This is a genomic window from Paenibacillus sp. FSL H7-0690 (assembly GCF_037980415.1).
GTDB classification, from domain to species: Bacteria; Bacillota; Bacilli; order Paenibacillales; family Paenibacillaceae; genus Paenibacillus_AQ; species Paenibacillus_AQ odorifer.
Map to the genome: position 1 here is coordinate 5,594,133 of NZ_CP150281.1, position 57,671 is coordinate 5,651,803.

General features: G+C 46.3%; 41 protein-coding genes, 2 tRNA genes and 1 other annotated feature (2 of these 44 cut by a window edge). Of the genes, 13 read left to right on the top strand and 30 right to left on the bottom strand.

Features of this window, described 5'->3' with window-relative positions:
• From clpX to MHI32_RS24690, 4 genes are all read right to left on the bottom strand, one after another.
• On the bottom strand, positions 1-297 hold the 5' portion of the coding sequence (clpX, locus tag MHI32_RS24675; RefSeq protein ID WP_036685052.1) for an ATP-dependent protease ATP-binding subunit ClpX. Its footprint begins 960 nt before the window's first position; only the first 297 of its 1,257 coding nucleotides appear in the window; it begins with the start codon at positions 295-297; its stop codon lies off the left edge, out of view.
• A gap of 12 nt (positions 298-309) precedes the next feature.
• Positions 310-900, bottom strand: coding sequence for an ATP-dependent Clp endopeptidase proteolytic subunit ClpP (clpP, locus tag MHI32_RS24680; RefSeq protein WP_076129430.1), 591 nt, complete (start codon positions 898-900; stop codon positions 310-312).
• 386 nt (positions 901-1,286) lie between these two features.
• Positions 1,287-2,621, bottom strand: a complete 1,335-nt coding sequence (tig, locus tag MHI32_RS24685; RefSeq protein ID WP_076303255.1) for a trigger factor — start codon at positions 2,619-2,621, stop codon at positions 1,287-1,289.
• A 98-nt stretch (positions 2,622-2,719) separates the two neighbouring features.
• Complete coding sequence (locus MHI32_RS24690) at positions 2,720-3,565, bottom strand: hypothetical protein (protein WP_036685042.1); 846 nt, start codon at positions 3,563-3,565, stop codon at positions 2,720-2,722.
• Positions 3,566-3,844: 279 nt separating this feature from the next.
• On the opposite strand from MHI32_RS24690, the gene MHI32_RS24695 reads away from it, so the two are divergent.
• A tRNA-Arg gene (locus tag MHI32_RS24695) sits at positions 3,845-3,918 on the top strand.
• 792 nt (positions 3,919-4,710) lie between these two features.
• On the opposite strand, the gene pstA is transcribed toward MHI32_RS24695, so the two are convergent.
• The 4 genes from pstA to MHI32_RS24715 all read right to left on the bottom strand — a co-directional run bounded on the left by pstA (position 4,711) and on the right by MHI32_RS24715 (position 8,970).
• Positions 4,711-5,538: a phosphate ABC transporter permease PstA gene (gene pstA, locus MHI32_RS24700; protein WP_076194563.1), complete on the bottom strand. Its 828-nt coding sequence runs from the start codon at positions 5,536-5,538 to the stop codon at positions 4,711-4,713.
• A 50-nt stretch (positions 5,539-5,588) separates the two neighbouring features.
• Entirely contained in the window at positions 5,589-6,536 is a 948-nt protein-coding gene (gene pstC, locus MHI32_RS24705; protein WP_036685038.1) for a phosphate ABC transporter permease subunit PstC, read from the bottom strand.
• A gap of 82 nt (positions 6,537-6,618) precedes the next feature.
• Positions 6,619-7,479 carry a phosphate ABC transporter substrate-binding protein gene (locus MHI32_RS24710; protein ID WP_038573065.1) on the bottom strand — a complete coding sequence of 287 codons (861 nt, stop codon included), beginning with the start codon at positions 7,477-7,479 and terminating at the stop codon, positions 6,619-6,621.
• Between the two features lie 54 nt (positions 7,480-7,533).
• Positions 7,534-8,970 carry a stalk domain-containing protein gene (locus MHI32_RS24715; RefSeq protein WP_340011144.1) on the bottom strand — a complete coding sequence of 479 codons (1,437 nt, stop codon included), beginning with the start codon at positions 8,968-8,970 and terminating at the stop codon, positions 7,534-7,536.
• A 340-nt stretch (positions 8,971-9,310) separates the two neighbouring features.
• Here MHI32_RS24715 and MHI32_RS24720 point away from each other — a divergent pair, with 340 nt between their 5' ends.
• From MHI32_RS24720 to MHI32_RS24745, 6 genes are all read left to right on the top strand, one after another.
• Positions 9,311-9,499, top strand: a complete 189-nt coding sequence (locus MHI32_RS24720; RefSeq protein WP_339188264.1) for a hypothetical protein — start codon at positions 9,311-9,313, stop codon at positions 9,497-9,499.
• A gap of 60 nt (positions 9,500-9,559) precedes the next feature.
• Positions 9,560-9,739 (top strand): hypothetical protein, encoded by a 180-nt coding sequence (locus tag MHI32_RS24725; RefSeq protein ID WP_339188267.1) that lies wholly within the window; start codon positions 9,560-9,562, stop codon positions 9,737-9,739.
• A gap of 557 nt (positions 9,740-10,296) precedes the next feature.
• Positions 10,297-11,028, top strand: coding sequence for an ABC transporter ATP-binding protein (locus MHI32_RS24730; protein ID WP_076279987.1), 732 nt, complete (start codon positions 10,297-10,299; stop codon positions 11,026-11,028).
• Positions 11,025-12,074, top strand: a complete 1,050-nt coding sequence (locus MHI32_RS24735) for an ABC transporter permease (RefSeq protein WP_076277516.1) — start codon at positions 11,025-11,027, stop codon at positions 12,072-12,074. Before MHI32_RS24730 ends, MHI32_RS24735 begins: the two co-directional genes overlap by 4 nt.
• 57 nt (positions 12,075-12,131) lie before the next feature.
• Positions 12,132-12,821, top strand: coding sequence for a TetR/AcrR family transcriptional regulator (locus MHI32_RS24740; protein WP_076220316.1), 690 nt, complete (start codon positions 12,132-12,134; stop codon positions 12,819-12,821).
• Between the two features lie 81 nt (positions 12,822-12,902).
• Positions 12,903-16,247 (top strand): SNF2 helicase associated domain-containing protein, encoded by a 3,345-nt coding sequence (locus MHI32_RS24745; RefSeq protein WP_340011146.1) that lies wholly within the window; start codon positions 12,903-12,905, stop codon positions 16,245-16,247.
• A 73-nt stretch (positions 16,248-16,320) separates the two neighbouring features.
• Here the strand turns inward: MHI32_RS24745 and MHI32_RS24750 are convergent, their stop codons facing one another.
• The 3 genes from MHI32_RS24750 to MHI32_RS24760 all read right to left on the bottom strand — a co-directional run bounded on the left by MHI32_RS24750 (position 16,321) and on the right by MHI32_RS24760 (position 21,681).
• Positions 16,321-18,063: an exosporium glycoprotein BclB-related protein gene (locus MHI32_RS24750; protein ID WP_340011147.1), complete on the bottom strand. Its 1,743-nt coding sequence runs from the start codon at positions 18,061-18,063 to the stop codon at positions 16,321-16,323.
• A 428-nt stretch (positions 18,064-18,491) separates the two neighbouring features.
• Entirely contained in the window at positions 18,492-21,284 is a 2,793-nt protein-coding gene (locus MHI32_RS24755) for a collagen-like protein (RefSeq protein ID WP_340011149.1), read from the bottom strand.
• 37 nt (positions 21,285-21,321) lie between these two features.
• A complete protein-coding gene (locus MHI32_RS24760; RefSeq protein ID WP_036687001.1) occupies positions 21,322-21,681 on the bottom strand; it encodes a hypothetical protein in 360 nt (119 codons plus the stop codon).
• 249 nt (positions 21,682-21,930) lie between these two features.
• Positions 21,931-22,149, top strand: a binding site (T-box leader).
• A gap of 40 nt (positions 22,150-22,189) precedes the next feature.
• Between MHI32_RS24760 and argS the strand changes: the two genes are divergently transcribed.
• Positions 22,190-24,055 (top strand): arginine--tRNA ligase, encoded by a 1,866-nt coding sequence (gene argS, locus MHI32_RS24765; RefSeq protein WP_340011151.1) that lies wholly within the window; start codon positions 22,190-22,192, stop codon positions 24,053-24,055.
• Between the two features lie 61 nt (positions 24,056-24,116).
• Here the strand turns inward: argS and MHI32_RS24770 are convergent, their stop codons facing one another.
• The 7 genes from MHI32_RS24770 to MHI32_RS24800 all read right to left on the bottom strand — a co-directional run bounded on the left by MHI32_RS24770 (position 24,117) and on the right by MHI32_RS24800 (position 35,138).
• Entirely contained in the window at positions 24,117-27,461 is a 3,345-nt protein-coding gene (locus tag MHI32_RS24770) for a cellobiose phosphorylase (RefSeq protein WP_248549557.1), read from the bottom strand.
• Positions 27,462-27,507: 46 nt separating this feature from the next.
• Positions 27,508-29,676: a beta-glucosidase BglX gene (gene bglX, locus MHI32_RS24775; protein ID WP_076281897.1), complete on the bottom strand. Its 2,169-nt coding sequence runs from the start codon at positions 29,674-29,676 to the stop codon at positions 27,508-27,510.
• Positions 29,677-29,785: 109 nt separating this feature from the next.
• Positions 29,786-31,390: an extracellular solute-binding protein gene (locus MHI32_RS24780; protein WP_076129208.1), complete on the bottom strand. Its 1,605-nt coding sequence runs from the start codon at positions 31,388-31,390 to the stop codon at positions 29,786-29,788.
• A gap of 57 nt (positions 31,391-31,447) precedes the next feature.
• Positions 31,448-32,347, bottom strand: coding sequence for a carbohydrate ABC transporter permease (locus MHI32_RS24785; RefSeq protein ID WP_036686985.1), 900 nt, complete (start codon positions 32,345-32,347; stop codon positions 31,448-31,450).
• A 17-nt stretch (positions 32,348-32,364) separates the two neighbouring features.
• Positions 32,365-33,288: an ABC transporter permease subunit gene (locus tag MHI32_RS24790; protein ID WP_036687012.1), complete on the bottom strand. Its 924-nt coding sequence runs from the start codon at positions 33,286-33,288 to the stop codon at positions 32,365-32,367.
• 62 nt (positions 33,289-33,350) lie between these two features.
• On the bottom strand, positions 33,351-34,100 hold the full coding sequence (locus MHI32_RS24795; protein WP_076195222.1) for an alpha/beta hydrolase family protein: 750 nt from the start codon (positions 34,098-34,100) through the stop codon (positions 33,351-33,353).
• Between the two features lie 24 nt (positions 34,101-34,124).
• Entirely contained in the window at positions 34,125-35,138 is a 1,014-nt protein-coding gene (locus tag MHI32_RS24800) for a LacI family DNA-binding transcriptional regulator (protein ID WP_076142395.1), read from the bottom strand.
• Between the two features lie 444 nt (positions 35,139-35,582).
• On the opposite strand from MHI32_RS24800, the gene MHI32_RS24805 reads away from it, so the two are divergent.
• Positions 35,583-36,491 carry a serine hydrolase gene (locus MHI32_RS24805; protein WP_340011155.1) on the top strand — a complete coding sequence of 303 codons (909 nt, stop codon included), beginning with the start codon at positions 35,583-35,585 and terminating at the stop codon, positions 36,489-36,491.
• A 1,957-nt stretch (positions 36,492-38,448) separates the two neighbouring features.
• On the opposite strand, the gene MHI32_RS24810 is transcribed toward MHI32_RS24805, so the two are convergent.
• A tRNA-Arg gene (locus tag MHI32_RS24810) sits at positions 38,449-38,522 on the bottom strand.
• A gap of 209 nt (positions 38,523-38,731) precedes the next feature.
• Positions 38,732-39,088, bottom strand: coding sequence for a hypothetical protein (locus tag MHI32_RS24815; protein ID WP_036686975.1), 357 nt, complete (start codon positions 39,086-39,088; stop codon positions 38,732-38,734).
• Between the two features lie 144 nt (positions 39,089-39,232).
• Here MHI32_RS24815 and asnB point away from each other — a divergent pair, with 144 nt between their 5' ends.
• Positions 39,233-41,077, top strand: coding sequence for an asparagine synthase (glutamine-hydrolyzing) (gene asnB, locus MHI32_RS24820; RefSeq protein ID WP_339188283.1), 1,845 nt, complete (start codon positions 39,233-39,235; stop codon positions 41,075-41,077).
• A gap of 113 nt (positions 41,078-41,190) precedes the next feature.
• Here asnB and MHI32_RS24825 read toward each other — a convergent pair whose 3' ends face one another.
• The 4 genes from MHI32_RS24825 to MHI32_RS24840 form a co-directional block, all read right to left on the bottom strand.
• Positions 41,191-42,027: an aldo/keto reductase gene (locus MHI32_RS24825; RefSeq protein WP_036686969.1), complete on the bottom strand. Its 837-nt coding sequence runs from the start codon at positions 42,025-42,027 to the stop codon at positions 41,191-41,193.
• A 155-nt stretch (positions 42,028-42,182) separates the two neighbouring features.
• Positions 42,183-42,638, bottom strand: coding sequence for a cupin domain-containing protein (locus MHI32_RS24830; RefSeq protein WP_036686965.1), 456 nt, complete (start codon positions 42,636-42,638; stop codon positions 42,183-42,185).
• 102 nt (positions 42,639-42,740) lie between these two features.
• The gene (locus MHI32_RS24835; RefSeq protein ID WP_076129203.1) at positions 42,741-43,676 is read right to left on the bottom strand and encodes an SPFH domain-containing protein; all 936 of its coding nucleotides are present in this window, start codon (positions 43,674-43,676) and stop codon (positions 42,741-42,743) included.
• Entirely contained in the window at positions 43,676-44,110 is a 435-nt protein-coding gene (locus MHI32_RS24840) for an NfeD family protein (protein WP_076129202.1), read from the bottom strand. The genes MHI32_RS24835 and MHI32_RS24840 overlap by 1 nt, the downstream gene beginning before the upstream one ends.
• Before the next feature lie 601 nt (positions 44,111-44,711).
• On the opposite strand from MHI32_RS24840, the gene MHI32_RS24845 reads away from it, so the two are divergent.
• The gene (locus MHI32_RS24845) at positions 44,712-46,673 is read left to right on the top strand and encodes a glycosyl hydrolase family 18 protein (RefSeq protein WP_340011159.1); all 1,962 of its coding nucleotides are present in this window, start codon (positions 44,712-44,714) and stop codon (positions 46,671-46,673) included.
• Positions 46,674-46,733: 60 nt separating this feature from the next.
• The gene (locus tag MHI32_RS24850) at positions 46,734-49,202 is read left to right on the top strand and encodes a glycosyl hydrolase family 18 protein (protein WP_340011161.1); all 2,469 of its coding nucleotides are present in this window, start codon (positions 46,734-46,736) and stop codon (positions 49,200-49,202) included.
• Between the two features lie 393 nt (positions 49,203-49,595).
• On the opposite strand, the gene MHI32_RS24855 is transcribed toward MHI32_RS24850, so the two are convergent.
• The 3 genes from MHI32_RS24855 to MHI32_RS24865 all read right to left on the bottom strand — a co-directional run bounded on the left by MHI32_RS24855 (position 49,596) and on the right by MHI32_RS24865 (position 52,309).
• On the bottom strand, positions 49,596-50,252 hold the full coding sequence (locus MHI32_RS24855) for an XTP/dITP diphosphatase (protein ID WP_076138160.1): 657 nt from the start codon (positions 50,250-50,252) through the stop codon (positions 49,596-49,598).
• Between the two features lies 1 nt (position 50,253).
• Positions 50,254-51,012 carry a ribonuclease PH gene (rph, locus tag MHI32_RS24860; protein ID WP_076279954.1) on the bottom strand — a complete coding sequence of 253 codons (759 nt, stop codon included), beginning with the start codon at positions 51,010-51,012 and terminating at the stop codon, positions 50,254-50,256.
• Positions 51,013-51,175: 163 nt separating this feature from the next.
• Positions 51,176-52,309 (bottom strand): GerMN domain-containing protein, encoded by a 1,134-nt coding sequence (locus MHI32_RS24865; protein ID WP_340012762.1) that lies wholly within the window; start codon positions 52,307-52,309, stop codon positions 51,176-51,178.
• Between the two features lie 269 nt (positions 52,310-52,578).
• On the opposite strand from MHI32_RS24865, the gene MHI32_RS24870 reads away from it, so the two are divergent.
• Positions 52,579-53,187, top strand: coding sequence for a phosphatidylglycerophosphatase A (locus tag MHI32_RS24870; RefSeq protein ID WP_076129198.1), 609 nt, complete (start codon positions 52,579-52,581; stop codon positions 53,185-53,187).
• Between the two features lie 1,828 nt (positions 53,188-55,015).
• On the opposite strand, the gene MHI32_RS24875 is transcribed toward MHI32_RS24870, so the two are convergent.
• From MHI32_RS24875 to MHI32_RS24885, 3 genes are all read right to left on the bottom strand, one after another.
• A complete protein-coding gene (locus MHI32_RS24875; RefSeq protein WP_340011163.1) occupies positions 55,016-56,026 on the bottom strand; it encodes an MBL fold metallo-hydrolase in 1,011 nt (336 codons plus the stop codon).
• A gap of 38 nt (positions 56,027-56,064) precedes the next feature.
• Positions 56,065-56,799, bottom strand: coding sequence for a class I SAM-dependent methyltransferase (locus MHI32_RS24880; RefSeq protein WP_340011165.1), 735 nt, complete (start codon positions 56,797-56,799; stop codon positions 56,065-56,067).
• A 152-nt stretch (positions 56,800-56,951) separates the two neighbouring features.
• On the bottom strand, positions 56,952-57,671 hold the final stretch of the coding sequence (locus tag MHI32_RS24885; protein WP_076129196.1) for an alpha-glucosidase. 972 nt of this gene lie beyond the right edge of the window; the window shows 720 of its 1,692 coding nt (coding positions 973-1,692); the start codon falls outside the window, past its right edge — the gene reads right to left on this strand; it ends in the stop codon at positions 56,952-56,954.

Genomic DNA, 57,671 nt, shown 5'->3' on the forward strand with positions numbered 1-57,671 from the left:
TTGGCTGTTCACGCGCTTGTAGTGGTTATAAACCGCTACAGAAAGAGATTTCTTCGCTTGCTCTTGACCGATTACATATTGATCCAAAATATCACGAATTTCCTTTGGTTTTGGAATATCCTTCAGATCAAGCTCTTCCTCATGACCGAGCTCTTCTTCCACAATTTCCGTGCAAAGCTCGATACATTCGTCACATATATAAACGCCCGGTCCTGCTACAAGCTTACGAACCTGCTCTTGTGATTTACCGCAAAAAGAACATTTCAATTGCCCTTTTTCATCATTAAATTTAAACATCTAACCACCCCTTTAAGATTTCATCGGTGAAGAAAGAACCTGGTCAATAAGCCCATATTCCTTGGCTTCTTCCGCGCTCATGAAGTTATCGCGGTCTGTGTCCCGTTCGATTTTTTCAAGGGGCTGACCTGTGCGATCTACATAAATTTGATTCAGCTTCTGTCTCGTCTTGAGGATCCAGTCAGTGTGAATCCAAATATCAGACGCTTGACCTTGAACACCGCCGAGCGGTTGATGAATCATAACTTCGCTGTTGGTCAGCGCATATCTTTTGCCCGGCGCCCCAGCTGTTAGAAGGAGCGATCCCATGCTTGCTGCCATCCCTACACAAATGGTTGAAACATCCGGTTTGATATATTGCATCGTATCGTATATACCCATGCCGGCTGTTACTGAACCACCGGGTGAGTTGAGGTACAAGTGAATGTCCTTCTCGGGATCATCTGCTGCCAAAAACAGCAATTGAGCAATAACCAGATTGGCGACATCATCGTCAATCGCACTGCTTAAGAAAATGATGCGATCCTTGAGCAATCTGGAATAGATATCGTACGAACGTTCTCCACGACTTGTTGATTCCACAACCATTGGTACCAGACTCATGCCACCAACCTCTTTTCTCTGTACAGATTAGTCTTATCGTTTCAGAAATATTTTAACACGTTCACGGCGCGATGTCATTTTTTCACTACAGTGGACAGTCCGCTGCTTGTGAATTGTGACGTTACCGCCCCTATTACCTTATTGCCATACGTTCATACGGATACCTATGTAGTCACATATATTTGCGGCCGAGGATAAAAATAAGGCACGTAACGAAACTTACGTGCCTTATCATATCTGTATGGAGGCCGTGTAACTTGGCCGTTCTAGGTAGTGTCAAGCTAAAACGCCTTCGGCGTCCTTTTAAGGACGGTAAGCGTTTATGCGAGAATTATAAGAATAAAGTATAAAGTGAAACTTATACCTTCTTATAATTTTAAAATATCCTACTCAGCTTTAGTGTCTTCAGCAGCTGGTGCTTCTTCTACTGCTTCAACTTCTACACTATTGCTAACAAGGAAATCAATGGTTTTACGCAACGAAAGCTCTTCGTTCAAGCTGCCCAGTGAACCGTTAGCTGCCAAGATGCTGCGGATTTCTTCTGGAGTACGTTTGTAAGCTTCAGCCATAGTAGCCAACTCTTCGTTAACTTCTTCTTCGGAAACTTCAATGTTCTCTTGTTTTGCGATAACTTCCAATACCAGGTTGTTGCGAACGCGTTTTTCAGCATCGCCTTTCATTTGGTTCTGCAAGTCTTCACGAGTTTGGCCGGAGAAGCTAAGGAACATATCCATGTTCATGCCTTGTTGACGAAGACGAGTGTCGAAGTCACGAACCATATTCTCAACTTCACTGTTGATCATAGCTTCAGGGATTTCAACTTCAGCGTTAGCTGCTGCTTTATCAACAACTGCATTCTCACGAAGGCCTTTCAGTTCTTCCTCTTTACGGGATTCGAGCTGAGCCTTCAAATCTGCTTTGTACTCATCCAAAGTTTCGAATTCACTTACATCTTTAGCGAACTCATCATCCAATGCAGGAAGTTGTTTGCGTTTGATTTCGTGCAGCTTCACTTTGAATACTGCTTTTTTACCCGCAAGGTTCTCTGCATGGTATTCATCAGGGAAAGTAACTTCAACATCTTTGAAATCTCCAGTAGCCATTCCTACCACTTGCTCTTCGAATCCTGGAATGAAGGAGTTGCTGCCAAGCTCAAGAGAGTGACGTTCAGCTTTTCCGCCTTCAAACGGTACATCATCAACATATCCGTCAAAATCGATTACAGCGATGTCGCCGTTAGCTGCTGCTTCTTCTTCAACTACTACAAGCTCAGCATGACGTTCTTGCAGACGAGCAAGTTCAGCACTCAACTCTTCTTCAGTCACTTCAGCTTTTTGTACTGGAACTTCCAGACCTTTGTAATCGCCGAGCTTCACTTCAGGTTTAACCGTGATCTTCGCTTTGAAGATAAAGGATTGGCCTTTAGCAAATTGCTCAATATCAACTTCAGGACGGTCTACAGGGAAGATGTCAGTTTGTTCAACTGCTTCACCATAAGCTTCAGGAAGAAGAATGTCGATTGCATCTTGGTACAAGCTTTCTACACCAAAACGGGATTCAAAGATCGGCCGAGGTACTTTACCTTTACGGAAGCCTGGTACGTTAGCTTTTTTAACGACTTTGTTAAAAGCTTTATCAAGTGCTGCTGTTACGCGTTCTGCGTCTACTTCTACTTCAAGAACTCCAAGGTTCTTCTCTATTTTTTCCCATGTTGCTTTCATATTATACTTTTCCCTCCAAAATATAGGTTCACAAGTTTACTTCAAATAATGATACAATCCACGCACAGAATAACCATTATATTATATACAACATTACTTTATTTATCAAGTAGAGAAGTCTTTACAAAACCCTTGAGAGCACGATAAGCTCCCTCAAATTGAAAGCGCATGCCGTCTGTGATGCCATACATTCCACGTGTCTCTTCCTCTTGTCGGGAGCCGTTTAAACTCTCAGAAACAAATTGGTGCAACGCTCCTGCCCAAATATCCAGCAAAACGTCTTCGCCTTCCAGCAATTTCCGATATTCATCCGACCCATAAATCGACATGATGAACTGGCCCCAGAGCTCTTGTGCAAAATAATACAGCGTAGGCTCATGCACCTCAGCCTGCCCGGCTACCCGCTCCAGCACATGACTCACCTGCGGAGGAAAATCCTCCGTCTGCAGTGGCACGCTCTCGATCTCTACAAGTACCTTTTCATGTCCGCGAATCAGCTTCACTGTTCCCTGCATCCCACGCCGCTTAAGCGTCTGCAAGGTCCGAAATTGCAGCAGTGGATGAACATTATCCCCCTGTAGCCAAGTGGTCAGCTCCTCGTCAACGCCGCCACCTTCCAGATAGGATAGCTGCTCTAGTGCAAGTATTGTCGCCTCAGACAGAGGCTCGTTCATCACCCGCTGCAGCAGCTTTTTGGGATACCCCGTATCCTCGTTCATTTTAGATTTGGCCAAAAAGCGGGCCATATCCTCTTCCCTTAAATCTTCGTCTTCGGGGTGAACAGCTCCCTCCGCATCTCCATTCTGGGACGCGTAAGGAAATGCCGTTTCGAGCCATTCCAGCAGGGACCGCCATTCCTCGTAATTTCGCTCTTCCTGTCCTTGACACTGCAGCAAAAAACGAAGCAGCTCCATCGCTTCCCCGTAGCGTTCACTTTCCAGCATCACCGTCAGCTGGATTTGATAATAGTCCAGTGTCTTGGGGAACAGGACGATATTCTCTTTGGTGGCGGGGGAATCCGAATGTTTAATGAGGGCACCTCCTTATGTCTACTTATGTGAATGGAATCCTAACCATTATAAAAGTTATTAATACCTTAAGCTTCTTCCGAAACTTAATAATTGTAGATTATAGCATACCCCGTACTCTTTTTAAAAAACAGCTTGAAAAAAAACACCCCATATGATATGATAATCCCTGCTTGCTTTTCTGCCAGCAACCATGTCCCGGTAGCTCAGCTGGATAGAGCATGCGCCTTCTAAGCGCACGGTCGGGGGTTCGAATCCCTTCCGGGACGTCATATAGAAACAGCCTTCCTTCGGGAAGGCTGTTTCTGTGTTCAGGGGAGAGGTTGGGCGGAGCTCAGGAGAAGGAATAGGCGGAGCTCAGGGAGTCACTGGGACGAATAGACGACTGAACGACTGAGCTTAAAATTCGCCGCTCTGGATTAGTTGAGTTTCAGAGATTAATGGAGCTTGGATTCGAAGCTCAGAACTTGATGAAAACTTTAGCCTTGTCGGAGCTCAGGATCCGATAGAGCTTAGCATTCGAAACTTAGAATTCAGTGAAAACCCATGCCTCGTCGGGCTATGAGTCGATGGAGCTTAACCTTTGATGCTCGCTCGGACTTGGTCACACTTAGAACTCATTGGGGCTCAGGGTTCTGTGAAGCTTAGCAATCGATGATCAGTTTCTATGAGTCAATACCACATCATACCCCGCCGCATTAGAACATCACGGCTGCTTTTCCGGAGAAACGCCGCTACATGCTATCTAATTGCATTTTCTGCAACTAAAAGTACCCTTTTACCTCCAAAACTCGCTTTAATTGCATTTCATACACTTATACACTCACCACTCATCGACTATTAATCTTCAAATTCCCATTTCTGATTTTTAAATATGGGAATTTTTTCAGTTTTTTATAAGCTAAGCGTGGCCAATCCAATTACTCAAAAGACACGCGCATTAGCAATTTTATCGAAGGATGAGAGTACCTTTGCTTATTTAATCGGGAATAAAAAAACTGTTCACGGCGATTTCTCGCCGAGAGACAGTTTTTTATGCATGTCTTCCTATATTAGCGGAATCAGCGCCCTTTGCGACGATTTCCGAGCCAGAGCGGAAAACGGAAGGCAAAGTTAATAAACAGAACTACAAATACGAGTACGGCTGCTGATTTGTCAGCGATTTGCCGCGCATCTTCTACAATTGCTTCAGATTGTACATACCATAGATGCACTGCCAGGGTTTCTCCCGGCGAGAACAGATTAAAGTCCCACATTTCGCCCGAGGTACTGAGGCCAGCGGTAAGGATAATAACCGCAGACTCCCCGAAGGCGCGCCCAGCAACGAGACAAATTCCAGTAACAATGGCTGACATTGCAACGGGTAGAACTACTGTGCGGATCACATGGAATTTAGTCATGCCCAGTGCATATCCAGCTTCACGCATCTCCCCAGGAACAGCACGAACCGCTTCCTCCGTCACACGTGCAAGCATAGGCAGATTCAAAAGCGCCAAGCTTACCCCACCGCCAAGAATCGTCAGGCCGATTCCAAAATATTCAGCAAATATCGCAAGTCCAAGCATACCAAATACAATTGAAGGAACCGAAGAGAGAGCTTCTACACATATACGCAGGCCGCCTGTAAAAGCATTATCCGGAGCATACTCCGCCATATAAATCCCCGCACCTAAACCGATAGGGACGGAAATAAGCAGCGAGATGAACAAAATATAAAAAGAGTTGAAAAGTACAGGACCGATCCCGCCACCTACGTCAATCTCTTCAGGCTGTTTAATCAGGAAGTCAGGCCGCAGCGCTGGCAGACCTTTACTAAGAATCGTGAAGAGCAGCCAGAAGATTAGCAGCATAACTAAAGCCCCAAGCGTATAAAACCCTATAGTCGCCATCTTATTGCGTCTCTGAGCACGCGCTGTATGCTTTGTACTTGCGAATCCGTTCACGCTGCATCCCTCCTTTTTCTACCCAGCACGCGGATGATCAGAATCAGTACAAATGAAATCACCAGCAGAAGAAAGGCCATCATATGTAGGGCATAATTCCAGGTTGACTCAAACTCTACATTCGAGATTTGCATAACGATGTTACTAGTCAAGACCGAGGCAGGTGTAAATAAGGTTTTTGCCAACTGTGGTGTGTTTCCGATAACCATAACTACAGCCATTGTCTCCCCCACAGCACGAGTCATCCCGAGAATGACCGCGGAGATAATTCCTCTGCTAGCCGCAGGCAAAACAACACGCATAATAACTTGCAGACGGGTAGATCCAAGAGCGTACGCAGCATCCCGATATTTGCGTGGAACAGCGACAATTGCATCATCACTGATTCGGCAAATTGTTGGCAGGACCATTAATGCGAGCACGAGGGCCGCAGCCAGTAATCCATCGCCCAAGCTCTCCCCACTAACTCTACGAAGAAATGGAAGTAATACCGTTAAGCCTAAATAACCATATACTATAGAAGGTATACCAACGAGCAAATCGAGCACCGGGCGAATGAAGGTCTTCATCCACTTCGGAGCAATCTCCGCACAGAGCACGGCCATACCCACAGAAATAGGTACTGCGATCAGCAGGGTCAAAGCCGTCAGTGAAAGTGTATTTACGATGAAGGCAGCAGCCCCAAAGGAGTCCTCTTCAGGCGTCCAGTTAAAAGAAAAGAAAAAGTCCGCAGGCGAGAGATGACCAAACAGAAGCAGCGCCGTTTTGCCGATAAATAGAATTACAAGTCCAAGCACGAAGCAAAGTGCAAGAATGCTGAATAAGAAATAAAAGCGGAATAATCGGTTGCTAAACATATGTCTACTGTGACGTTTGGAGTTGGCGCTAACTTCTGTAACGCCCTCCTTAACCTTAGTTGCCAGGTTGTGGACTGGTGCCCCCATACTTTCCCTCCTGTAAGCGGCCAACCCCGTATCAAAATCGGGGCTGGCCGCTGTTACCGTTCAATATGATCTTCAGATGTTATTAACCCTTCATTGCTGCGATCGGAATGAATTTAAGCTTTTTCAGAGAACCTTGTTGGAACTTTTTGCTTTGTACGTATTCGATAAATTCTTTAGTTGCGCCAGTAGGTTGGCCTTTAGTCATGTAGTAACCATAAGCCCAAATCTTATAAGAACCGTTAATTACGTTGTCTGTAGTAGCTGCGATACCGTTGTGTTTCACTGCTTTTACGTCGCCACTTACATAAACAAGGTCGATATAACCGATGGAGTTAGGAGTAGTTCCTACTGCTGTTTTCATGTCGCCGGATGAACCTGTTTCTTTGTAGTTCTTAGCTTTTTTAACGATATCTCCGCCATCCAAGGCTTTAGCTTGATAGTTAACGCGGGTACCAGAACCGAAAGAGCGAGTGATGACAACGATATCTGCATCTGCGCCGCCTACTTCTTTCCAGTTGGTAATTTTGCCAGCGAAAATGCCTTTAAGTTGTTCTGTTGTGAGGTTATCTACACCCACATTTTTGTTTACAATCGTTGCAAAAGGAATGACAGCTACTTTGTTCGCTACCTGTCCGTCAAAAGCTTTGAAGCCTGGTACGTCGATGCTAGCATCCCAGTCGCAAGCGCCGATATCAGCGATGCCTTTTTTCACAGCTTGTGGTCCAGTTACAGAACCTTTACCAGATGCTGCGATTTTTACTTTAGGGTGCAGCTTTTGGAATTCTTTTGCCGCTTGCAAGGTCAATGGAAGAAGTGCGGTTGAACCGTTAACGGTGATTTTGCCACTAAGTGAATCTGCTGCTGCTGCAATCCCTGCAAAAGATGCGGTTACCGCGATTACGGCTGTTAAAGCCGTTACTGTTAATTTCTTGAAGATTTTCATTGTACTATTTTCTCCTCTCGGCTCTAGGCCGTTAAAATATGTTTGGAATAATAATTATTTAGTCAGTTGCAGCCCTTTACCGTCTTGGATAACCCATACGCTGTCGCCGCTCACAATCGCAAGCTTGCTTCCGTCTTTAGATACAGATACTTCAGATACATCTTCAGCCGTACGGAACAGTTCGGTCTTTGCCCCACTACCATCGATAGAATAGATCACTGTGCTTCCGTCTGCCGTAGTACCTGCCACTACCAAACCATTGCTAACGCCAGTGGACCAATTCACTTCGATATCAAGTGCAATATTAGTGCTGGTTGCGTCCGCTTTTACAAGCTTCAGGGTATTCTTCGCATTGCCGTCTGCATCTGCGCTCAGGTATGCCACATTTCCATCAGCCAAAATCTCTGGGTAAAGCTTGTTATCCGCTGTGGTTGTTAATGCAGCTGGTTTAGCATCTTTTGTAGCCAGATCAAGCTTGTAAAGCTGCTCTCCTGCCGAGCTGAAGTCTACCGTAAGAGAATCTTCTGTGCTGTCTGCATCATTTTTAGCAACACCCGTCAAATTAACGATATAAACGGCGTTTTTTTCGTCAGCAGAAATGCGCAGTTCAGATTTATTCTCAACCTTGTCAGCCAAAACGGATTTAACATCACCAGTCTCTACTGAGATTTTAGCGATTTTTTCTTGCTTGTCTCCTTGGATGAAGTAAATGCTTTTCCCATCTTTGGACCAAACCAGATCTGTCTTCACGCTATTGTCGGTGCCTAGTGTTTTAACAGCTCCGCTAGACAAGTTAATCAGATTCAGCAAACCTTTCTCATCATTAAAAGCTCCCCACTGTTGATCCGGCGATACTGCAAAGTCCACCGCACTGTCATTTGACGAAAACACTTCATAGTTACCTGGTTCTGTACTGAATTTGATAAGCTGAGTAGTTTCAGCATCACTTTTGTTCGCAATCAGGTTACCAGCTGCCGTCCAGTGCAAAGTATCAAACAATCCTTCCGGACGTGCAAAGCTCAAAATCGTGCTAGCATCAGCGTCCAGCTCTCCACCTAATGCAATAACTAACTTAGTCAGCTCTACATAGGTTTTACCGTTATAAAACACTGGAGCCACTGTGAACGATTCGGAATTACCATCTACTTGATAGCTCTTTGAGCCTGTTTTGAGTTGCACATTATGTAGTCCTTTGCTGTCGTTAAGTTCAAACCCGCTTGTTCCCAGTACTACCTTAGCCCCAATTTCACCAGCTACCTGAGTCAGCGAGTAAAGCTTGTAACCACTGCTGTTAATGGTGTTAAACACAATCGGCGTTCCGTTTACATTCCAAGTAGTTGTACCTTCTTTAACTGCTGTAACAGCAGCGACTTGATTGGTAGCTACAGATTTTACATTACTGCCGGTGCTAGCTGCAGATACACTTCCAACGCCTACTGTTGCAAGAAGTGCTGAAGCCAACGTTGCGCTAATCCATTTACTGTTTTTCAATTAGATTCACCCTTTTCGTATAGGTAACTGCTAATGTCATTTTCGTCTACAATTGTCAATTCTGTTGCAGAGGAATGTAATGGAAATATTAACTAGTATTCTTTTTTTAAAAAAATCAGGTATATTAGCTCATTTAACAATTTTCTTGCTCTAAACCAAATGAACTAAACAGCAAAAACAGCCTTTTTTCGTAAAAAGGTGCTTGGTGTGGCTACCTTATTGAGTTGGAGAATTGTTTGGGATTGGTGAGACGTAGGGACTAATTTGAGATTGCAGGCGGGTGGGGGAAGCTTGTTGCCGAGGTGGGCGGGTGGAGTATATTGGGAGGTCGCTTGGGCGGGTGGGAAAGCTTGTTGAGGAGGTCGATGGGCACTTGGAGTATATTACGGAGGCCGCTGGGCACTTGGAGTATATTGCGGAGGTCGCTTGGGCGGGTGGGGAGCGTATTACGGAGATCGCTTGGCGCGTGGGGAAGCTTGTTACTGGCGAGAGTCTGCTATCAATTATGTGGCTGCTGCTTACGATTTAAAAACTAACTGGTCTGTTGGGGCGCTTTCTGCGTAAGGGGCATCGTAGGAGATTCGGCTGATTGTACGGGATTTATACCGTTCTTTTACTGACTTTAGTAGGATTGGGCTCATTGTGCGGGATTTATACCGTTCTTTTGCTAACTTTAGCGGGATTGGGCTCATTGTGCGGGATTTATACCGTTCTTTTGCTAACTTTAGCGGGATTGGGTACATTGTACGGGATTTATACCGTTCTTTAGCTGACTTCAGCAAGAATGAGCTCACTGTACGGGATTTATACCGTTCTTTTACTTGATTTATCTAAATCATGCCTATTTAGTGGCATTTATGCCCTTCTTTTGTCTGGTTTAGGTAAACCCGTGCTATTGTGAGGCATTTATGCCTTTCTTTTAGCTGATTTAAGTAGATCGACGCCATTTAAGGGCATTTATGCCTTTCTATTACCTAGTTTAGGCGGACTGGCGCTATTTAGTGGCACTTTTGCCTTTTATTCAGATCATCTCTATCTATATACATAGTAAAAGGACATGTTGAATTAACAAACGTCAATCGGGATTAAGCTAATACTGTGGGATACCTTTGTATAAAATATATGGTTTACAATTCCTAACTTTTGATGCACAGTAATGAGTGAGTACTCACTCATTATATAATTAGAGTGTTTAACGCAATGCAGTTCATCACCATCACCATCACCATCACCATCACCATCAACATCACCATCAACATCACCATCACCTTCTACACCTTCAACTCAAGTAAGTATCCCAGAACATTCAGAATCGAGGAGATAAACATGGGTTCAGAGATTCCAGTTATTTCAGTGAGCCATGTCGGGAAAGCGTTTGGAGAGAAACAGGTGCTCGAGGATATTTCGCTTCAAGTGGAACGTGCGGAAACCTTTGGCATACTAGGGCCATCGGGCTCAGGAAAAACAACATTAGTGAAGCTGCTTACAGGTATCGATGAGGTAACCTCCGGCGAGGTGAAAATACTTGGCGTGACGATGCCGAAGCTGACTATGCTGCAACAGATTGGGTATATGGCCCAGTCTGATGCCTTGTACACGGAGCTTAGCGCGAAGGAGAATCTGGAGTTTTTTGCAGCGCTATATGGACTAAAGGGGGAGCAACGCTCCAAACGCATCACAGCCGTAATGGAGATCGTTAATTTACAAGATCATTTAAGAAAAAGAGTAGACCAATACTCCGGCGGGATGAAACGCCGCTTATCATTGGCGATCGCGCTGCTGCATGAACCGCCGTTGCTTATTCTTGATGAACCTACAGTTGGCATAGACCCGGTGCTGCGGCTATCCATCTGGAAGGAACTAAAAGCGCTGAACCAGAAAGGCACCACCATTGTGCTGACCACGCATGTCATGGATGAAGCTGAAAAATGTGACCGGCTCGGAATGATCCGTGATGGCAAGCTGCTTGCTGCCGACACGCCTGCCGGACTGCTGCAAGCCACCGGTTCAGCTTCTATTGAAGAAGCCTTTTTATATTATGGAGGTGTGCGTTCATGAGAATCCGAGCGATCACCTTAAGGATTTTGCGACAATTTATTCATGATAAAAGAACGATGGCATTAATGTTCATTGCACCACTCCTCGTTCTAAGCTTAATGAGCTTGGTCTTCAACGGTGACGCCTATGAACCCAAAATCGGTGTGTCCGGTGTACCTCTAAATATGTCAGCTGCGTTAAAAGAACAAAATGCCATCATCAAAGAATATGCCAGCGCAGAGCTGGGAAAAGGCGCTTTAGTTGAAGGAAAAATTGACGCTTTGATCACTTTGAACGGAACCGCCGGAGATTCGCAAGTAACGCCTCAAGTGCTGTTAGAAGGTAGCAACCCTACAGCCAATAAGGCAGTAATCATGACGCTGCAACAAATCTCCCAAAAACTTCTTCCAAGTACAAAGGAACAATTACAGCCGCAGATCAGCTATCTTTACGGTTCTGAGAATATGAAGACGATCGACCGTTTCGGTCCCATTATGATTGGCGTATTTGTTTTCTTTTTCGTATTCTTGATTGCAGGTGTATCCTTCTTAAGGGAACGAACCACAGGCACGCTTGAACGCCTACTTTCGACTCCATTAAAAAGATGGGAGATTGTGCTCGGGTATGTATGTGGTTTCGGCATATTTACCGTTTTTCAGGCGCTATTGATCTCATGGTATTCCATACAGATTCTTGGCATTATGATGACAGGCAGCTTTGGTTACGTATTGCTGATCACATTACTCCTATCGATGACAGCGCTGACGTTGGGCACACTGCTGTCGGCTTTTGCAGCCAATGAGTTGCAAATGATACAGTTCATTCCACTCATTATAGTGCCACAAATCTTCCTCAGTGGATTATTCCCGCTCGATACCCTCCCACTGTGGCTCCAGCGCGTTGGCCTCGCTACACCGATCTATTACGGATCAGAAGCTCTGATGAACATTATGGTCCGTGGCAAAGGATGGAGCGCAATTGCAATGGATGTCTATGTACTTATAGGATTTTCGCTGCTATTTATGCTGCTGAATGTATTGGCACTGCGCAAGCATCGCAAAATGTAACTTCACAAAAGCTATTATCATTGAAACAAAATGAATCAAGCATGGAGGGTTATTGTAATGAAAGAGGAAGTTTCTACGGAACAAAATATAGAAGAGCAGTGGATAGAAGAGCTGCTGACCCTTGGCAAAGACGAGAAACTGACACCGAAGCAGATTTCTATTCTACAAGCGGCGATTGAGGTGTTTTCCGAAAAAGGATACTCTGCGACATCCACGAGTGAAATTTCTCAGAAGGCGGGCGTGGCGGAGGGAACGATTTTTCGCTATTACAAGACTAAAAATGATCTGCTGCTTGCCATAGTAGGTCCTACCATGAGTCGCATGCTTGCGCCTTTTGTGCTGCGGAATTTCAACGGCGTGCTTGATATGCCCTACGACAGCTTTGAGGAGTTCCTGCGGGCATTTATGATCAATCGGCTGGATTTCGCCCGCAAGAATTTTAAAATTCTTAAGATTCTTATTCAGGAGATTCCTTTTCAGCCAACAGTTAGAGCGCAGTTTGTAGAGAATATTCTTAGCAAAATACTGGAGCGCGTGATTGATATTGTTGAACATTTTAAGGAAAAGGGTGAAATCATCGAGGTGCCTACACCCACACTTATACGCTTCACACTCTCATCTGTCGTAGGTTATTTGATGAATCGCTTGCTGCTGCAGCCAGATAAGGACTGGAACGACGAGGAAGAAATCAACCTGACGATCGCTTTTATCATGCATGGAATAAGTAAAACAACACCCCCTATTTGATGCGCACGCCCGTTCTGTTATCATAAGTACTATATTAAATTCGGGCTTTTCAAGATCAAGTTATGAGGAAGGAATTATGTTATGGGCTTTAGTGTATCAGAACGGGTAATCAAACTGCTGTGCGGCAAGTCTATTTTTGAAAAAGGATTAGCTTATTACCAAACTGAAAGTGTCGATATAATTGAAGTTGAAGAATACAATGACTCCATTCCAGATTTGCCCCGCTCTCGATATGAAGCCATTGTTCAGGGGGCGATCGACTATGAAGTTATGGTGGTCATTGATATTGATGGGGATGTCCAGGCAGAGTGTAATTGTCCAGCCTACTCCCATGGGGGGCCATTCTGTAAACATATCGCGGCTGTGCTGATCAACGTTGACGCCCTTAAAACTGGCCGAGATCGTTCAGAGCCTACCGGAGCTTCGCACCTGTCCTCTATAGAAGATACTGAGATTCTAACCCCACGTATTTTTACAGATACTGCGCAAGACAACGGGGGAAAGTCCAGAGATCAACAGCTCGTGAGCAGCCTACTGGGGATGTTCAGCAACCATACACCGCGTCCTAGCGGTACGGGGGTTTTTGTAGATAACAGACTTCCTCTAAATATAGAGTTTACATGCAAGCCGTTCACTTATAGTTACAGCCACACCATGCTGGGTATAGAAATGAAAGTCGGTCCAAAACGTCTATATATTGTTCAGAAAATAAGGGGATTTCTAGAAAGCGTACACCGCGGAGAATCCTTTGAGTTCTCGAAACATTTTATCTATGATCCTGCCATTTACAGCTTTCGGAAGGAAGACAATGTTGTTCTACAGAAGCTGATTGATATTGTATTAAATGAAAAAATGTACCGCGATAACGTAACTCCTTACTCACCTTATGGGGGAAGTATTGGGGGAGATCGTTTGCTGGCCGTCCCTCCTTTTTTCTGGGAGTCGCTTCAACCTGCGCTTTCAGAGGTCTCGTCGGTATTTTTGCAACAAGAAGAGGTGCTATACGAAGGCATCCACGTGTCCAATGAGGCGCCTCCACTCAGCTTTGAATTTGAACAGGCAGAAGAGGATGGATATCATCTGGATATTCAAGGACTTGAGCAGATTTCGGTCTTAGAAGATTACGGGATAGTACTATCGGAAGGTAAGTTGCTGAAGCTATCCCCTCAAGAATGCATACGCCTTGCTGAAATGAAAAAAATGCTGGATTCCTCCCGCCGAAATGGTATCGATATTGCCCCCGAGCAAATGGAGTCTTTTATGGACAAGGTTATTCCTGGTCTGAAAAAGCTAGGCAACGTCCATATCGCCGATTCCATCGCGGATCGGATTGTCCAACATAGGCTTATCGCGAGACTTTATCTGGACCGTGTGAGAGATCGGCTGCTCGCCGGACTAGAGTTCCAATATGGTGACATTGTGATCAATCCCTTAGATGAAAAAGCCCATGTTCGCGGGACGAATTTGATTCTTTTGCGAGACGGGGAGGGAGAAGCCCGCATTCTGGAGCTGATGGAGCACGAATCCTTCGCTAAAACTGAGGGCGGATATATTATGACAGACGAAGAGGGCGAGTACGATTTTTTGTACCATACCATTCCGCTGCTGGAACCGCTGCTTTCGGTCTATGCGACCTCCGCAGTCAAAGCAAGACTGTTCACGAGCACTACACCCCCAAAGGTGAGCATTAGTTGGAATGAAAAGACGGACTGGCTTGATTTTAAATTCGATATGGGCGGGATTCCAGAAGCTGAGATTGTTATGGTTCTGAAATCCCTGCAGGAAAAACGCAAATACTACCGCTTGCCTGATGGGGCCCTACTACCGCTGGAGAGCGAGGAGCTTCAAGAAATCATTACCTTTATGAATGATATAGGCATCCGGGAAGGTGAGATCAAAGGGGTGGAATTTTCTCTGCCCGTTGTTCGCGGGCTACATTTGACCTCCACGGATGCTAAGAGTGACTCCATTAAGCTGGGCAGATCCTTTAAAAGGTTACTTGCGAACATGCGGAATCCTGAGAATCTTGATTTTCCTATACCTGACAGTCTGGTTCCTGTGCTAAGGGATTATCAACAGTATGGGTTTCAGTGGCTGAAGACGTTGGCCCATTACCGTTTTGGTGGTATTTTGGCGGATGATATGGGGTTAGGCAAAACGCTGCAAAGTATCGCTTTTCTCCTGTCAGAACTTCCAGAGATCCGCCAGAATGGATTGCCTGCCCTAATTGTCGCTCCTGCGTCTCTCACTTATAACTGGCTTAATGAGCTTAAAAAATTCACACCAGAGATCAAAGCTGTCATTGCAGACGGTAGTCTAATTGAACGCGGGCGGATTTTAAAAAATACAGCAAAAGCTGATGTAATCATCACTTCTTATCCGTTGCTTCGCAGAGATGTTCAGCTGTATGCTAAAAAGTCTTTTCATACCCTGATTCTCGATGAAGCACAAACTATAAAAAACCATACTACACAGACAGCCCAAGCTGTAATGGCGCTTCAAGCCCGGCACCGTTTTGCACTTACGGGTACTCCCGTGGAGAATGCGTTGGAAGATTTATGGTCCATTTTCGGCACCGTGTTCCCTGGGTTGTTTCCAGGCAAAAAAGCTTTTCATGATTTACCAAGAGAAACGGTTGCGAAGCGGGCGCGTCCCTTTTTGCTGCGGCGCTTAAAGAGTGATGTGTTAAAGGAACTTCCGGACAAAATCGAATCCGTACAAGCATGTGAACTGCTGCCGGAGCAAAAAAAGTTATATGTAGCTTATCTCGCCCGTTTGAAAAAAGAGGCGCTTAAGCATTTGACCCAAGATAGCTTCGGCAATAATAATCGGATCAAAGTTCTGGCGGGACTAACTCGTCTGCGCCAATTGTGCTGCCACCCTGCTCTTTTTGTCGATGGATATGAAGGAAGCTCTGCTAAATTCGAGCAGCTGCTCGAAATCATAGAAGAATGTCGTAGTTCAGGTAAACGTATGTTAGTATTCTCACAATTCACAGAGATGCTCGGCCTGATTGGGCGTGAACTAGGATATCAGGGCATTCCATACTTTTATTTAGATGGTCAAACGCCTGTTTCTCAACGAGTAGATTTATGTAATAAATTTAATGAAGGAGAGCGTGATATTTTCTTAATCTCCTTAAAGGCCGGCGGGACTGGGCTCAACCTAACTGGGGCAGACACTGTAATCCTTTACGATCTTTGGTGGAACCCTGCCGTCGAGCAGCAAGCTGCGGATCGGGCTCACCGGATTGGGCAGAAAAATGTAGTGCAAGTAATTCGTCTCGTCACCCAAGGCACCGTAGAGGACAAGATGTATGAGCTGCAGCAGAAGAAAAAGAACTTGATTGATGAGGTCATCCAGCCAGGTCAAGAAAGCCTGTCTACCCTTACAGAGCAAGACATCCGGGAGATTCTGATGATCTAAATAACAATATTGGAGAAAAAATCAGGATATCCTGCAGCCCATAGGGCTATCGGGATATCCCTTTTTCTTCAGATTATGCGATTGTAACTCCTGCACTAGCATAGCCAGCAACAGTTGTTGCAACGTCAATGCCAGCCGTGACCGTCGAAGTGAAGACCAACAACAAGCGTTCTCCCACAGTTACAGGGATGCTCAAACCTGTGGTATTACCACTGCTAATAGTTCCAAGAGCAATTAATCCTGTAAGCGGAGGACTTAACGTAACTAAAGCCCCAGGTACTGCTGTGAAGGTATTGTTAGGTGTAGTAGATCTGTATAATTGAGCCGTGATTGTTACCGTAGACCCCACCAAACTAACGGAAGCTGTCGCACTGAAATAGGCTGCCATAGACGTAATCGTTCCAGTTCTAGGGACCGAGAACGCAAAGTTCAGCAAGGTTCCAGCCGCTCCGGTGAGATCTATAGTACCGCCTGTAATACTGATATTGGTTGCACTGCTACCAAAACCAACTGCACTTGAAGTATTCAAAAGCCCCCCTAATACAGTGGTCATTGCTACTGGAAGACCAGAAGAATATGGAATAATTGCACCTGAACCAGTAGCACCTGTTGCTCCAGTTACACCAGCAGTTCCTGTTGCTCCAGTTACGCCAGCACCTGTTGCTCCTGTTGCTCCAGTGCTTCCTGTTGCTCCCGTTGCTCCAGCAGTTCCTGTCGCTCCAGTTACACCAGCAGTTCCTGTCGCTCCAGTTACACCAGCGCTACCCGTCGCTCCCGTTGCTCCAGCACTTCCTGTCGCTCCCGTTACTCCAGCACTACCTGTCGCTCCCGTTACACCAGCAGTTCCTGTCGCTCCCGTTGCTCCAGCAGTTCCTGTTGCTCCCGTTGCTCCAGCAGTTCCTGTTGCTCCGGTTACGCCAGCACCTGTTGCTCCCGTTGCTCCAGCACTTCCTGTCGCTCCCGTTGCTCCAGCAGTTCCTGTCGCTCCAGTTACACCAGCACTACCTGTCGCTCCCGTTGCTCCAGCACTTCCTGTCGCTCCCGTTACGCCAGCAGTTCCTGTCGCTCCCGTTGCTCCAGCACTTCCTGTTGCTCCCGTTGCTCCAGCAGTTCCTGTTGCTCCGGTTACGCCAGCACCTGTCGCTCCCGTTGCTCCAGTGCTTCCTGTTGCTCCCGTTGCTCCAGCAGTTCCTGTTGCTCCGGTTACGCCAGCACCTGTCGCTCCCGTTGCTCCAGTGCTTCCTGTTGCTCCCGTTGCTCCGACGCTTCCTGTAGCTCCAGTAGCTCCAGCACCTGTGGCTCCGGTTTCGCCAGTACTTCCTGTCGCCCCCGTTGCCCCTGCACTTCCTGTCGCTCCCGTGGCTCCAGCACCTGTGGCTCCGGTTACGCCAGCACCTGTCGCTCCCGTTGCACCAACGCTTCCTGTAGCTCCAGTAGCTCCAGTAGCACCTGTAATTCCTATATTTTCTCCATATAATTCAGAGTAGACAAGGCGATGAGCAGTCACTAATTGACCTGTGCTACTCTTCCCCCAAACTGAAATTTGAATGGGATCATCAATCGTAATAGGTGTTGTGAATAGAAATTCAAATGAATCAAAGTTTGCATAATAATCCCTATTAACCACTTGATTAGGAGCTAAATTAACCTGTTCACTTACATATAAAGTTCTTGTCCCATTCATATAATAGCCTTCGACTTGAACCGTTGACGGAGTATCATCACTCTGATTGACAATTTTAAGAGTAACAAGCTGAGTAGGTCTTACACCGCCTACCAGATTATTTTCTATGGGACCAGTAGATAGTTGACTCAATTTTCAACACCTCATTTTTTATGAAATTATAATACTCGTATTATTTGAATTTCGAAAATCAACTCACCTGAACAAAACTATCCTCAAGAGTTACGTATAAACTAGGGTTTTATCTATAATCATTCCTCCCCCTGCTCTAAGTTGATAATCTATGAGCCTAGAAAATTAGTTCCTATTTTTTGGCTCTTTATAGTATTATTCTTATTTTGAATTAAGGTGTGGACATCCATTTAAAAACTACTATTACACATATTTGATTTATTAAAATAAGCTAAAAATCTGTAATGGTTTAATAGAATAAGAATCTAATAAGCAACGTTCCAGTCGACTTATAACATATGCCAACAAAACAGAGGGTAACCCGAGAGCCACACTAACGGCTACCGAATTACCCCTGTTATAAACACTGAACTTGAAGATAAATAAGCTTAAGTTAATTCATGAACAGACCAGACGATACCTGCTGAGTTCGCTCCACCCAAATTCAAAGGAACCGTCAAACCATTTGCCACATAGAACAAGCCAATCACATCACCTGCGGTTAATGCAAATTCTCCAGCTAGCGTCACAGTACCACTTCCCAAAATTGCTCTCAAATCTAATATAAGCGCTACATTCACATCAAGTACTGGGAACAACCCACTTACCAGATTTGTTGCAGTAGGAGAAGTTCTCTGAACTACGAAAGCCGGATTAACTCCAGCACCAAGACTGATAGAAAGTGAGGCAGTTGTGGAATAATTGATAGTCGCTTCAATCGAATATCTACCAGTTGTCGGAATGGTATAATTTCCACCAACTTCGTCGAAAGACGGGCTATCATAAAAGGGTGTTGTCACAGTCCAGCCAGTTAATTGTGTAGATGTGGAAATTGCCAATGAGGGTTTGAAAGCAGAAAACCCTTCTTGTTGAATATTCGGACCTGTTGCTCCAGTTACTCCGGTAGCTCCGGTAGCTCCGGTAGCTCCGGTAGCTCCGGTAGCTCCGGTAGCTCCGGTTACACCAGCTATTCCAGTCGTTCCTGTTACTCCAGCTACTCCTGTTGCTCCCGTTGCTCCTGCTACTCCCGTTGCTCCAGTCGCTCCAGCTTCACCCGTTGCTCCGGTTGCCCCAGCTACTCCTGTTGCTCCAGTTGCTCCGGTTACTCCTGTTTCACCCGTTGCTCCGGTTACACCAGCTACTCCTGTTGCTCCGGTTACACCAGCTACTCCTGTTGCTCCAGTTGCTCCTGCTACTCCAGTCGCTCCGGTCACTCCAGCTTCACCCGTTGCTCCGGTTACACCAGCTACTCCTGTTGCTCCGGTTACTCCTGTTTCACCCGTTGCTCCAGTTACACCAGCTACTCCTGTTGCTCCTGTTGCTCCTGCTACTCCAGTCGCTCCGGTTACTCCTGTTTCACCCGTTGCTCCTGTTGCTCCGGTCACTCCTGTTTCACCCGTTGCTCCGGTTACACCAGCTACTCCTGTTGCTCCTGTTGCTCCAGTTGCTCCTGCTACTCCAGTCGCTCCAGCTTCACCCGTTGCTCCGGTTGCTCCAGCTTCACCCGTTGCTCCGGTTGCTCCAGCTACTCCCGTTGCTCCGGTTGCTCCGGTTGCTCCAGCTACTCCTGTCGCTCCGGTTGCTCCGGTCGCTCCAGTTGCTCCAGTTGCTCCATCCGCTCCGGTTGCACCAGTCGCCCCAGTTACTCCGTCTGCTCCTGTCGCACCAGTCGCACCAGTCACTCCATCGGCTCCTGTCGCTCCTGTGGCACCCGTTGCTCCATCGGCTCCCGTTGCTCCAGTTGCACCAGTCACTCCATCGGCTCCTGTCGCACCAGTTACTCCGTCTGCTCCTGTAGCTCCAGTCTCTCCTGCTCCGGTAGCACCCGTTGCTCCATCCGCTCCAGTTGCTCCCGTTGCACCTGTAGCTCCATCGGCTCCTGTCGCCCCAGTCTCTCCTGCTCCGGTCGCTCCGGTAGCACCCGTTGCTCCGTCAGCTCCCGTTGCACCAGTCGCCCCAGTTGCTCCATCGACTCCAGTCGCTCCAGTTGCTCCGTCTGCTCCGGTCGCCCCGGTTGCTCCGTCTGCTCCCGTTGCACCCGTTGCTCCATCCGCTCCCGTTGCACCAGTCACTCCATCTGCACCTGTTGCACCTGTCTCTCCTGCTCCGGTCGCTCCAGTTGCTCCGTCTGCTCCCGTTGCACCAGTCGCCCCAGTTACTCCGTCTGCTCCTGTAGCTCCAGTCTCTCCTGCTCCAGTCGCTCCCGTTGCTCCGTCTGCTCCCGTTGCTCCTGTAGCTCCATCTGCTCCTGTTGCCCCAGTCTCTCCTGCTCCGGTCGCTCCCGTTGCTCCTGTTGCTCCATCCGCTCCCGTTGCACCAGTCGCGCCAGTTGCTCCATCGGCTCCTGTTGCCCCAGTCTCTCCTGCTCCGGTCGCTCCTGTTGCACCCGTTGCTCCGTCAGCTCCCGTTGCACCAGTCGCACCAGTTACTCCGTCTGCTCCTGTAGCTCCAGTCTCTCCTGCTCCGGTCGCTCCTGTTGCACCCGTTGCTCCGTCAGCTCCCGTTGCACCAGTCGCACCATCTGCCCCTGTTGCACCTGTCGCCCCAGTCTCTCCTGCTCCGGTAGCACCCGTTACTCCATCCGCTCCGGTTGCACCAGTTGCACCTGTAGCTCCATCGGCACCTGTTGCCCCAGTCTCTCCTGCTCCAGTCGCTCCAGTTGCTCCATCCGCTCCCGTCGCCCCGGTTGCACCAGTTACTCCATCTGCACCTGTCGCCCCAGTCTCTCCTGCGCCGGTCGCTCCCGTTGCTCCGTCTGCTCCCGTTGCTCCTGTTGCTCCATCCGCTCCCGTTGCACCAGTCGCCCCGGTCGCGCCAGTTATCCCTTGCGTTACACCAAGCAATTCTGCATGTACAAGTCGATGGGCAGTCACAATCTGGCCAACGCTATTTTTTCCCCATACTGAGATTTGAATCGGATCATCTACCAGACTTGTAGTTGTAAAAATAAATTCAAACGCATCAAAATCGGCATAATAATCACGTGTTATAACTTCATTAGGTGCTACATTTATCAGCTCGCTGACATATAAAGTTCTTGTCCCATCCATATAGTATCCTTGAACAAGAGCCATTGATGAATCAATGTCACTTCGGTTATCAATTTTGACAGTAACATGCTGAGTAGGTCTTACACCCCCTACCATACTATTGTCTATCGGTCCGGTAGATAAATAACTCAATTTCTCATCACTCCTTTAACGTTAACTGTAATAATTATTAAATTAATACTGCCTGCTTCTCCCACGCAACTATGCGATGAGGATCTACCAATGCCCCTGAGTTCTGTTTACCCCAGACTGAAATCCCAACCTCTGCTTCAACCGCTTCTACTGTTGTAAACACAAATTCAAATGCGTCCAAGTCGGCAAAATAGTTCTTAGTTAAAACTTGATTAGGTGCTAGATTTACTGTTTCATTCACATACATCGTTCTTGATCCGTTAAGAAGGAAACCTTGAATAACTAGATTATAAGGATTAAGAGAATCCCGATTAACTACTTTTACGGTTACCAGTTGCGACGGTCTGACCCCTAGGATCGGGCTGTTATCTATAGGTCCAGTAGAAAAAATAGCCATGTTTTATTCACTCCTCCCTTCCACTACAATTTGAAAGATTAGTGGCTCCGTATAGTAATATTCCTTGGCTTGAGTTAGCGTGTGGACTGTTGTTCAAAGGAACAGCTGGTCCTATAACAAGACAGCCTTCTTTTTCCAAATTTATAATCTACTAAACTGATAAGCTAACAACAAAGAGCAACCAAGATTGTTAAGAAGCTAACCACTATTGCTTTTTATGAAATATTAGGTATACTGGTAAAAATTAATTAAGCATCGATGAGCGGGAGAGTAGTTAACGAGATCTAGTCCTCAGCGAGCCGGGAGAGTGTAAGCCGGTACAGATCCCTTTAATGAAGCGCACCCGTGAGATGGACTTCTGAACCTTAGTAGGAAGTCCCGGCTGAAGGCCGTTATCCCGTAAGGTGGCTGAACAACTTGTTCAGCAACGAGAGTGGTACCGCGAGCGCTAAAGCCCTCGTCTCTTTTGAGACGAGGGCTTTTTTGTATTTTCAAAGGAGGGTATACCATGTTAAATCAAATCATCAAAGACGGAATCGAGCACAGTGTACAACGTGTATTCAATACCTTAGGAGCTGACTATCCAGAGGACATTGCCATTCTGATCGAACAGCCAGCTAATCTAGAGCATGGTGATTATTCATGCAATATCGCTATGCAGCTAGCCAAAACTCTACGTAAATCCCCAATGGTCATAGCAGAATTAGTGAAAGCAGAGCTTCAATTCCAAGGGCGCCTCGCCGGTCTTTTACAAAAAGTTGAAGTCGCTGCTCCCGGATTTATCAATTTGTATATGAATTGGCAAAGCTGGGCTGAACATTCCTTTGAACTGCCTGCCAGCACTGGGGAAAAAGTCATCATCGAGCACACTTCTATCAACCCCAACAAAGCCGCTCACGTAGGTCATCTAAGAAACGCCTGTATCGGCGATACTCTAGTCAGAATTATGAAAAGAACTGGGTATAACGTAGAGGTCCATAACTACATTGATGATCTCGGCAATCAGCTGGCGGATACAGTTGTTGGATTATTAAATATATCTTTAGAAGGGGAACACCAACGTTTCGGTGATTTTTGCTGGGATCTTTATGCCAAAGTGAACAAAGAATATGCGCTGAACCCTGAGATGACACATAAGCGCACAGATATACTGCACTCCCTTGAACAAGGGGGCGGTAACGAAGCCTGGCTGGGCAACCTTGTAGCTGAACGCATCGTTAGAGAGCATGTAGAGGAAATGAAACATTTTGGAATTTATTATGATTTGCTGGTATGGGAGAGCAGTATTTTAAAAGAGGGATTTTGGGCAGCCGCAGCTGAGCTACTGAAGCAGACAGCCGTTTTTGTACAAGAGACTGAAGGTAAACTCGCAGGCTGCTGGGTGCTGAAGCAAAGAACAGAGGCTAACATTGGAGCGGATTCAGAGGAGCATCAGCTCGATAAGGTGCTGGTGCGTTCGAATGGGATTTTAACGTATACAGCCAAAGATATTGCCTATCATCTCTGGAAATTTGGTCTTTTGACCAAAGATTTCTCCTTTAGCGAATTCTCGTCCGGTTTATGGACAACTGGATTAACTGGAACCCAAGAATCTTATGGGCAGGCGGACAGAGTCATCAATGTGATCGATTACAGACAGGAATATCCACAACAGATGGTTAAGCAAGCCTTAGGGGCACTAGGTTATAACGAGCAAGCAGACAAACTCCATCATGTGAGCTATGGTGTTGTATCTCTTAGTCCCGCTTCGGCGGCCGAGCTGGGTATAGATATTTCAGAAGGCAAATCTTCTTATGCTATGTCCGGACGTCAGGGAATCGGGATTAAGGTAAGCGATTTGGTGGAGCTTATGGAACAGAACATTGAGCACTCACGTTCCGATAAAGACGGCCTCTCCAGCCGATTGATTGCCACTGCTGCGATTCGCTACTATCTGCTGCGGTTTAATTTAGGAACGGAAATCGTGTTTGATTTCAAACAGGCTACCGAAATATCCGGCAATACCGGAGTTTATCTGATGTATACTTTTGCGCGTGCGACAAGCGTTTTGAGTAAAGCTACGATCCCAATCCTTACAGCTGCCGCACAGCTTCAGTTCCCTTCCGAATTGGAAAAAGCAGAGCTTGCCCTGCTAAGACAGCTAAGCCTCTGGCCGGAGATATTACATTCAGCAAGTATAGAGTTAACGCCAAATACGCTCTGCACTTACGCACATACCTTAGCTACACTGTTCAACAACTTCTATTCTGGATGTCCGATTCTAAAAGGAGATCCAGCTACGATCAAATTCCGCCTCTGGCTCACTTCAAGATTCAAGGACATCTTGGGAGATGTGCTCGAAGTGCTTGGGTTACCGACACCGAGCCGAATGTAAAAAACACAAAAAAAGGGCAATTTCCGCGTTTAACGCGGAGATTGCCCTTCTATATATAATGTTACTTATAAATCTCTATCACATTTCCAGCTTCCGTGCTGAGACGATCAAAGTCCGCACGTTTGATGCGAACACCACCACTACGATAGCGGTTAGGTGTACCTTCTGTTTGCACTTCCGTACCATTGATAGTAATTTGACTAATCTCACGACCTGTAAGGTGATAGATAAAGTCTACCTTAGTGCCTGCATATTCAAAGCTAAAGTGCATTCCATCCAGCGATTCCGGCAGAATAGGGTCAACAATTAAGTCTCCACCTTCCGTACGGATCCCCAGTGCATTCGAGATTAACTGGTTCATATAGATCCCAGGACCGCTGGAATAGATTCTCCAGCCACCTTTAACAGCTACGTCACCATTGCGCAGTTTATCGAAATTCTCCTGTGCCTCATAACGGGTGTTAAATTTACCATCCGAGCTACTGAAATAGGAGTTAGCTTGACGTAGTTCAGCGTTTGGCACCACATCGCGGATTCCGATCGGATTAATCGCTGCCAGACCCTTCCAGACCTGATCGGTTTTACCGAGCTTGGCCATAGCCTCTACATAACGGATATGTGCATGCACATACTGAAGTCCAATTTCCCGGCCAAAGTTAGCCGCTTGCTCCGCACGTTTGAAATGAGTGCTGACCCCGCCAACATATTGAGCTGGACGATTCATCAGACGCACACCATCAGGGCAGAATAGTTTATCCTGAATGACATCATAGTGTGCTTCGGCCTGTTCCGGAGTAAGCAGCTCACTGATCATACTGCGCGTCATAGGCAGCAGACGGTACTGAATACCTGTTTCTGTGTCACTTGGGTGCACCATAAGTTTAATTTGCTCAGGGTCTTCCATATACAGGAAGCCAGGAATCACTTCGGATTGAAGCATATGAGTATGGAAATCCTTACGGATCCCTTCCACCATCGCCTTCAGTTCCTCTGCCTCAGCTTGATCAACTGAACGAAGCACCTCTGAGAACTGATTAAGTGTCTGATAGGTAAGTGCCACTGTCCAGCTGCTGACCATATACTGCTTCAGCTGTGGATTTGCAGGTTGGAGCGTATCATCCCAGTCTCCATCACCGTAAGAAGACAGATGTGTGTCATGCAGGAAATGATCCTTAATATAAGCAATTTCCTTCCGTGCGTGATCCAGCAACGTCGCCTTTTCTTCTGTAAAGTCAAAGCTGTGCTTACGGGTATACGGTACTGTTGCTCCCAAGATGCTGTAATCCTGAGTTACTGCCAAGTAGTCTCCAAGCACCTTAAGCGGCCATACAATAATATCTCCATGACTTTCTTCTTGTTGTATCTTCGTGTATTTATCAAACATGAACCACTGTGGCCAGTTGCCATCATCTTCATATTGATGACTGTACAGCGTCAGCAAAATTTCACGAACCTGTTCGTATTTTTGCGTAGCCATGAAATATTCCACAGGTCCCTGACATACATCCCGGGTTCCCCAAGCAGCGCCACCATATTGCTCTAAACCATGTGGAACCGAATAGTGAACCAGCATGTTATGTGTGTACCACCAAGTCAGAGCGTTAACCTTAAACAGTTCACCTTCTGTTCCGTCCCCAAGCGTCAGGCGGAAGCCATTCATCACACCAGCATAAAACGCGCGATAAGCAGAAATTTCTTCCTCAGCTGAACGATTTCTTGGAGCAAGTGACTTACCATCCAGAAGGCCTTGAATATTCAAGGTCCATTCACTGCTGGCAGACAGCTCTAAAACTGCTAACGGCGCTTCAGTTGGTTGAACAGGAGAGACAAGTCTACCTTCATCCTGCAGAGTTAACTCCGCACCCTGTACCTGTAATTTATACTGTAAGTCAGGATATTCACCAGCACTTAGTGCGCTTCTGTCAGCCGAGAAGATTACTGCTCCACCTTCTTGCTTAGATTGATATGGAAGCTCGTATTCATTAACGTTCATGGTGATTTGATTAGTGACTAAATAACGATAAGCTCGTCCGCTTTCCGAACGCACATTCAGGAATATCTCCGGCGAATCTTCGGTGGTGTAGTTCGTAATAATGAAGCATTCACCATCTGTTCTGTAATACCAACGAGCATAGTTGAAACCAACCTCAAATAGAGAAGGCATGGTCAGCAAACGATATTCACCGTTCCACTCTACATAAATGCGTTGTCCTGAAGCTTTTGGAATGTTAAGCGCATTTCTTGGATTGGACATTAGCTTGTTGAAATTGGTATTTCCAATTACCACTTGGGAGTTAAAGATCCCGTACATATAAGAAGTTGTTGTGATGACCTTATCATTAAGTCGAGCGTTATCCCCACTCATCAGGATATGGCCGTGTGGCCGTTCTACGCGCATTTCTTTCTCTTTTAAAACTACGTGCTCATAATTCTCCGTGAAAAAGGAAAGTAGTGTGTCTCCTTCTCTCTCCTCCTGATAACGAACCGGAAACAAGACCCCGATCTCTTTCTCTGTCAGCGAATCTGCAGCCAGCGGTGCTCCCAGCTCCTTCGAGAAGAAAGAACGTTCAAGTGCTGCTTCAGCTTCTAAAGGTAAATCTTTAACAGCATCCCAAGCCGCAGCAATATCATTAGCAAATTCTAGCGCAGTGATCGCTTCTGGATGATCTTGCTTAAACAATCCGTAGAACACAAACCGTGTTTCCCCGCTCAGCTTCACCCGTTCCGATTGCAGCGCAGTATATGCGAATTCATATTGATAGATCTCATTACTTAATTGCTCACGACCCAAGCTCTCTGGTTGGTTGGTTTCTTTATAGGACAGTCCAAAGAATTGAAAACCGTCTGTTGAGAAGCTTGTTGCCTTGGTAAGTGAACCCTGTTGCAGATATGGGAATTTCCCGCCCTGCGGCTGATTCTGTCTAGAGCAAACAACGTACCCGTTGGATTGATCCTCAAATACCGCATGATCGATATACTGTGACAGGTAAGCTTCATTACTGCGGACAGCGGCGATATCAGCAATCCCTACATCCTGTCCGTACACAAGATCTACCTCTGCATTTTGTCCAGTAAGCTTCACATCCCAGAACCAAGCTCCTCCTGCAGTAGGGGTGAAAATAACTTGATATTCAATATTTTCCGCAGTACCTTCCCAAACCAAACGGTTTCCAGCCTTACGTACAGTGCTTGAAGAATGAATGCCCAGCAAAGGAATGGCTTGAATGTTTCCATCATTGTGCACTCGCAAATATAGATTGGATAATGAACCATCCACAATGCTTGGCAGCAATTGATTGATCATTGTCCGTTCGTAGAGGACTTGGAACAAGTCCCCGCTGTTTGTAAAAGTGAAGGATAGATCCCCGGCGTTTAAACGGATGTTAGTATTCAAATTAGTAGTCATATTATACACTTCCTCCATTACGGCGTTACTGCCGTATATATTCTACTTATGCTAATGTTAAGCAAAAATCCCGTTCTTTAACCTCATTGCTGTTCGAACCGACGAATAATTTAAATCGTCCCGGATCGCTGCTAAAGCTTAGATCGCTATGATAGTAACGAAGCTGCTGTTCGGTAAGTGTAAAGGTCACTTCACGACTTTCCCCTGGTGAGAGGTTGATTTTGGCAAAATCCTTCAGTTCCTTCATTGGTCTGACGACCTCTCCGGAAATGTCTCGGATATACAGCTGCACTACCTCTTCCCCATCCACTTCTCCAGTATTGGTCACCGTAACTTTTATTTCAATAGGCTGATTTTCAGTCATGATATCACCGGACAGAATTGGTTCACTATAGCTAAATGTCGTATAGCTCAGTCCAAAACCAAATGGCAAAAGCGGTTCATTAGGAATGTCCAGATATTGCGAGACATAACGTTTGTCGGCACCCGGAGCATGAAGTGGGCGTCCAGTGTTGAAATGATTGTAATAGACTGGAATCTGCCCAACGGATACCGGGAAAGACATCGTTAATCTTCCTGAAGGATTCTCATCTCCATAAAGTAGACTGGCAATTGCCGCTCCGCCTTCACTGCCCGGGAACCAAGCTTCCAGAATGGCATCTGCATGCTCGTACACACCGGCCAAGTCTAGTGGACGTCCATTAAACAACACCACCACGATAGGCTTATTCAGCTGTTTCAGACGTTGTAAAAGCTCAAGCTGCGCTTCCGGCAAACGGATATCTGAACGGCTGCCCGCTTCTCCACTCATCTCTGAATGTTCACCAAGCGCCAGTACAATCACATCAGCTTGCTTAGCAGCCGCTTCCGCCTCCAGCCACTGTTCCTCTGTAAAGCTATCGACTCCAGAACCTTCTGCAACAGTAATCTTACCCGCACCTGCGCGAGCTTGAAGTGCTGGTGCAAGACGGCTTGCCTCTTCCGTTGAACCCAACCACGACCACGGTCCAAGAATATCTCCGCTAGTAGCAAACGGTCCAATTAGCGCAATCCGTTGCTCTGCAGCAAGCGGCAGAACCTGATCATTCTTGAGCAGTACGCAGGATTTAGCCGCCAACTCACGCGCCGCATTTCGATGATCTTCACAGAAGATTACCTCACGCTCTTTCTCGACGTCAGCTCCGCGGAACGGATGCTCGAACAAGCCCAATCTTTGCTTCAATTTCAAAATACGAAGCACAGCTTCATCAATAATCTTCTCATCTACTTGTCCATCTGCAACAAGCGCCGGAAGCTGATGAACGTAACAAGCCGTCATCATCTCGATGTCTACACCAGCTTTGATGGCTTTAAGTGCTGCCTCAGCCTCATCCTCGGCGACACCATGTGGGATCAGTTCCTTCACTGCACCCCAATCCGAAATCAATACGCCATCAAATCCCCATTCCTCACGAAGCAGCTGGCGAAGCAGCTTGACGTTGCCGCTTATCGGAATCCCATCAATCGTATTAAATGAAGTCATGACCATCTCTGCACCTTCATCCAGTGCTGCACGATAGGCCGGCAGATAATATTCACGCAGCTGCCGTTCCGATAAATCCACCGTATTATAATCACGACCGCCTTCGGATAGACCATAGGCAGCAAAGTGCTTAATACAAGCCGCCAGACGATCTACATCACCAGTCAAGTCGCTTCCTTGAAATCCGCGCACAAACGCACGGGCAAACCTACCATTCAAATATGGATCTTCTCCTGTAGATTCCATTACTCTTCCCCAACGTGGGTCCCGTACAAGATCCGCCATTGGCGCATAAGTAACGTGCACACCGGAGACTGCCGCTTCTTTAGCCGCAATCTCGGCGCTCAGCTCTGCGCGATCCATATCCCAAGAGCAGCCAATTGCCAGCGGGACCGGAAAAATCGTCTTGAAGCCATGCACAATATCCGCCATCATCAGCAAGGGAATGCCCAATCTATTTTTGCGTAAATGGGCTTCCTGAACCGCAATGACTTGCGCTGCACCTGATAGACCAAGTACAGAGCCGCTGCTCTCGATCATGTGGTCCGTAATTCCCATGGATGCCATAGGGCCAGTGATTTGTCCTCCATCCTCTGCCCCTTCATAGAAATTAGCGGCTAGCTGCTGCAATTGTGCAATCTTTTCTTCAAGCGTCATCTGGTTCAACAAGGTAGTCAGTTGCTGCTCATTCATTTCAAATCCTCCATTGTTCAATTCTGCCGATGCCTATGAATGGAAAAACCCGTGTGCAAGAATTGCACGCGGGTCCTGTAGGTTCATTCCTACATGCATAGGGCGAAAGCTATTTTTTTAGATTGTTTAGTTCATCTAGAACCGGCTGAACGAGGGATTGTTTGCTCTTAACCCATTCTTTCCAGTTCGCCTCTAGATCGCCTGGTTTCAAAATCAGGTTAGTGTATTCTGTAGCATAGTCAAAGGAAGCCTGATTTTTAGCCTTGGAATCATACAACTGGTAGTCCCAGTCATATTCAGCCGTTGCTTTGTCTTTTAACGCAAGCTCAGCTTTTTCCTTGAACAGTTCTACAGAACGATCGCGATATTCTTTTTTGATCGCAGGGTTCACGACACTAAAGTCATCCGCCAAGACATACAGTCCTTCAAAACGGTTCGGATATTTCTTATCCAATGTTGTTCCTTCAGGGAGTAGGCTGATTAATTCGCCATTTTCGCCTTTTTTCCAGTCTGTTCCTTCAAAGCCCAAGTTAACAGTCAATTGACCTTCTTTACTTGTTGTATATTCCATGAAGTCCATAATCCGTTCAAATTTCTCTTTGCTAATATCTGGCGAGAAGATTACAGCAGACCAGAAGTTAACTTGATCAAGGTTACGATATTTACCGTCATCGCCAAGTACAATAGCTGTGTGTACTAGGTCATCACTATTTACACCTAGGTTATCTTTCATTTTAACGTCCATGTCTTTTCTGTAAGAAGCCAAACCACCTAGACTCGTAATACCGGAAACACCGTTAACTGTGAACTTTTGGCCAGATTCACCATTTTTCCAAGTATAAAACTCAGGGTGCAGTAATCCTTCTTTATAAGTAGTTTGAAGTTCTTTCAGTGCCGCTAACGTTTCATCGTTGGCTGGACCCCATTGGTATTTGCCATCTGCATCTTTATAGAATGCTGACTCTACTCTGGAATGCACGCTATTAGCCATTACAATATTAGTCAAAGCATCGTTGATGTCATAAGAAATAGGAATGAGTTTATCTCCTACCTTGCCAGGGTCTTTCTCTTTAAGCAATCTAGCAAATTCCATCAGTTCTGTAGTAGTGTAAGCATCCTTCAATTCAAAACCAACGGCTTTAGCCCAGTCAGAACGCAGAGCAATTACTCCGATTTGGTTAATGAGCGGATCTGCCGGCTTGTTCTCAAAGTATACCGGTCTTGGCAGAACATAAGTGCCACCTACCGCTTTCTCCAATTCATCGCCAAGTCCTGTCAGCTTATAAGCGGCTGCCACATTCGGCCAGCGTTCTTTCCAGTCATCTGGCAGCTTGTACAGCAGCCCTTGATCAATGTAATTAAGCGCATCACCGTGAACATAGTTCCAGCTTGCTACGTCAGGAAGATCTCCAGAGTTAATCCATAGGCGAAGCTTCTCAGCCCATGAATCCCATTCAATATAGTTGTAATCCCATTTAATATTGAACTTATCCGTAAAATATTTATGATACACGTTATCAAAATCAGATTCTGTTGTCTTAATGGTACTGGCTAACGAAATCTTCAACTCATCTTTATATCCATCTGTTGGATTGCCTGAATTTCCGCTATTAGCATTGTTGTCTGAGCTTGAGCATGCTGCCAACATGATTGGAGTAAGACATAAAACACCGGCAAGGATTGACTTTACAGATTTTCTTTTTAAAATATTCATTTTGTCCTCCTTAAATTGTGTGACTGACCCTCTTTTATATGGATAAATCATAAACCACTAGGTCTTGATAGCCCCTGTAAGTACCCCTTTGGCAAAGTGCTTTTGGAGCATTGGGAAGAAACACATAATAGGAACCATGGTAACGAATACTGCCGCCATTTTCATACCCATAGAGAATGATTGCTTACCCACTGCGTCAACACTTGTGGCATTCGATGCATTCACTTGGGCTTCCATAATGATAGATCGCAACACGTTCTGCAGTGGCATCTGATCCGCTTTCCGCAGGAAGATCATGGCGTCATACCATCCATTCCAGAAGGCTACTCCGTAGAACAATGTGATGGTAGCTACGATTGGAGCAGATAATGGCAGGACTACAGAGAACAGGATTCTCCATTCCCCAGCACCATCAAGTCGCGCAGATTCCATCAGGGACTCAGGCAGACTGCTAAAATAGTTCGACATCAGAATCAGGTTAAACGCACTGAAGCTTCCAGCCAGAATAACTGACCAAAGGTTGCCTGTCAGATGCAGATCCTTCATCACCAGGTACAAAGGTACAATCCCGCCATTAAAAATCATTGTGAACAGGACAAGCATAAAAATCAGCTTTTTACCCGGGAATTTATTGCGGCTAAGGCCGTAAGCCATACTTGTCGTTAAGAACAAGCTAAGCGGTAGTCCTAAGATTAAGATCTTAAAGGTATTCCAATACCCTGTCCCGATCCGCCCATCAGCAAAGAGTGCCCGATAGGATTCCAGTGTTGGGTTCTTCGGAAATAACATCATAGGGTTATCAGCGTATTCTTTTTGCGTAGAAAAAGAAATCATAATGACATTCCAGAATGGAATAAGAATGGCCAAAGCGCCTACACTCAGAATTACGAAAATCACATAATCCATAGCAGTCATTTTTTTATGGTCTTGCATAATGGTCAGCTTTTTTTTACTCATACATTTGCACTCCTTTCTTACCGGAATAAACCGTCTCCGCCCATAAGTTTGGCAGCTCTGTCTGCCAGAATCAGCAGAATCATATTAACAAGTGAACGGAACAAACTGACTGCAGTGGAGAATGAAAAGTCTGTTGAAGACTGGAACGTGATTCGGTAGATATACACATCTAGTACTTCCGAGACGTTTTTCGTTGCAGCGTTGCTCAAGTTAAAGATTTGGTCAAATCCAGATGACATCAGGCCACCGACAGAAAGGATAAACATAATCGTAATCGTCGGAAGAATGTTAGGCAGAGTAATGCGGAACATTTGCTGCAAGCGTGTAGCACCATCAATCTGTGCGGATTCATATTGGTCTGTATCAATACCAGAGATAGCGGCCATAAAGATAATGGCGCCCCAACCTGCTGATTTCCAGATATCCGTAAGATACAACATCGGAACGAACATTTTTTCAGAACCCAGGAAGTTAATGCCTGTCCCGCCAAACATTTGAATGAGGCTGTTAACCAGACCATCATAGGAAAGCACATTGATAACAACCCCGGATACTACGATCCATGACAGGAAGTTCGGAAATGTGAACACCGTCTGTAAAGCTTTTTTGTAACGATTCATGCGCAGTTCATTCAGCAGCAATGCCAATATGATTGGAAAAGGGAACTGAATAATCAGCTTACCGATGTTAATGGTTAACGTTCTCCATACGGCGTCAATAAAAGCCGGGTCACGGAATACATAGGTGAAATTCTCGAATCCGCTCCATGGGCTGCCCCAAATTCCTAAATTCGCTTTAAAATCTTTAAAAGCCAGAGATAGACCACCCATCGGCAGATAAGCGAATAGGAAAAGCCACACTAGTCCAGGAAGCACCAGAGTATAGACCATTCTGTTCTTCCAGACTTCCCTTAGGAACAGTTGGAATCTGCTGTCGTTCATTTTTTTAGCCGGTATTGCAACTTCGGATTTCAATTTGCATCTCCTCACTCTGCTTATGTCTTTTAGTTGTACAAGAAATCAAAGGTTGTCTTCAGATGTTCCTCCCAGAATCGCCATTCATGAGTTCCAGGGGTCTCAACATACTGAAATTCATAAGGGGTCGTCTCTAGGTAAGCTGCGAATTCCCGATTCATCTCCACAAACGGATCTTCCGAACCACAGCAAGTCAGAATCGAAGGCAGGTTACGTTTATCGTCGACCAATTTAGCGGCTAAAGCGTACAGATCCTGATCCGGCTTAATTTGTAAGCGTTTTCCAAAAGTACCCGCCATCTCCCTCGCCATGTCCTTGGACATTTGCGGATCGTTTAATCGTTTCTGGAGATCGGTAACTCCTGATAACGAAACCACTTTGCTGTAACGCTCGGGATAGGTAAGTCCACATTTCAGAGCGCCATACCCGCCCATCGATAAACCAGCGATATACGTCTTCTGCGGATTATCATCCAACCTCATCATTCGGCCACAAAGCTCGGGAAGCTCATGGGTCACATAGTGGAAGTAATCCAGTCCGTACTCCATGTCTGTATAGTAGCTCCTGTTTACTTGGGGCATTATGACTGTACAACCATATTGACTTGCATACTGCTCAATAGTAGTCATCCTGTGCCAAGTACTGGCGTTATCACCAGCACCATGCAGCAGGTAGAGCGTTCCTCCAGACATGTTGCCTGAATCGACGGGGGAGATAATACTGATGGTCGTTGTCATTCTCAAGGTAGGAGAGCCTGTCTCAACTGTTAATAATGCCATGAGTTATCTCCTTTTCGTTCTTATTCATTTGTTTATTTTCTTGCAAGATCCCCGCTTAACCAGTACGGATTCGAATACCATATGTTTGTTTTGCGAATCACCTGTGATCAGGTCAAACAAAATTTCAACACTGGCCTTCGCCATATCCACTCCGGGTTGGCTGATCGTATCCAGAGATGGATGATAATATTCTGCCATTTCAATCCCGTCGAATCCGATGATCGAAACATCATTTGGAATTGATAAGCCCAAGGACAATAACGCCTTAGCCGCCCCAATGGCAATCGTATCTGATGCAGCAAAAACAGCAGTGATATCTTTTTTCTTATTGAGCAGACGTTTGGTAGCTGTAAAGCCAGAGCTTGGACTATATTCACAGTCCTCTACCATTGAAGGGTCGTACTCAATTCCATGCTCCTCAAGCGCCTTGATATATCCCATAAGCCGCCGGTTACCTGTTGTATTTTGCACCAGAGGAAATCTGGCCAAAAAACAGATATTGCGATGTCCTAATGAGATTAAATAGCTGACAGCCTTATAAGATTCCTGAAGATCATCAATGATCACGCTTGAAAAAACAGCAGGATCGACTTCTTTTGTAGTCGTAATGGTAGTCAGAACAAATGGAATTTTTAATTGTTTGAATTTATCTTCGGAGTGATCATACGTTCCGCCCATAAAAATTACGCCATATAGATTTTTTTCTTTTACAAGCTGTAGAGCGATATCGATCTCGTCTACTCCATCTTCTACATGCTGGATCATTAGCGGACATCCCCGCAGGTTCACCTGGCGTTCAACTTCTTTGATCATGTCGGCAAAAAACGGGTTTGAGATCCCTTTTACCATTAGCGCTATGGTATTGGATCGCGTTTTTTTCAAGTTGCTCGCATTACCGTTTGGAATATAGTTATGTTCTCTAACAACCGCCATCACTTTAGCTCTAGTTGTATCGCTTACAACACCGCTATTATTGATTACTCTGGAGACTGTGGCGATACCCACGCCTGATAGCCTTGCAATATCTTTGATATTCATATTTACCTTGCTCCACTCCTATGATGAGTCCCCCCTTCACCCGATGAAAATCAGGTTGTGGAAACGCATGAAATGATGGGAAACGTTTCCCACGACATCATTTTGAGTCCTTAGCGCGTTTTTTTCGCTTACTTCGTCCATTATGAACAGGTAATTTTTATAAGTCAACTAAAAAGACAAAAAAAATTGTGATTCATCACTTTTTATTTGGTTAAAATTACAATGAGTCTATAGTTATTCAATCTACAAATTAGAAATAATTGGTATTTATATATCAAACAATAGTTTTCCTTGTTTTATTGACTTTAAAATAAGAATGGAATACCATCAATTTAGCGATTTTTATCGCAATAACAGAAAACGTTTCCACTCATTTTTCTAGTTTTTCTTTTTGTCACTTCGCTATCCTAGCTAGGAATATCAAGAGAAAGAAGGACTCTTTTTATGTTGAACATGGCTCCATTCGCAGCTAAGGTTCGTGAACGAAACCTGAATATTTTCAATGTTCGTGTGCTTCAAAACGGAAACCTTGTGGGAAAACTGGATCTCACGGAGGATATTCGGCGCTTGCAGCATTCCGTCAGCAAGTCTTTTACTTGTATGGCAGTAGGTTTTGCCATTGATGAAGGGAAGCTGACACTGGAAACAACGCTTAGAGATGTTTTTCCGGAGTATGCCTCTCCTCTTAAACCAACACCTCCATCCATGCAGCCCGGGGATATAACTTTGTTCGATTTGCTGCGAATGAGTACAGGGCACGACTCCCCTCCATTTTGGGCTGAAGAGAGATTAGCCTTGAAGGATAAAAATTGGGTGCAGCATTATTTGGCTCTGACTTTAGACAGAGCTCCCGGAGAGAAATTTACATACAGCAGCGGAGATACCATTATGATCTCTGCAATGGTGCAAGCCCGCGTCGGGCAAACCGTAAAGGATTATCTGGTACCTCGTTTGTTTGCACCTCTGGGCATAAACAATGTCGATTGGGAAACAACACCTCAAGGGGTAACCCTTGGCTGTGCCGGACTTCAGATTAACACGGAAGAGTTAAGCCGGTTTGGACAGCTGCTTTTACAGCAAGGAAAGTGGCAGGGCCAGCAACTAATTCCCGCAGCATGGATCGATTTTGTTACACAAAAACAGATCGATAATGATGGAAACGGCGACTGGGGAGAAGGATACGGCTGTCAATTCTGGCTCTGCTCCCACGACGCTTACCGTGCCGATGGCGCTCATGGACAATTCTGTCTTGTGGTGCCGGACGCTCAAGCAGTCATTGCAATTAACAGCATGGAAGATAACATGCAGGGAATCCTGGATACCGTCTGGGAGGAAATCTGGCCGCTTCTTTAGGAGCGGTCTTTTTTATGACTTGAGGTTAGCGTGCGCATAATGGGTAATTTACATTCTTCGGCGATTAGTACTTAACACCGCCAAGTAACCAGCGCTGTCTCAGGCTGAGGAGGCTTGCGGACTCAGGTGACGTTATTTACTCTTTTATCGCCTTTTGAGCAACGTTTCGGACTCCAGCGCAGCTATTCCTGAGAAAGTGGCTCATTTGGGGCACGTTTTGGCACCAATAGCGACGATGGAGTCCGATGACATCGCAAATCCCGCACTTTTCAGCATTTAAGGTCCTCTGGGTCCGATAGTTGTTGCGCATGTACAAAATAAGTAACTCAACAGATGAAAAGTAACTAAACACGCCCAAGCGTTCACACCAATAAATGCTCAAACCGTAAGTCCCCACCGCCTACAAGTAGCTCATCACACCAAGTAACCAGCAATACTTAGACTGAGGAGGCTTGCGGACTCAGATGACGTTATTTTCTCTTTTATCGCCTTACGAGCAACGTTTCGGACTCCAGCGCAGCTATTGCTGAGAAAGTAGCTCATTTGGGGCACGTTTGGCACCAATAGCGACGATGGAGTCCGATAACATCGCAAATCCCGCACTTTTCAGCATTTAAGGTCCTCTGGGTCCGATAGCTGCTGCGTATGTGCAAAATAAGTAACTCATCAACAAGTAATCAGCACTTTCTTTCTGAGACCGAGGAGGCTCGCGGACTCAGATGACGTTATTTACTCATTTATCGCCTTTTGAGCAACGTTTCGGACTCCACAGCAGCTATTCTTGAGAAAGCGGCTCTTTTGGGGCACGTTTGGCACCAATTGCGACGATGGAGTCCGATGACATCGCAAATCCCGCACTTTTCAGCATTTAAGGTCCTCTGGGTCCGATAGCTGCTGCGTGTGTACAATTTAAGTAACTAAACAGATGATAAGTAACTAAACACGCCCAAGCGTTCACACCAATAAATGCTCAAACCGTAAGTCCCCAACGCCAAACACGCCATGCAGTCAACACCAATAGATCCACAACACCAAGTAACCAGCATTACTTAGACTGAGGAGGCACGCGGACTCAGATGACGTTATTTACTCTTTTATCGCCTTTTGAGCAACGTTTCGGACTCCAGTGCAGCTATTCCTGAGAAAGTAGCTCATTTGGGGCACGTTTGGCATCAATAGTGACGATGGAGTCCGATAACATCGCAAATGTGGCACTTTTCAGCATTTAAGGTCATCTGGGTCCGATAGCTGCTGCGTATGTGCAAAATAAGTAACTCATCACACCAAGTAACCATTACTTTCTGAGGCTGAGGAGGCACGCGGACTCAGATAACGTTATTTACTCTTTTATCGCCTTTTGAGCAACGTTTCGGACTCCAGTGCAGCTATTCCTGAGAAAGTGGCTCATTTGGGGCACGTTTGGCACCAATAGCGACGATGGAGTCCGATGACATCGCAAATGTGGCACTTTTCAGCATTTAAGGTCCTCTGGGTCCGATAGCTGCTGCGTATGTGCAAATGTGATCTAGTCGCTCGAAGTTTGATGTTCAATGATGGTTAGCAGCTCAACACACCAAGTAACCAGCATTACTCAGACCGAGGATGCTTGCGGACTCAGATGATGTTATTTACTCTTTTATCGCCTTTTGAGCAACGTTTCGAACTCCACAGCAGCTATTCTTGAGAAAGTAGCTCATTTGGGGCACGTTTGGCATCAATAGTGACGATGGAGTCTGATAACATCGCAAATTCCGCATTTCTCAGCATTTAAGGTCATCTGGGTCCGATAGTTGCTGCGTATGTACAAATGCGGGCTAGATGCTGGAAGTTTAATGTTCAACGATGACTCGAATTTCGACGTTTAGATCAAGAAGGAAGACAAAGCACCCCGTGTGTGACCTCGAACTAAAACTCGCGCACGCAAAAACAGCCTTCCCGAAGGAAGGCTGTTAATTGACGTCCCGGAAGGGATTCGAACCCCTGACCGTGCGCTTAGAAGGCGCATGCTCTATCCAGCTGAGCTACCGGGACATATAAGAAATAAATACTATGTATTGACGCAACGATATTTATTATACCTTATTCAGCGGATTTTTCAAGTCAAAACAACTTAGAAAAATAATAAAAGTGTTTCCGGTGCAGCTTTTTCACACATCAGCGTAACCACAGGAAATGAAAAAAACGGCATTTCTGCCGTCCTTTTCAGCCATTCCAGTGTGCGTTTTACAAACCTTCGATATTTACTCCAGCTTTCGAAAACGCTTCTCCAGCTGCTTTTTTAAATCCCCAAAAGTGAGTAATTCTCGTTGAAACTTGGAATGCTCATCTTCTGGCGACATGAAGTTACTGCCTGTAAATGCACTTGAGGTCACATCTTGAAAAGCGTCATGCATATTGTTATCAAACCAATCGGTGGAGGTATCAGCATCATTAGTCAGAATACGGACAATCTCATATCCTTCTTCACGCCGATCCTCAACGATATACACCAAAAGCGCAGGATCACTAACAGCACCCGGCAAAACACCCACTTCTGCACAAGGCGCACCATCGTACTCCATCATTCTGCGAATTTTGGCGTCTTTAATATAATACACCTGTCATCCTTCCCTCCTGGCAAATTCCCCTCTCCCCTAGTGTTCGGATAAGGACATACATTTTATGCCTTCCTTCGGCATATATCTGTATTACTTGGCAAAAAAGTAAGGACAACAATCGCACAAAAGAGAGGATGAACCATCATGTGCGGAATAACCGGATTTATCCAGTGGCGCGGAGATCTCACTCAGCACTCGCAGCTGCTGGTCAAAATGACTGAAACTTTAGCAAACCGCGGCCCCGATGCAGCCGGAACCTGGATCTCAGGCCCCTGTGCTTTCGGTCACCGCAGACTTAGCGTTATCGATCCGGAGAACGGTGCCCAGCCCATGATCACCCGCCATGAGGAACAGGTATACGCGATTGTTTACAACGGCGAATTATATAACGCCCTCGAACTCAAACAGGAACTTAAGCAGCGAGGGCATCAATTCCGCACCCAGTGCGATACAGAAGTGCTTCTGCATTCCTATATCGAATGGGGGCCGGATTGCGCAGAGAAGCTCAATGGAATCTTTGCTTTTGCAGTATGGGACGGTCTTCGGGACCAAGTCTTTTTTGCACGTGACCGTTTAGGTGTGAAACCCCTGTTCTACAGCAAGGTTGATGATGTCCTGGTTTTTGGCTCAGAGCCTAAAGCGTTACTACAGCATCCCAAGGTACAACCAATCGTCGGTCCTGAAGGTCTCGCAGAAATCTTCATCATCGGTCCAGCGCGTACACCGGGTCATGGTGTTTATAAGGATATGCAAGAGCTTCGTCCAGGTCATGCTATGATCTATAGCCGTGAAGGTCTGCGCAGTTATGCCTATTGGAAGCTGGAGAGCGCAAAGCATACTGACAATGAAGCAGAGACAGCCGCTAAGGTGCGTGAACTGCTCCAAGATACACTCGAACGCCAACTGGTCTCAGACGTCCCTGTTTGCTCTCTTTTGTCGGGAGGGCTGGATTCCAGTGCGCTGACGGCACTTGCAGTGGATTACTACAACCGGAATGGTCAGGGACAAGTGGATACTTATTCCGTAGACTATGTAGATAACGACAAACATTTCAAAAGTCATACTTTCCAGCCGGGAGCAGATGGGCCGTGGATTAAACGAATGGTCGATGAATTGAATACAAACCACCACTACATCTCGTTCGATACCCCGGAGCTTGTAGAAGCGCTGGATAATGCATTGTACACTAGGGATTTACCAGGGATGACCGATGTGGACTCTTCTTTGTACTTATTTTGCCGGGAGATTAAAAAGAACGCGACAGTAGCTATTTCCGGTGAAGCGGCGGATGAGATTTTTGGCGGATACCCTTGGTTCCACCGTGAGGAAATGCTCTCCTCAGGCACTTTTCCTTGGTCAGTTGCTCCGAAAATGCGTGCAAGTCTACTTTCCCCAGAAATTAACGAGTGGATTCGTCCACTGGAATATTTGGGTGACAGATATAGTGATGCGGTGGCTGAAGTTCCGAAATTGGATGGAGAAACAGGAAAACAAGCACAAATGCGCGTAATGTCCTATCTGAATATCACCCGCTTCATGCCTACTCTACTAGACCGTAAAGACCGAATGAGCATGGGCGCAGGGCTAGAGGTACGTGTTCCTTATTGTGATCACCGACTCGTTCAATATGTATTTAATATTCCGTGGGAAATCAAGAATCTGGGGGGCCGTGAAAAAGGGATTTTGCGTAAATCTCTTGAAGGCATTCTTCCAGACGATGTGCTCTACCGCAAAAAAAGCCCTTACCCCAAAACTCATAATCCTGCCTATTTAAATGCGGTACGAACTCAGGTATTAAACATTCTGGATGACTCCACTTCACCCCTACTTCCGCTAATTAATGCTGCCAAAATCCGTGAGATCGCCGCTTCCCCAGAATCCTCAACCAATCTGCCTTGGTTCGGCCAGCTCATGTCCGGTCCTCAGCTGTTTGCTTACCTCGCCCAAGTGGATCTCTGGCTGCGTAAATATAACGTCTCCATCCAATAAGCGCGTAGAGAACTGAGGTAATCGACAAGCCAAACAGCAAGTCCCCGTATCCGGTGGCTTGCTGTTTGGCTTGTATTTGCAATGATTACTCTACGATCTTATCTGAACGATCTTTAAAAGTTAAAGTTGTCCGGGTCCGGGCCAAATCGATGGTCTTTGTTCAAGCCCTCGATAGCTTTGACATCCTCATCACTAAGCGTAAAGTCAAAGAATCCCGCATTCTCCTTGATTCGATCCGCATGTACGGATTTAGGTATCGTAATGACACCTTGCTGCAAATCCCAGCGAAGTACAATTTGAGCAGGGGTCTTGCCATACTTCTCAGCCAACTCTTTTAAGAGCGGTAGATCAAGATTCCCCTGCATTAATGGACTCCATGCTTCAAGCTGAATGCCCTGTTCATTGGCATATTTCAGCAGCTCGCGCTGAGTCAACAGCGGATGGAATTCCACCTGATTCACCACAGGCACCACTCCGGTATCCTCGATGATATCTTTCAGATGATGAACCTGAAAATTGCTCACGCCGATAGATTTGATGAGGCCTTCTTTTTGCAGATGAATTAAGGCCTTCCATGTCTCACGATATTTTCCTGCCACCGGCCAGTGTATGAGATACAGATCTAGATAGTCCAGACCCAGCTTGCGCCGGCTATCCTCGAACGCTTTTAGCGTAGACTCATAACCTTGATCAGGATTTCGTACTTTAGTCGTAATAAACAACTCATCCCGGGCCACTCCACAATCACGAATAGCTTGTCCTACGCCTTCTTCGTTATTGTATCCGGCTGCCGTATCAATACTGCGATATCCTAATTCCACTGCGGTTTTGACCGCATGAATAACCTCTTCGCCATCTTTAGTCTTATACACGCCAAGACCCAGCCACGGCATGGTCACCCCGTCATTTAAAGTAGGACCACCCGAGAACGGTGCATTTAATTCACTCATCGCTTAACCCTCCAAGCTTATTGTTATTTCGTTAAACATACTTAACCTATTTATCCACTTAAGAAGCAAACGCTACCATAAAAAGTATAGCAGATGGCTTCATCATTCCCCAAATCCTTATAAAAAAACGGAGGCGTAAGCGCCCCCGCTCTTCTTTATTTCTCAATTAGTTTGAAATCATCAAAATGGAATTCAGGAGAAACAATACAGGATACCAGCGTCGGCTCTTTGCCTAACGAGCGCGCAGCTTGCCATACTCCCGCTGGAACAACCACTTGTGGCTGCTGGCCTGCAGCAATATCGAGGCCCAGAATAACTTCCTGCACATCCTCAGGCTTATCTCCATTACCTCCGAGACTTAGCACGATTGGACTACCGGAATGCCACAACCAAACTTCATCGGACAATACAGTATGCCAATCAGATTGTTCGCCTTCGTGAAGTAAAAAATAAATTGAAGATGCCGAATGACGTGATCCAGAATAGCTATCGCCTAACACTTCCTGCGAAATTTCAAATTCCGAATTCCAAAGTCTTTTGTACCAACCACCCTCAACGTGAGGCTGTAATCCAAGCAGTTCAACTAGCGGTGAAATTTCTTTTTGCGTCACAGTAGCTTCTCTCCTTCAAAGTTAGCATGAACAACAATAGCTTCGTATGCATAAGGTTGTTTTTGCTTTTTACTTTAACGGAATAAGCTCGAATTGTAAAATCTATTTACTGTCCTTGCTCGCTTTGAAGACTTCTGCAATCGCTCCAAGACTTCCCAGCGTTTCAACAGCGCTTGTTGGCAAGAACACTTTATTAGCAGGACCTTTGGCAATCTCAGCCAGAGCCTCGAAGGAACGATAAGCCAGAACATGCTCATCCAGACCTGCCGAACGAATCAGCTCAATGCGTGATTTTTCTGCTTCTGCCACGGCTTGAATCGCTTTAGCCTCACCGTGTGCTTCCAGCTCTTGCGCCTGGCGAGAACCCTCTGCTTGACGGATACGCGCTTCTTTATCGCCTTCTGCTTTTAGAATCTTACTTTGTTTATCCCCTTCAGCGCGTAGGATCATATCCTGCTTGGCAGCTTCCGCCTCCAAAACAATGGCACGTTTGCTCCGCTCTGCTTTCATCTGCTTATCCATCGCTTCCTGAATATCCAATGGCGGTTTGATATCGATAACTTCCACACGCTCGATCCGTACGCCCCACTTCTCAGTAGCTTCATCGAGAGCAAGACGGATGTCCGTCGAAATCTTTTCCCGTCCAGACAAGGTCTCATCCAATTCCAGCTTACCGATGATTTGCCGCATTGTTGCCGTCGAAATGTTTCTTACCCCATACACATAATCAGAAATACCATAAGTAGCTTCCTCTGGTCCAACCACCTGGTAGAAAATAATCGTATCAATCTGCACCTGCACGTTATCCTTTGTAATTACCGTTTGCGGAGGTACATTCGCTTGTTGAATCCGTAAATCATGGTACGTGCGCACCTGATCAATTACAGGAATCAGAATGTTCAACCCCGGTGTCAGCAGACGATTAAATTTACCGAGCCTTTCCACTACGCCTACCCGTTGCTGTGGTACGATTTTGACTGTTAATGCCACAAAAACTACGACCACTACAATAATAATTGCGATAATTGCCCATTGCATTAGTTCATTTCCCCCCATCGTTCTACTTCGATAATCGTCGTGCCTCTTTTCACTACTCTTACAACCTCATCCTTGCCCAGATTCTGATCAGAGCTCGCGCTCCACGTATCTCCGCCTACCTTCACTTGCCCGTAACGTCCCTGCTCTATCGGCTCAACAACTACTCCTTGCCTACCGATGATTTCTGTACCTGTATCCTTGAACCCACGTGAATGGCGAAATCTAGAAACCAGTGGTTTCGAGAATATAGTCAGACCAAGTGCGACCAGTGATCCAAGGACCACCTGAAACAAAATGGCTTCGGGAACAATCAGCGACACCAAACCTGCGGCCAAAGCACCAATACTAAGCCACAATAAATAAAAAGTAAGCGTCATCATCTCAACAACAAACAGGACACCGGCTGCGATCAGCCAAAACACCCACACAACCATCGGTGAGCCCACCACCTTCCGTATGATACTACTATAACGAAAAGAAACATCGATGCGTTGCATAGTTCCATAAAAAAATATCTCAGGCATGTATATGATTTATATTCATTACATCGGTGGTTATGTGTTTCTTCATGAGTTTCTTGATAAAAGCGAGTATACAAATCCAAAAGGGTTCACTTTTTGAAGAGTCACTATAAATTAGAAAATTGTCCCCCTATATCACCTGATTTTATCCCTAGCGCAATTGCAAGCTATGCTTGAGAATAAGAGTTACCATCACCCATTTATATCTAATTCATCCTAATTATCCAACTTCCAAACATCCTCCTCTATTCATTCAAACCATACACAGCATGTTACATCTTTAAAAATCCATGAAACAGCAGCACACAAAAAGCATAAAAGAAAGCGCTTACTGATTGGGTAAGGCTTGATTTGGACCGCTGCTTTTTTGCTGCTGAATCTACGAATTGATCTTCAATAGAATGATAGAAACGCCAAGGGTGATGGTGCACTACAACCGACGGGAGGTGAAGGTCAGGACATCTTGCCGAAAAGAATTTCGAACTACACTTTGAATCTAGGAGGTAGAAATTCAATGATCTTCACGAAAAAAGCTTCACGCAAAACCTTTGCAATTGCGATGATCGCCGCGCTTGTTCTGACACTCTTTTCCACCCTGGGCGGCAGTCCCAAAATAGCCAACGCCGCACAGGATTACAAACTGGTTGGTTATTACGCTTCATGGGCCGCTTACGGGCGTTCTTACAATGTAACTGATATCGATCCTACCAAAATGAATGTCATTAACTACGCTTTTGCGGATATTTGTTGGAATGGAATCCATGGCAATCCCGACCCCACCGGCCCTAATCCGGTGACCTGGTCTTGCCAGAATGAGCAAGGCCAAGCCATCAGCGTTCCGAACGGTACGATTGTTCTTGGTGACCCGTGGATTGACACTGGAAAAAGCTTCGGGGATGACAAATGGGATGATCCCATCAAAGGTAACCTGAAGCAGCTATGGAAGCTGAAGGAAAAGAACCCGAACCTGAAGACCCTAATCTCCGTTGGAGGCTGGACCTGGTCGAACCGTTTCTCGGATGTAGCTGCGACAGCTGCGACCCGTGAGGTTTTTGCCAATTCCGCGGTTGATTTTATTCGAAAATACAAGATGGACGGCGTGGATCTCGACTGGGAATATCCAGTAAGTGGTGGACTCGCAGGCAATAGCTACCGTCCTGAAGATAAAGAAAACTATGTACTGCTGCTGCAAAAAGTTCGCGAAAAGCTGAATACAGCCGGCGCGGCGGATGGAAAAACCTATCTGCTGACCATTGCTTCCGGGGCAGGCCCAACGTATATCAACAATAATAATCTGGCCGGCATTGCTTCCGTTGTCGACTGGATCAATATTATGACCTATGACTTTAATGGGAGCTGGAACACCACCACCGGACATAATGCTCCGTTGTACTATGATCCCGCAGCTTCCGCTTCGGGCTTAACCGAACCGCAAAATTTTAACATCGATAAAGCGGTAACCTCCTATCTTGCGAATGGTGTACCTGCGAACAAGCTTGTACTTGGCATGGCTTATTACGGTCGTGGTTGGGGCGGAGCTCCTGCTTCAGGAAACGGCCAATATCAGATGTCCGCTGGCATCTCACCAACGGGTACATGGGAAAAAGGCAGCTATGATTTCTATGATCTCGAAGCCAATTATATCAACAAAAACGGTTATATCCGCTATTGGAATGATACATCCAAAGTGCCTTATCTCTATAATCCAACAAATCAAACCTTTATCAGCTATGACGACGTAGAATCCTTTGGCCACAAGATCAGCTACCTGAAGTCCAAGGGTCTTGCAGGTGCTATGTTCTGGGAAACAAGTGGTGACCGGAACAAAACACTAACCAATAAACTAAACGCCGATCTTGGTGGCGGAGTGGTGCAGCCGACACCGACACCATCCACATCACCAACACCTACACCAACTGCAACCGCTACACCTACTGCAACTCCAACTGCAACACCAACACCAACGCCAACTGCAACCGTGACGCCAACCCCAACGCCTACACCGGGACAATGTTCTGCAGCGACCTGGGGTGCAACAACCGTATACACTGGCGGACAGCGTGTCTCCTACAATGGCTCAGTCTATGAAGCCAAATGGTGGACGCAAGGGGATCGTCCTGATCTTAGCGGAACTGATGGGGTCTGGAAATTCATCAGCGTATGCGGAACAGCGACACCAACACCAACTGCAACTGTGGCCCCAACTTTAACACCTACGGTAGCACCAACGCCTACCGCAACCGTTGCACCTACGCCTACTTTAGCGCCAACGCCAACTGCAACCGTTGCACCTACACAAACTCCTTTACCTACCGCTACGCCTACTTCGGAAGGGTCTAGCTGGGGAACAGGCGTTGCGTACAAAACAGGTGATGTCGTCGCTTACAACGGAAAAACATATACCTGCTTGCAGCCCCACACTTCACTTCAGGGCTGGGAGCCAGCCACCACACCTGCGCTATGGAAGCTCAATTAAAGACTTGCAGGAAGCATCGTTCCTGAAATAACATTATCCCCCTTTGGAGGTATATTAAATATGATTGCAAAAGCACGTGCTAAGCGCAAAATATCCATAAGTTACCTTGCTGCGCTAATGAGCCTAATCGTTCTGGTTCCACTTTACACCGGGACAGGTGCATCCTTACCAGTGGCCCATGCCGCGGAAACAACACCTTCCGCTCCCGCTCCAGCAGCTGATCACCCTCGTAAAATCGTTGCTTACTTCCCAGAGTGGGGCGATCAGGAGAACAAAGGATTTTACACCGTAGACAAGATTCCGTGGGATAAAATTACCCATATTAACTACGCCTTCGCCAAGGTAAATCCTCAAACGAACAAGATTGATCTCATGGACCGTACAGCTGCAATCGAAAAAGACTATCCCGGTCAGCTGACCACCCTGCCTTTTAAGGGGCATTTTAACCAACTGGTTAAGTACAAACAGCTCTATCCTGATGTCCGCACCCTGATTTCTGTTGGCGGCTGGTCGGGTTCCGGAGGGTTCTTCAACATGGCGAATTCAGAAGCCGGGCGAGAAGCTTTTGCCAATAGTGTTGTGGATTTTCTGCGTACCTATCAGTTCAACGGAGTAGACATCGATTGGGAGTACCCTTCTGGCACTGGGCAGTCCGGTAATCCTAACGATTTTGCCGTGGCAGAACCGCTGCGTACCGTAAATTACAACAACTATGTTCTTCTTATGAAAAAACTTCGCGAAAAGCTCGATCTGGCAGGTTCACAAGACAATCAGAAATATGACCTGACCATTGCGGCCACCGCCTCTTCCTGGATTCTTGGGGGCATGAAGCTTGGGGAAGCCAATCAGTATTTAGACTGGGCGAACCTTATGACCTATGATTTCCATGGGGCTTGGAATGGATATGTAGGGCCGCATTCTGCACTGTACCCGGATTCCCGCGATACTGAAACTGCTGCGCTGGGTACTCCGGTTCTGAATACCGACTGGGCGGTCCGATACTATCTTGGAACGCTTCCTCCGGAAAAAATCGTGATCGGAGTTCCTTATTATTCACGAGGCTGGAAAAATGTGAATGGAGGCATCAACAATACCGGCCTTTACGGCACAGCTCCGACAACCGGTGGGGGAGCAGATGGCCAATACGGGATCTGGAATGATCCCGCACCAGAGCAGCCTGCTGGTGCAAATCCGATCTGGCATGTGCTAAATCTGCTCAAAGATCCAGCGAATAAGCGTTACTTCGATCCTGTTACCAAAACACCGTACTTATTCAATGCAGACAAGAAGATTTTTCTTACGTATGAAGATAAGGAATCTCTTGGCTACAAGCTGGATTACATCAAGCAAAAAGGCTTGGGAGGTATGATGTTCTGGGAACTAACGGGCGATTACTCTGAGCAGAGCGATGGCACTTATACGTATGGCAATTCTCTGACCGATTTTGCCTATGATCAGCTGAAGACAGCCTCGCCGCCGGGCGGAGCTCCTAAGCCGCAGTTGCCTGAACCTAAAAACTTCAACCTCAGCTTCAGCGGCGCCTATGATCATCCGAACTATACCTATTCATTAAAAATAACGAACAATACCGGCACAGATATTTCCGGTGGCTGGAAGCTGGAGTTCGACCTGCCAACAACTACAACCCTAACCTCGGCATGGGGAGCCGGTAGCGTTGAGCAAATCTCCACGGCCTGGGATTTCAACCGCTACCGTATTACAGGTACAGCTACTCAAACTATTGCGAATGGAGCTTCACTTGAAATTCCGGGTATGATGAAGCTGAACTTTTCAGGCGGTCCACAGCGAATCACCCTGAACGGAAACTCGTCCCAACAGGAATACGATAAACTGTACGGAGGCATTACACCTACGCCAACACCGTCTGCATCACCGACACCGACACCGACACCGACACCGACACCGACGACTACACCAACAGCAACACCAACGGCAACACCAACGGCAACACCTACAACAACACCGACTCCGACGGCAACCGTGACGCCAACGCCAACTGTAGCGCCAACACCTACTCCTACGCCGGGACAATGTTCGGCAGCGACCTGGAATGCGGCAACCGCATATACTGGCGGACAACGCGTTTCCTACAGCGGCTCACTCTATGAAGCCAAGTGGTGGACACAGGGAGACCGTCCCGATCTTAGCGGACCGGACGGTGTCTGGAAATACATCAGCGTGTGTGGAACAGCAACGTCAACACCAACGGCAACTGTAGCTCCAACAGTAACACCGACTTCGACACCTACGGTGGCACCGACGCCTACTGCAACCGTTACTCCAGCGCCTACGGTGGCACCAACGCCCACCGCAACCGTAACACCCACGCAAACTCCATTACCGACTGCTACACCTACTTCGGGAGGGTCTAGCTGGGTAACAGGAGTTGCCTATAAAGTAGGTGATGTCGTTGCCTACAGTGGAAAAACGTATACCTGCTTGCAGCCTCACACTTCACTTCAGGGGTGGGAGCCAGCTTCCACACCTGCTCTTTGGAAGCTGATATAATCCGGTGCTCTCCTTGATTCCAACAAGGAGAACATCCCATTATTAGTGCAGAGTCATACTCATTCTCTGGGGCTTACGTTACGGACCCAGTTGACGTTATTTACAAATTTCAAGCCTTTGGAGCTGTGTTTCGGACTCCAGTGCTCCTATTCCTTATGAAATGCTTCTTTTGGGGTGTTTTTCGTGCCCATAGCGACTTTGGGGTCCATTAGAATCTCAATTATCGGATATAGCTGCGTTTAAGGTCAGCTGTGTCCGGGTAGCCGCTTCATACGGGTAAATGTGCTAGAATCGAACGAAGTTTGATGCTTTGTTTAAGGGAAAGGAATAAAAAACGGGGGTGCCCAGCAGCCATTTCGCGGCTTTTGGACACCCCCACTTTTATATAAAACTCTATTCCTGGGATAGGCCGCCATCAGCTGCCAGTTTCTTCTCCAGCTTCGCCGTCAGCAGTCGCAGTGCAGTTCCTCGATGGCTAATCTGCTGCTTCTCTTCCAGCGTAAGCTCGGCCATAGTTTTTTCATGTTCAGACAGATAAAATAGCGGGTCGTAACCGAAACCGCCAGCACCTGATGGTTCTGAAGTAATCCAACCTTCGACCGCACCTTCTGCGGTTAGCTCCTGCTTGGAAACTGGATCGTACAGCGATAAAGTACAGACGAACCTAGCCGTGCTCAACAAAGGCTGATCTGTGTCTTCCCCCTGTTTCAATCTCTCTAGCTCGCTAAGCAGCTTCAGGTTATTTTCCCCATCCGTAGCGTCTTCACCGGCAAAACGTGCAGAGTACACACCCGGTCTGCCATCCAAAGCATCTACACAAAGACCCGAATCATCAGCGAGTACCGGAATTCCAAGTGCATCACCTACGGCTTTGGATTTTTTAAACGCATTCTCTGCAAAAGTAGCTCCGTCTTCCACCACATCGGGCAGATGCGGATAGTCATACATACTCTTAACTGTCAGGCCCAGCGGGGCAAAAGCGTGCTCGAATTCGCGCACCTTCCCCTTATTCTTCGTTGCGACAATGAGAATATTGCCCGTGGAATTCATGTTACACCTCTTGGCCCGGTTGGCCGGAAGGGATTTTCAGAGCAATCGCTCCGAGCGCTTCTTTTTGCGCCGCAATCAGTTTATAAATTCCCTTCTCACCTAGACCTAATAATAGGTCCAGCTCTTGACGCGAGAATGGTCTTTCTTCGCCAGTCCCTTGTACCTCAACAAAAGCACCGCCGCCGGTCATGACTACATTCATATCCACTTTGGCTTTGGAATCCTCTTCATAATTCAGATCGAGCAATGTTTTATCCCCTACAACACCTACACTAATTGCTCCCAAAAAGTCTGTTATAGGAAAAACAGCCAGCTTGTGCTGTAGTGCAATTTTATTAATAGCAAATGCCATGGCAACAAAAGCGCCTGTTATCGAAGCCGTCCGAGTTCCCCCATCCGCCTGAATCACATCACAATCCAGCGTAATACTACGTTCACCTAACGCTTGTAAATTCACCACGGAGCGAAGCGCACGGCCGATCAGCCGCTGGATCTCCATTGTACGTCCGGTAAGTTTACCGCGTGCAGCTTCACGTTGATTACGGGACTGGGTGGCCCGAGGAAGCATCGAATATTCGGCAGTTACCCAGCCTTTTCCTTGTCCTTTAAGAAACGGAGGCACTTTTTCCTCTACAGTAGCCGTACAAATAACTTTGGTGTCTCCCATCTCAATGATCACGGAGCCCTCAGCATATTTATTCGTTTGGGTCGTTATTGTCAGCGGCCGTAATTGGTCGTCAGTTCGCCCGTTTGATCTCATCTTTTCTGCCTCCTACATCGTATAGCTAATAGTTTAGTGTGAGTCCCGTTTCCCTGTTGTTCATTGCGGCAGTTCACCGTTCGGGACGTTACGTCTTTTTGAGCAACTTTTATTCTACCAAAGAGGAGGCACAAAAGCATCTTTTAAACCTTAGAAGGTCATTCTATAACGGGAGCTCGTTCAAAAATTCAGGTGCAGAAACAGGTTTGCTATAATCCACATTGTCAGTGTCAGTAATCGATTGTTTGCCGTTCAAACGAATTTGAACCAGAGCATCTTCCGTATTTTGCGCAACAGTCAGAACAACCGATTCCAGCAATTCGGCAGGAACTTCCTTCCCATCTGCGAACATATCGTCAGTCAAGGATACAGTAACAACACCGTTTTGTCCGGCTTCAACCGAATCAAGTGATGTGCCCTGTGTCATAACCATTTCCAGACCGTCTCCGGATTCAGGTCCCGCAATCAGTTCATTGATAGCAGCAGTCAGCTGCTCTTGCCCTGCGGGTACAAAGCGCGTAACCGGAACATAATATTGGATACCGTCAGGAGATGTTGTGGAAAAATAAACAGTAACCGCACTAGAGTTCATCAAAGATGGACCTTGTTTAGGCAGGTTAATGCCCATTGTACGGGACAGCGGGCGATCCAGCGGAGTACCTTGAAGCGGCATTTCCGTAAGCTTTTTACCATCTACCCAGAACTGTACACCTTTAATGTCATCTTGACCGGTAAGTGTCCAAGTGATCGCTTCAAGGATTTTGCGTTCATCCGCAGCATCATAGTTGTTAAATTCCGAAGTGAACTCAACAACTGCCAAATTCGACTTGTCTACCGTAATGCTTTGCACCTCAGTTCCAGCTGGTAGAATGCCTTGGAAGCCTTCTGGCAATGAGGACGCATATTCTCCCTTATTCACTAATGCCATTAAAGAGTTCTTGAGCGTGCTGGAATCTTTGCTTTTTGGCAGATTTAACGACACTGGAGCGAGTAAGCCGTTTCCATCTTCCAAATATACGGTCGTCCGGTCACCGGAAACCGTTGCTTTATCCGTTGCTTTAGCGGTTTTGGTGCTGTCCTTCACAACTGCTTGTGCATCATCCTGAGCCACTGGACCAAATACACCTGAATCCAAAGTATTATTTCCCTCTGTCTGTAACATCTGCGCTTCAACCTCAGGTGGCGGAGCATCAATCGATGCTGATTCCGAACCGAACAAGCCGCAACCGGACAGTGCCAGTGGAACTGCGAGTAGGCAGACTGCGGAAATCCCGCGGATTTGTTGCATTGTTTTCATCATTTATTACCCCTTTCAAGGTTAGATAGCATTTGTACTGCTATGTATACGAGACCTTTGTCCAAAAAATAACAACTGCTTATCCTAAATTGTTGGAAAAGCCTGTGCGCTTTATTTTCAGGTTAGGTTGGATCTAGATATTAATTCACATAGACTCCGTTTTCTGGACAAATACTTTTTCTAAACGTACAATCTGAGATAACACCAGCGCTTAACATCATGCTAACGAACGTTGTAATGCAAAGACTTAACTTACGAGGTGACTAATCATGGCTGATGAACCAATCGCAAAAATACCTTACAGTCTGAACAGCAAGGCAGTCGCAGATGCGACCAAAATGTGGTTGAATAAGCGTGGAGTGAACCTGCAGGAAATCGCAGAGCTCGTTATGTTTCTGCAAAAAAAATATTATCCAAACTTAACGATGGAAGAATGTGTCCATAACGTTGAGATGGTACTCAGCAAACGAGAAGTGCAAAATGCGGTACTTACGGGCATTCAATTGGACATGCTCGCGGAGGAGGGGAAGTTGTTTCCGCCGCTTCAAGATATGATCGAAAATGATGAGGGATTATACGGAGTGGATGAGATTCTGGCTTTCTCCATCGTAAATGTATATGGGAGCATTGGCTTCACCAACTATGGTTATGTGGACAAGCTTAAGCCAGGCGTTCTTGAACGGTTGAACGACAAAAACACCGGGCAGATCCACACCTTCCTCGACGATATCGTCGGCGCGGTAGCCGCTGCAGCTAGTAGCCGAATCGCACACCGTAAGCAAGCGGAGCGTGAGATAGACCTCGAACTTCCGCATTCGCCTGAGGATCGCGAAGAAGCTGCAAGGAAACTTGCAGAACATGAAAAACAACCGGAGTAACCGGTGTTTTGGGTACACTCTGAGAATTAAAAAGTGATTGTTTCGTAACCCTTGCGGGTTATGAGACAATCGCTTTTTTTAAGGTTGGGTTGGGACAGTTTTAGGGGAAAACTCCCTAAAAAATACCGAAAATCGTTCAAAACCTAAGTTATTAGGGAATTCTTCCCTAATAACTCTACGAAAACCTTAATTTATAGCTACATTCGTAGATTATTAGGGAGAAATTCCCTAATATCCGCTCTACACCCCCACAAACCTCAAAAAAAGGGATGAATTCCCCAATTAGTAAATATCAGCAATTAGTTACTCGGTAAGATGTGTTTTTACCCACGAATAGCTGCATCTGAGTCCGAATGATCAGCATGATGCATGAGTAAAGTAATCAAATGGTAGTTGGTAATGCGATCGGACTCAGGTGACCCTATTTCCATAAAACACCCTTGATTTAGTGACTTTCGGACTCCAGAGTCGCTATTCACTCAAAAATGACCAATAACTACCCTCTGCACTAGCAATAACGCCTCTCCGGTCCGATACTCACCTCAAAAGTCCCAAAACCCACGAATAGCGGCGTCTGAGTCCGAATGATCTGTGTAACGCATGAGTAAGTAATCAAATCTGAGCCCGAATGATCAGCATGACGCATGAGTAAAGTAATCAAATGTTAGTTTGGTAATGCGATCGGACTCAGGTGACCCTATTTCCATAAATCACCCTTGATTTAGTCACTTTCGGACTCCAGAGTCGCTATTCACTCAAAAATGACCAATAACAACCCATCACTCTAGCAATAACGCCTCTCCGGTCCGATACTCACCTCAAAAGTCTCAAAATCCACGAATAGCGGCATCTGAGTCCGAATGACCAGTGTGACGCATGAGAAAAGTAATCAAATGTTAGTTTGGTAATGCGATCGGACTCAGGTGACACTATACTCACATATCCCCATTGATTTGGACACTTTCGGACTCCAGAGTCGCTATTGACTCAAAAATGACCAATAACTACCCTCTGCACTAGCAATAACGCCTCTCCGGTCCGATACTAACCTCAAAGTCCCAAAATCCACGAATAGCGGCATCTGAGTCCGAATGATCAGCATGACGTATGAGAAAAGTAATCAAATGTTAGTTGGGTAATGCGATCGGACTCAGGTGACACTATTTCCATAAAACACCCTTGATTTAGTGACTTTCGGACTCCAGAGTCACTATTCACTCAAAAATGACCAATAACAACCCATTACTCTAGCAATAACGCCTCTCCGGTCCGATACTCACCTCAAAAGTCCCAAAATCCACGAATAGCGGCATCTGAGTCCGAATGATCTGTGTGCATGAGTAAGTAATCAAATCTGAGCAAGAATGATCAGCGTGACGCATGAGTAAAGTAATCAAATGTTAGTCCGAATGATCTATGTAACGCATCAGTAAGTAATCAAATCTGAGCCCGAATGATCAGCATGACGCATGAGTAAAGTAATCAAATGTTAGTCCAAATGATCAGCGTGACGCATGAGTATGTAATCAAAGGTTAGTTGGGTATTCGATCGGACTAAGGAGCTCAATATTCATATAAATAGCACCGAAATATACTCTCTACTTAGTCACTAAAACCAAAACCCAAAAAAGAGCAGTCCCAATAACGCAAGACTGCTCTGTACCTCTACTCGATCATAACATTCATATCTCAATTCATTTCATCATTCATCATTCATCATTCATCATTCATCATTCATCATTCATCATTCATCATTCATCATTCATCATTCATCATTCATCATTCATTTCATCATTCATTTCATCACTCTTCGATCCCTTTAGAAACTCTAACTAACATGGTCACCAGCACTTTCAGATGCTGCAAACAATATAGCACCGTCCGCCTCTATCATCACTGCCCGCTCCCGGCGCATCAGCTCCGCCAGATGCGCCAGTGTCTCACTCATCGCAAAGCGCATCTGGTGAACGGTGGTTACCCGGCTGCGAAACAGAATTTCGCAGACGGCGAAGCCGCTCAGCGGGCCGTTTGCGAGCAAGGCTGCCGCGGCATCCAGCCGCTCCTCATGATGAGCGAGCAGGCTGCTGACCCGATGCGCGAAGCCCGTGAACGGTTCCCGATGACCCGGGAACGCCATGCTGACTGGGTAGCTCCCCAACTCCTGCAGCCCCTGAAGAAACGTCTGCAGCGGCTGTGGATCGCTGCCTGGAAGCAGGCTGACATTGGGCGAAATCTGTGGCAGCACAGCATCGCCGCAGATCATTTGCCCGCTGCCCGCATGATAGAAACTCACATGTCCCGGTGCATGTCCGCCAGTTACAATCAATTGCCATTCACGGCCACCCATCCCGAAAGGCTGTACCTCATTCAGATAAGTTACAACCGGCTGTGGCTCTACTTGAGCGTCAAAGCTCTCCAAATGCGCTTTAATTCCACTCGACCATTCCTCCGACATTCCGTGTCTGATGAAATATAACGGCAAAACTTCATTGATATCCGTGTTACCGCCCCACATCAACATCGCTTCGGCATGAGCACGTTCAGTCATCCATACTTTACATCCGGTCTGCGACTGCAACCATCCCGCCAATCCATAATGATCGGGATGATGATGCGTTACGACGATATCCCGCACGTCCTTCCACGACAATCCCAACTCCTGCAGGATCGCCTGCCAGCATTTTTCTGTCTCCGGGCTACGCGGACCCGGATCGATAATAGTAATTCTGCCATCCTCATCGGGAAGAATATAGCTGTTCACTTGACGAAGCGGCGAGTCCATGGGCACCGAGACCTGAAGAATGTTCTCGTCCCATGAAGTGATATCCGCCTTAGACATGGTGCGATCACCGCCTTTGAATCTTTTTCCTGATACCATTACAATCGAATTCCACTAAAAATCATCCGCGTGGAGCTTTCTGCATTATAAACCTCATCTTCATAGCTGCCATGCACAGCTTCCAGCTGTAAACCCGCTTCCTCGATCATCCCGCTGAATTTCTCCAAGGAATACAGCTTCACACGTTCATGATATTGACGAGGTGTAGAATCATTTTTAGAGGTTAAAATGATGTCCTTCTTCACATACCCATCCTCGATCCGCCGCGACTCATCAATCAGATTCTTTCCATCCTCGCGGGTAGAATGCGGCACCAGATGACGAATCACATACGCAGGGTTCAGATAATCAATAACAAACTTGCCACCCGGCTTCAACATCCGATAGATTTCACGCAAAACCTTTACCTGCTCCTCATCCTCTTCAAAATAACCAAAGGAAGTGAACAGATTAACCACAGCATCGAAACCTCCTATTAACGGTAGGTCCCGCATGTCAGAACGCAGCCAAGTTACCTGCTCCGCTCCTTTTTGAGATCTTGCCTCACGCAGCAATACCTCTGATAAATCTACTCCAGTTACCTCGTACCCTGCTTCCGCAAGCGCCAGTGAATGACGTCCCATCCCACAACATAAATCCAGCACTTTGGAGCCTGGCGGTAGTCCCAGCCACGAGATCATTCGTTCAACTTCTTTACGAGCTCCACCAAAGTCTCGATGTTTGTATACGACCAGATAATCCTCTCCGAAGCTCTTTTCATACCATTCAGTCATGTTGTCTCTCCTCCCACAGGCGTCTTCCTGTAACTCCACTCTATGTATGTTAATGTATCGCCATTGTACAGTCTTTTACTCACAAACTCAAAGAAGAGTTGTCACAGTGGAGCGCTCAGCCCCTTCATGACAACTCATTCCTGTAGCTTCCCTTACACAAGCTGCTGCAAATATACTCGTGCTTCATAAGGACGAAGTTTAAGCGGTTGGATCTGCTCATCTTTTTCCACGGAATAATTAGAAATTAACAGCTCAATATTGTCTGGTTGGAACTCCGCTGGCCATTCGAATACAGGCTCTCCATCATAAAAATTCAGAATAACCAGCAGCCGCTGATCTTCTAATGTCCGAGTATACGCATATATCTCTGTATGCTCTGCGAGCAGCAGCCCGTAGGCTCCATAAACGATGACTTTGTGTTTTTTTCTCAGGGCAATCAGCTGTTTATAGTAGTTGTAGATGGAATCGGGATCTTTAATCGCATTGCCAGCGTTGATCTCCATATAGTTGGAATTTACTTCAATCCAAGGAGTCCCCGTCGTAAAACCACCTGCGTGACCATCGTCCCACTGCATCGGGGTGCGGGCATTATCCCGGCTTTTATGATGAATGGCAGACATAATCTGCTCTTCTGGAACGCCGTTTTTTCGCTTTTCTTCATAATAATTAAGCGTCTCTACATCCCGGTACTCATCAATGGATTCGAAACAGACATTCGTCATTCCAATTTCTTCGCCTTGATAAATATAAGGTGTGCCTTCCAGCATGTGAATGAAGGTCGCTAGCATTTTAGCCGAAGGAATCCGGTAAAAAAGGTCGTTCCCAAACCGGGACACTGCGCGCGGCTGGTCATGGTTGCAGAGATAATTCGC

Excerpts from the sequence above, each read along its gene's own strand:
- clpP (WP_076129430.1), bottom strand. The coding sequence starts at position 900 with ATGAGTCTGGTACCAATGGTTGTGGAATCAACAAGTCGTGGAGAACGT.
- tig (WP_076303255.1), bottom strand. The coding sequence starts at position 2,621 with ATGAAAGCAACATGGGAAAAAATAGAGAAGAACCTTGGAGTTCTTGAA.
- MHI32_RS24690 (WP_036685042.1), bottom strand. The coding sequence starts at position 3,565 with ATGCTGGAAAGTGAACGCTACGGGGAAGCGATGGAGCTGCTTCGTTTT.
- pstA (WP_076194563.1), bottom strand. The coding sequence starts at position 5,538 with ATGGCGACTATAGGGTTTTATACGCTTGGGGCTTTAGTTATGCTGCTA.
- pstC (WP_036685038.1), bottom strand. The coding sequence starts at position 6,536 with ATGGGGGCACCAGTCCACAACCTGGCAACTAAGGTTAAGGAGGGCGTT.
- MHI32_RS24710 (WP_038573065.1), bottom strand. The coding sequence starts at position 7,479 with ATGAAAATCTTCAAGAAATTAACAGTAACGGCTTTAACAGCCGTAATC.
- MHI32_RS24730 (WP_076279987.1), top strand. The coding sequence starts at position 10,297 with ATGGGTTCAGAGATTCCAGTTATTTCAGTGAGCCATGTCGGGAAAGCG.
- MHI32_RS24735 (WP_076277516.1), top strand. The coding sequence starts at position 11,025 with ATGAGAATCCGAGCGATCACCTTAAGGATTTTGCGACAATTTATTCAT.
- MHI32_RS24740 (WP_076220316.1), top strand. The coding sequence starts at position 12,132 with ATGAAAGAGGAAGTTTCTACGGAACAAAATATAGAAGAGCAGTGGATA.
- MHI32_RS24745 (WP_340011146.1), top strand. The coding sequence starts at position 12,903 with ATGGGCTTTAGTGTATCAGAACGGGTAATCAAACTGCTGTGCGGCAAG.
- MHI32_RS24760 (WP_036687001.1), bottom strand. The coding sequence starts at position 21,681 with ATGGCTATTTTTTCTACTGGACCTATAGATAACAGCCCGATCCTAGGG.
- argS (WP_340011151.1), top strand. The coding sequence starts at position 22,190 with ATGTTAAATCAAATCATCAAAGACGGAATCGAGCACAGTGTACAACGT.
- MHI32_RS24770 (WP_248549557.1), bottom strand. The coding sequence starts at position 27,461 with ATGACTACTAATTTGAATACTAACATCCGTTTAAACGCCGGGGATCTA.
- bglX (WP_076281897.1), bottom strand. The coding sequence starts at position 29,676 with ATGAATGAGCAGCAACTGACTACCTTGTTGAACCAGATGACGCTTGAA.
- MHI32_RS24780 (WP_076129208.1), bottom strand. The coding sequence starts at position 31,390 with ATGAATATTTTAAAAAGAAAATCTGTAAAGTCAATCCTTGCCGGTGTT.
- MHI32_RS24785 (WP_036686985.1), bottom strand. The coding sequence starts at position 32,347 with ATGAGTAAAAAAAAGCTGACCATTATGCAAGACCATAAAAAAATGACT.
- MHI32_RS24790 (WP_036687012.1), bottom strand. The coding sequence starts at position 33,288 with ATGAACGACAGCAGATTCCAACTGTTCCTAAGGGAAGTCTGGAAGAAC.
- MHI32_RS24795 (WP_076195222.1), bottom strand. The coding sequence starts at position 34,100 with ATGGCATTATTAACAGTTGAGACAGGCTCTCCTACCTTGAGAATGACA.
- MHI32_RS24800 (WP_076142395.1), bottom strand. The coding sequence starts at position 35,138 with ATGAATATCAAAGATATTGCAAGGCTATCAGGCGTGGGTATCGCCACA.
- MHI32_RS24805 (WP_340011155.1), top strand. The coding sequence starts at position 35,583 with ATGTTGAACATGGCTCCATTCGCAGCTAAGGTTCGTGAACGAAACCTG.
- asnB (WP_339188283.1), top strand. The coding sequence starts at position 39,233 with ATGTGCGGAATAACCGGATTTATCCAGTGGCGCGGAGATCTCACTCAG.
- MHI32_RS24825 (WP_036686969.1), bottom strand. The coding sequence starts at position 42,027 with ATGAGTGAATTAAATGCACCGTTCTCGGGTGGTCCTACTTTAAATGAC.
- MHI32_RS24835 (WP_076129203.1), bottom strand. The coding sequence starts at position 43,676 with ATGCAATGGGCAATTATCGCAATTATTATTGTAGTGGTCGTAGTTTTT.
- MHI32_RS24840 (WP_076129202.1), bottom strand. The coding sequence starts at position 44,110 with ATGGTTGTGTGGGTGTTTTGGCTGATCGCAGCCGGTGTCCTGTTTGTT.
- MHI32_RS24845 (WP_340011159.1), top strand. The coding sequence starts at position 44,712 with ATGATCTTCACGAAAAAAGCTTCACGCAAAACCTTTGCAATTGCGATG.
- MHI32_RS24850 (WP_340011161.1), top strand. The coding sequence starts at position 46,734 with ATGATTGCAAAAGCACGTGCTAAGCGCAAAATATCCATAAGTTACCTT.
- MHI32_RS24855 (WP_076138160.1), bottom strand. The coding sequence starts at position 50,252 with ATGAATTCCACGGGCAATATTCTCATTGTCGCAACGAAGAATAAGGGG.
- rph (WP_076279954.1), bottom strand. The coding sequence starts at position 51,012 with ATGAGATCAAACGGGCGAACTGACGACCAATTACGGCCGCTGACAATA.
- MHI32_RS24865 (WP_340012762.1), bottom strand. The coding sequence starts at position 52,309 with ATGAAAACAATGCAACAAATCCGCGGGATTTCCGCAGTCTGCCTACTC.
- MHI32_RS24870 (WP_076129198.1), top strand. The coding sequence starts at position 52,579 with ATGGCTGATGAACCAATCGCAAAAATACCTTACAGTCTGAACAGCAAG.
- MHI32_RS24875 (WP_340011163.1), bottom strand. The coding sequence starts at position 56,026 with ATGTCTAAGGCGGATATCACTTCATGGGACGAGAACATTCTTCAGGTC.
- MHI32_RS24880 (WP_340011165.1), bottom strand. The coding sequence starts at position 56,799 with ATGACTGAATGGTATGAAAAGAGCTTCGGAGAGGATTATCTGGTCGTA.